The sequence below is a fragment of the Bacillus cereus group sp. BfR-BA-01311 genome (assembly GCF_022664295.1).
GTDB lineage: Bacteria > Bacillota > Bacilli > Bacillales > Bacillaceae_G > Bacillus_A > Bacillus_A cereus.
Map to the genome: position 1 here is coordinate 1 of NZ_JAKUHC010000001.1, position 57,671 is coordinate 57,671.

Here is a 57,671-nt window from a genome sequence, read left to right on the forward strand (position 1 = left end):
ATACAGAAAGGTTCCAAGAAAAACTTCACGGCCTTTCCCCGATAGAATATCGGGAAAAGGCCGTGGCATAATACTCTTTTTATTACTGTCTACTTGACAGGGAGATGACCACCACTCATGTAGAGTGGTTTTCTTTTCATTATGATCGTATTTTTAAAAATACATATATAAGAAGTTCAATTGCAAAAATAACTAAAACAGATAGTCCAAATAAAGGCATGACAGCGCCTAGTATCACCATGATGATAAAGAAAACGAATATACTTTTCTTATCTCTTTGTTTTGGAGGTGCTGCTAATTTTCCTTTCGGCTTTCTTGCTAACCACATTTTTATTCCGTAATAAATGAGAAGTAGTAGAGATAATGTCGTTAGTAAGCATAATATTTTATTTGGCCATCCGAATAAATGTCCTTCATGAAGCGGGATACCGTAAGTGAACCATTGTGCAAGTAATCCATAATCACGATAGTCCGTTTTTGAAATGAGCTCCCCGCTATATTGGTCAAAGTAAGCTGTTATCTCTTCATTTGGTGCAACATGCATACCTGTAATACCAGAACCGCTCGATTTCGAAACAGTGAATACACCTTTCGGATCAGCTGGTAGTGAAATAACATATGGCTTCTTTATTTCAATTCCTTTTTGTAATTCATCGACAGAAATTGCTTTCGGTTCATTTGAATTTGATTCAGGCGGAGCTTCTTTTCTTGTTGCCCACGGCAATTCTTTTACCTTTGATTCAGGCGGAGCCATGTACAATTTTGGATATCCGAGTGATTCATTTGACGATGCGATTTTATAAATTTGGTTCCCCATAAATCCTGACCATGGCAATCCAGATGCGACTAGCAGAAAGAGAGGAATTGTAAATATAATACCGATAATAGAATGACGTCTTTTTGCTTTTTCTCGCTTATTGGATGATGGTGTGTTTTTGAATTGTCGTATACTCATGTACAATCCGGTTACGATTAAAAAGATTGTCCAGCATGCTGCAAGTTCTACAGTATAGTTAACGATAGTGCCACCAACTAAAAGAGAACTATGTAATTCCCTCATTATATTGGCAAACGTTTCACTTGCATTTTGATCCCCAATAATTTGATTATTGCTGTCTAAATACACATATTTTTGTTGCCCAGTATACTCATTTGCAATGGTAAGTCTCGTATTATAATCCCCATTAAACTCACTAATTTTCGCCACGCTATAATGTGGATATTTTTTCTCTGTTAAGGAAATAGAATCAGACATCGAAATAGATTCTGTTTGAGCACTCTTCCCAAAATATAAATCTTTATAGATGAAATCTTCAACTTCCTCCCGAAATAAATACCCAATTCCGCTCAGTGACAACGTAATAAGAAGCGGCGTAATAAAAAGCCCAGCATAAAAATGCCAACGCCAAAAAATGTAATGAAGCGAACGATTTACTTTCATACTTTCAGTTCCCCTAACCTTCCCTATATGAATAACTACTTATTTAATATAGCGAGATTAAGTGTGATTACTTTGAAAGAATTGTGAAGAAAGTTAAAAGTTTGTGGGGTTTTTATTAAACATAAAACACATTTTAGAAGGAGTGTTTTCTATGTTTATGAAGATCTCTTTATATTTGATAAGTACATCCGAACAACCGCTTTCGCAAGACATTGAGAAGAATCAACAAAATTCTCGCTAGCCACAACATTCAAATCAGTACATGCGATAATTGCGGTATCTACTTCATCCTTCAACTGCCCAACGAGCGCGCTCCATAATTTGCGAGCTTTTTCAACTTCCCCGCTTTTAATATACGTAATAATTTGATTAATCATCGTTTGCCATTTTTCATAATGAATGTATTCTATATTCCGTTTTGCAATCCCGTCTTGATAAATACCAGCTTGAACAGTTGCTTCTGTTGCGAGAAGAGCGACTCTTTTTGTATTTTCAGGAATTGCTTGTAATGTTTCATCGACTATATTTAAAATCGGGATAGAAAGCGAACGCTGTAATTCTTCAAAATAAAGATGCGCCGTATTGCACGGCATAGCGATAAAGCTTGCGCCAGTACTTTCAAGTTTTTGTGCTCCTTCAATAATTGCTTTTTTCATCGCTTCGTGATCAATAGGGCGATCCATGTAAAACGGTGTTGGACACGAATAGATCATCATATGAGGAAAGTCCATATCATACTTTGCTCCGTATATTGTTTGGCACCTTGCTACAACTGTATCGACGAATGGCCCAGTTGATTTTGGTCCCATTCCTGCTAGTATTCCGATCATTGTTTCGTCTCCTTTAATATGTAATTAAAAACGTTTTTTGCGAACGATAAAAAGAAATAAGGTAAATAATAAAAATGAATATACGATAGCCCAAGTTGTGAGCCATAGTGTGTGAGTCAGTATATTATATTTGTATTGGCCAAGCATTAGAAAGCTTTCGACAGGTGGTAAAAACCATAATAACTCTTTTTTAAACCGGATAGATGCGATCGTTATAAGCAATATAAAGGTAAGGCTAAGCCAAGCAGTGCCTGCTTTTTGAATCATATTTCTAGTAAATAATGTTGCGATTGAAATTCCTAGTATAGAGAAAGACATGTGAGAGAGAAATCCGACTAGAAATAAAGAAACTGTCATTTTTTCATTAAACATTTGCAAAATAATTGGATAGATTACGGATATAAAAGATAATACAGTACAAATGAGAAGAGCTGTAATATATTTACCAACGTATAATGCGGAAATATTATTTGTATGAGAAATAGTAATTTGTTCTTGTACAGGGTCTTCAGTATGAAAGATTGTGACCGTAATCCAGGCAGATAATAAATAAAGCGCGAGAGCTGTTTCTAAATATGTCGGTACAATAGGAGTCGGTTTATATGTATATACAAAAAGCAAGCTCACAAAGTACATCGCAATAGGAGGGATGTACTTATACGATTTTGTATAGTCGAGAAAATGGTAACGAATAAGCGCGAACATAATAAACCTTCTTTCGATTTAAAAGTTAGGTTGTAGCAGTGTGATAGATGCTTTTTTATGTAATAAAAACTGAAGCATTTCGTTTGTATATTCTTTTTCGATTTGTAATTGAATAAGGTTTTGATTTGATTTGTGTGTAACGTGTATAAAACCGGATTGCTTTTGTAGTTCTAGCGCTGAAAATGTGTCGTGAACGATTGCTTCAATATAGACTTGTTCTGCCCCTTTTTGTATAAAGGTATCTGCTGTGATTGTATGGTTTGCTAACGTCACAATTCTATCGGCGAAGTTTTCTAATAGTTGTTTTTCATGACATGTGAAGAGTATAGATATACCTTGTTGTTTTAATGAGAGTAAAATATGTTCTAATTCTTGCTGAGAGTGAGGATCGAGCCCAGAAAGCGGTTCATCTAAAATTAATAAATGGACGTCCGTAAGTAATGCTTGCATAATACCTGTTTTTTGTTTCATACCTTTTGAAAAGTTTCGTACAACGGAATGTCTTGCATGATGTAAGTGAAAAGTCTCAAGGAGCATCGGAATTTTATTTCTTAAATATGTTGTTGATAAGCCGTGAATGCAGCCGAGATGAAATAAATAATCCGCTAATGTAAAACGAATTCCTTCAGGAAAATGTTCAGGTACATAACCAATTTGTATATGTTCTTTTCTTTTGAGCGTCCCTGCCGTAGGTGAAATAAATCCTGCAATTATTTTTAGCAGAGTACTTTTTCCAGTCCCGTTCCCGCCAATAATAGCGAGCGCTTCTCCTTCTGGAATGGATAAATCAATGTTGTCTAGTATAAGTGATTTGCTATACTTCTTTTGAATTCCCCTTAGTTCTACTAGCAAAGTTCTATCCTTCTTTCTTTAAATAGTGTATATATCCATTATATAGGAGAATAACAAAAAGACGTGCAATGAGTGCACGTCTTTTTTTGTTATGTTTTGTCGAACAATCGATATATCCGAGAAATCGTTGATATATAGTAAGTTATGATAGATATATCGAAAAAATCGTTGATATATCCCGAGTTACGATAGATATAATTGAAAAATCGTTGATATATTACTCCGCATTAACGGGCAGTAAAACTTCCACCTTAAAATTCGGCTGGAGCAAAGAAGTTAGTTGGGAGATAAACTGCCCATAACTGCCCGATTGGTTCAACTAATAATCAGTGGGGATTCCCCCACTGATTAAAGTTTCACTTTATCGCTTCTCAATCGCCACAATAAATGGCGGGTTATTTTGTTGATTAATGAAGCCGTATCGCAGTACGTGTGCTTGTTTTTGGTCTAGTTCTTCGGCAAATGTAAGTACAGCGTCGCGTTCTACTTGTCCTTCTGGGTGTCCGTGGTAAATAACAAGGACGATGATACCTTCAGGTGCCATTACTTCTAATAATTGTTCGATCGCTGAGATTGTTGAGTTCGGTTTTGTAACGATATGCTTGTCTCCGCCTGGAAGGTAACCTAAGTTGAAAATTGCGCCTGTTACTTTTCCTTTTGCATCTTCTGGTAATACGGATAGAAGTGTATCGTGACTATCGTGAACTAAAACAGTACGTTCGAAAAGTTCTTTTTCTTTTAGACGAGTTGTTGAGCTTTCAATTGCCTCTTTTTGAATATCAAATCCAAATACTTTTCCGTTATCTCCAACGATTTCAGCTAGGAAGCAAGTGTCATGCCCATTGCCGAGTGTTGCATCTACAGCGTAATCGCCTTCTTTTACTGCTGTTTGCAAGAGAGTGCGAGCAAACGGTAATACACGTTCTAATTTCATTTTTGTTTCTCCTCATTTGCATATTTTCCTTGCCAGCTTCCGCGGCGTACAAATTCTGCATCGATGGAATTTAATACTTCCCATTTATTTAAGCTCCACATTGGGCCAATCATTAAATCAGGTGGACCGTCACCTGTGATACGGTGCACAATTACGTCTTCTGGAATCATTTCAAGTTGGTCAACAACGAGACTTACGTAATCCTCAAGAGAAAGGAACTCGAGTTGTCCTTTTTCATATTGCTTCACCATTGGCGTTCCTTTTAATAAGTGAAGTAAGTGGATTTTAATTCCTTGTACGTCAAGCTTCGCTACTTCACGAGCTGTTTCCATCATCATGTCGTAATCTTCAAGTGGAAGGCCGTTAATAATATGAGAACAAACTCGAATGCCGTGCTTACGTAATTTATTTACACCTTCCACATAAGACGGATAATCGTGAGCGCGATTAATAAGATTTGCAGTACGTTCATGAACAGTCTGTAGTCCGAGTTCAACCCAAAGGTAAGTGCGTTTATTTAAGTCCGCTAAATATTCAACAACATCGTCCGGTAAACAATCTGGACGAGTCGCAATAGAAAGACCGACAACGTCTTTTTCTACTAGAAGCGGTTCGAATTTTTCTTTTAACACTTCAAGTGGTGCATGTGTATTTGTGTACGCCTGGAAATAAGCGATACATTTTCCGTCTTTCCACTTTGAGCGCATTTTTTCTTTCATTTCATGATATTGCGTTATAACATCATCGCGGCGATCGCCAGCGAAGTCACCAGATCCAGCAGCACTGCAAAATGTACAACCGCCATAAGCAACTGTACCGTCACGGTTCGGGCAATCGAAGCCAGCATCTAATGAAACTTTAAAGATTTTTTCACCAAATTCATTTCGTAAATGATAATTCCATGTATGATAACGTTTATTGTCGTTTGTATATGGAAAAGGGTTTTGAACCTTCATTACTTTCCCTCCTAAGCCGAGTCAAAATAACACAAAATCCATTATAACATACTCATAAGGTTCATAAGGAAGGGACACACTAAAGGGGAATTGAAGCAAGGAGGGACAATTATGGCAGAGCGTCAATCACTTGAATCGTATATTACACAAGCGGAACAAGCGGTGGAATATGCGAAAGAACAATTAGACCAAGGTATGAGACAAGAGCATTATAATACGATGGAGTATTCGGATGCGCAGTTGCAATTAGAACAAGCATATAACGATTTACAAACGATGCAACAACATGCGAATGATGAGCAACGTGAGCAATTAAATAGAGCACGTATGGCAATTCGCCAATTGCAACATCAAATGATTATTACACCGCACTAATAAGGAGTGAATGTAATGGCGAAACGTTCAGATCAAAATAACCCAGAACAAAAAACACAAAATGGACATAACGCTGAGTTTTCGAATGAACTTGATCCGATTGTTCAAGTAAAACAGCGTAATAGTAAAAAAGGACAACCTCAAAAATCGAAACAATCAGAGTAGACCAGGTCGCAATATGACCTGGTTTTATTTTGCTATATGACAATAATGTAAGATTTATGTAAGGTTTGTCGATAGTTGCGAGCAGCTTTCTCCAGTAGAGTAAGGAAGGATTAAGTTTTATACAAGGAGTTGCTTTATGGGGAACAATATTACAAACAAGCGAATTGATGAGTTAGATTACATTCGTGGCTTTGCATTACTGGGGATTATTTTAGTAAATATTCTTGCACTACTTCATATTAAAATCCCAGATCCTAATACAGTGGATGCTAGCTATCAAAGATTTTTATACTTATTTGTAGAAGGTCGTTTCTTCTCAATCTTCTCATTCTTATTTGGAGTAGGATTTTATATCTTTATTTCAAGAGCGATTGCGAAAGGGAAAAATGGCTATGTTTTATTTTTACGTCGCTTAGTAGCATTATTTATTTTTGGTTTAATTCATCAAATGTTTCAGCCTGGAGAAGCACTAGCGTTATACGCAATTTGCGGGTTAATCGTTTTACCGTTTTATAAAGCGAAAAAAGAAGTGAACCTAGTACTAGGACTTATTTTGACAATTTCCTTCAGTGTAATGGGAGTTAAAGAACTATTACCACTTGGCTTAATTTTATTAGGGCTTGCTGCAGGACAATATCGTGTATTTGAAAACCTTGCGCAAAATATAAAGAAAGTCGCTATTTTTACAGGTATTATGTTTGTTTTAAGTGTCATAGCTGTATGGTATCAATATGGGTACGTTCCTGCTAATCCATTTGTGAACATGATACTTATGAATGAGGATGGGACAATGGATGCCGCAAGTCAATTTTTAAAAATTGGCGTTACAGTTGGACCAATTATTTCAGCTTTCTATGTTGGAGCATTAATTTTACTACTTCAATTAAAACCAGTTCAAACATTGTTAGCACCACTGAAATATTATGGCCGCATGGCTTTAACGAATTATATTGGACAAACTGCAATGATTTTAATCGCAGGAAGTGTATTTAACTTTGCAGAAAACTTAACGTACATGCAGACTTTATATGTGTGTATTGCAATTTATGCAATTCAAATTGTATTTAGCGTAATTTGGATGAAAATCTTTAAAATGGGTCCATTAGAATGGATTTGGCGAGTTGTTACGTATTGGACGGTAACACCTTTAAAGAAATAAAGAGAGAAGTGGGCTGTTCCTTTTATGGAACAGCTCATTTTTATTGTCAGCTTTTGTCGATAAGTCGATATATTTTGAAAATCGCCGATAAAAGTGGGAGAATCTTCGATATATTTGAAAAATCGCCGATATAATTTCATTTACCGATTCAGTATGTCACTAGTATGAAAAGCAAAGCTTACAATCACGCCTTTTTATCTTACAAAAGTGTAAGGTAAATGTAATGTTAACAAATAGCAGTTCACTTCCAAAAGGCGCAAAATAGGTAATGGAAAAACAAGCGTAGGAGGATATATATGACGAAACCAGTTGTAGACGTGAAAAACGTTCAAAAAGTGTACGGTAAAAAAGGTGAGAACCAATCACATGCGTTAAAAGGTGTTTCATTCTCAATTCAAGAGGGTGAGTTTGTAGGGATTATGGGACCATCTGGTTCTGGTAAAACGACATTATTAAATGTAATTTCAACGCTTGATAAAGCAACGGGCGGCGTTGTTGAAATTGCGGGTACGGATATTACAAAAATGAAGCAAGGTGAGCTTTCTGATTTCCGTTCACAAAAGTTAGGATTTATCTTCCAAGATTTTAATTTGTTAGAAAACTTATCTATTTATGAAAACATTGCACTTCCACTTTCCTTGCAAGGTGTTCCATCACGTAACATTGGACCAAAAGTCGAGAAAGTAGCGGATATGTTAGGAATTACAGAAATACTTCAAAAGTACCCATCTGAAGTATCTGGTGGGCAAAAGCAACGTTCGGCAGCAGCGCGTGCTTTAGTGCATGAGCCTGCAATTATTTTAGGGGACGAGCCAACAGGAGCGCTTGATTCTAAAAATGCAACGAGTTTACTTGATGCGATGACAAACTTAAATAAAGATCAAGGCGTATCTATTATGATGGTTACACATGATCCATACAGTGCAAGTTACTGTCAGCGTATTTTATTCATTCAAGATGGTGAGCTATATAAAGAAATTCACCGCGGCGGTACACGTGAAGAGTTTTATAAAGAGATTTTAGATGTGCTTGCGGACTTAGGCACACAAAAAGCGTAAGAAAGGAGGTTCTAGAGCATGTTATTCAAACTTTCCATGTCAGGGCTAAAAAGTAAGCTGAAAGATTATATCGTCTTACTTGTTGGTCTTGTCATGTCCATTTCAATTTTTTATATGTTCCAAACATTAGCGTTAAACGAGGCCTTCCTTAAGGAAAATTCTACTATTGGTCAAATTGGATTTGTATTCCAAGCAGGTTCATTTTTACTAGCTATTATAACGTTCTTCTATATTTTGTATGCGAACTCTTTCTTACTATCTCTTCGTCAAAAAGAGTTTGGTATGTATATGATGTTAGGAGCAAAAAAGCATAAAGTTACATTACTTATGTTTATTGAGACAATTGTATTAGGCGCCGCGTCTCTTGCAATTGGAATTGCAGTTGGTGTAGGACTTGCAGAAGGTATCGGTCAATTATTAATGAAACAATTAGAATTTGCTGGTGAAGGCTATAAAGCATTTTACCTGCCATCTATGACTGTTACGTGCATCTTCTTCTTTGCACTATTTGTATTATCGGCAATTATGAACAGTATTAAATTATCACGTATTTCTGTCCTGCAACTTGTACATGCAGACGCACAAACAGAACGTGTTGCAGTAAAAGGAAAAATGACAGGTGTAGTTGCATTCCTTGCGGTTATTTTATTAGGAATGGGCTATGCATCAATGATTTACATGGAAAAACTAAGAGAAATGGGAATCATTATTGCATTAATTACAACGACAGCTGGTACTTACATGCTGTTTGGATCACTTCTCCCGGTCTTTATTAAAAAGTTAAAGAGTAATAAAAAGCGTAGTGAAAAAGGACTTAACGCTTTTACATTTGCACAATTAAACTTCCGTATTAATAGTTTAACAAAGGTTCTTGCTACAGTAGCGATGTTAGTTGCTCTTGGAGCTGGTGCGATTTCAGGTGGTATGGCGTTTAAAAATAACGTTATAAAAATGGTTGATGGTTTAGTAATCTATGATTCAGTAGTTCATAATCCGACAGCTGAAGAAAAGAAAATTTTAGACGGTATTACATTTAAAGAGAAAAGCGAATATCGTTACAAAGTAGATGATAAATACGTTTACTATGTAAAAGAAGATTTAGAGAAAAATCGTCCTTTAGTAAAAGATATGGAAAATATGAAGTCGATGAAGGATTTAGTAAATACGAAGAAGGCTTCACAGGAATTACCAGTAGGCGCAGTTTCTAGAGAAATGAATGAAAAAGATGCGAACGCTAAAGAACTTCCAGAAGAATGGGTCGATGCTTTTAGCACAATTCATCCATATTATATATATGAAGATCATGCAATTAAAATTGTAGATCAAAAAATGTACGATGGGATAAGTGGTAAAGAAGGTATAGCATTTATCGGAAAAGCAGATGATTTCTTAACATATACAAAAGAATGGAAAAAACTTGACGAGTTGCAATTAGATAAATATAAAAATGTAACAGCTGAAAGAATGAACAGTAAATATCAATCTTACGACATGTTCTATGGTGTTGCGAGCGGAACAGTATTTATGGGCTTCTTCCTTGGAATTGCTTTCTTAGCAATGATGGCAAGTTGTTTAATGTTCAAAATTCTTTCTGGTGCCTCAAAAGATATTACGCGTTATCAAATGCTTCGTAAAATCGGGGTACGCCGTGAATTATTAACAAAATCAATTTATAAAGAGTTATTCTTAGTATTCTTATTCCCAGCAATTGTAGGTATTGCTCACGTATTAGTTGGTATGAATATTTTCGGATTTATTTTACTTGATCCGTACTTCCGTATTTGGGTACCAATCGTAATTTTCGTAGTTATTTACACGATTTATTACCTTATTACAGTTCAATTGTATAAAGGAATTGTTCTTCCGAAAGAAGATTAATAATAAAAACCGAGCAAAAACGCTCGGTTTTTATTATTTTCAGAAAAAACACTTTAATGTTACTGAAATGTATAATATAATGCAAGTAAGTAACGTAATATAAAAGTAGAAGTAGCTGTATAAGGAAAGGAGGAATCCAATCTGTAGAAAGAAGCTAAGCTTTTATCCCCACATTTTTTACCGCAACGTATTTATACAATCGTAAGTTTCCACATTGAAAGTTTTCAGAACCACCTGAGTATATTGTGAAAATAATGGATAACACATGGAAATCTCATAGCATGATAAGGTAAAATGGACAACATAATGAGAAAATTACCGTTCATAAGATGAGGAGAATACATGTATGGAAGTTGTAGAGGCATTAAAAGATATAAGCCAAATTGAGGCTATGAAAAAATATTTAAAAGAGCACTCCCAGCGAGATTATCTTTTATTTGTTATTGGAATTAACACAGGATTAAAAATTACAGAACTACTTAGTATGAAATTTGAAGATGTATTAAATGAAGACGGGACTGTTAAAGAGTTTTATACTCTTCCTGTGAAAGATGAAAAATTTAAACAAGATATTTATTTAAATACAAAAGTAAAAGAAGCGCTTTTAGATTACGTACAATCTATTGGCGTTAAAAGAGAAAATTACGTATTTCAATCTAATAAAACGCCAAATTCAATTACGCGCCAACAAGCGTATCGTGTAATTCATAATGCTGCAGAAGCAGTTGGAGTTGTTGGTAAGATCGGAACAAATTCAATGCGGAAAACGTTTGGATTTCATGCGTACAAAAGAGGAATAGCGATTGCGTTATTGCAAAAACATTTCCATCACGCGACTCCATCAGAGACGCTAAAGTATTTAGGCATCTCAAAGGATGAGACCTTTAAAACGGAGATTGATGTCGATTTATAAAAGCCGTAACTAAAAAATTAGGAGGCGGAAAATATGAATATTAGAGAGAGCGAACTGCCGGGTATTGGATGTAAGTTTGAAGTGATTACAAAAGGTAATGAAAAGATGGTTATCGTTATTCATGATGATGGCCGAAGAGAAATGTACCATTTTGATACTGATCATGAGGAGAGTATTTCAAGCGTCTCTCTTCGTGATTCCGAAGCGAGACAAATTGCAGCTATATTGGGCGGAATGGTATATAGACCACAAGCTTTAGATACGATTGAAATGGCCTTTGAAGGATTATCAATTGAGTGGTTTAAGGTGGAAAATAATGCACCAGTCGTACAAAAAACAATTGGTAGTTTACATGTCCGAAACACATATAACGTAACGATTATTGCCATTTTGAAAAAGAATATGAAGAAGTTCTTTAATCCAGGCCCAGATTCTATCATTGAAGCTGGCGATATGCTCGTACTATCAGGTGAAAGACATGAAGTAAAAAGAATTATTAATGAGTTGCTTTCAGTAGGAGGGGATTCATAATCGATGGATACTTTAATCTTTGAAGTTGGGACTGCGTTAGTATTAGTCGCTTTTGCAGCTATTCTCGCTGCAAAGTTAAAGTTCTCGATTATTCCGTTTCTCATTATACTCGGTATGCTAGTGGGGCCCCATGCCCCAGATTTAGGGCTTATCGATTTAAGATTTATTGAAAGCGGAGAAGTTATTTCCTTCCTCGGCCGTGTTGGCGTTATATTCCTCTTATTCTATTTAGGCTTAGAATTCTCAATTAAAAAATTAATAAAATCAGGAAAGTCAATTGCTTTTGGGGGAACTGTTCATATATCGCTTAATTTTATATTAGGTTTACTTTACGGATATATAATGGGTTTCCCCTTATTAGAAACATTAATTATTGCTGGGATCATAACAATTTCATCGAGTGCAATTGTTGCGAAAGTAATTGTTGATTTAAGAAGATCTGGTAATAAAGAGACGGAGCTAATTTTAGGAATCATTATGTTTGATGATATCTTTTTAGCCGTATATTTATCGGTCGTTTCAGGATTAGTACTCGGAGGGGCAACGTCATTTGTAGGTGCTCTTACATCTATTTTAATCGCAGTAGGGTATATGCTACTATTCTTTGTAGTTGCTAGAAAAGCTACACGATTTTTAAATAAAATGTTAGATATTTCGTCCAATGAAATTTTTATTATCGTAATATTCGCTATTTTATTCTTTGTAGCAGGATTTTCAGAAACGATTCATGTCGCGGAGGCAATTGGAGCATTATTATTAGGGCTCGTCTTTTCTGAAACAGAGCATAGTGATCGAATTGAACAGCTCGTTGTTCCGTTTCGTGATTTCTTTGGAGCTATATTCTTTTTCAGCTTCGGTTTAAGTATAGACCCATTTTCACTTGGAGGAGCAGTGTGGTTGGCATTAGGAGCAGTTTTCATTACTCTTATCGGTAATTTTACTGCTGGAATGGTTGCGGGGCGTAAAGCTGGGTTATCGCATAAGGCTTCTACGAATATCGGTTTAACACTTGTATCACGCGGAGAATTTTCCATTATCGTCGCGAATATTGGAATCGCGGGCGGCTTAATGGCAGCGATTAAACCGTTCTCTGCTTTATATGTTTTAATATTGGCATCGTTAGGACCATTATTAACGAAAGAGTCTGGGAGAATATACTCGCTACTAGATAAGGTGTTTAAATGGAGTGCTAAAGAACGTGCGAAGCGAGAAAAGGAAGTTGGATAGTATAAAGAGGCTGCATGAAGTTCATGCAGCCTCTTTATACATTGTTACTGTTGTCATTTTTTGTCGGTAAGTCGATATATTTTAATAATCGCTGATATAATCCAAGAAGCAATCAGTATAATTTCATTTACCGTCGAACCATTATCTGAATTTCATCAACTATTAATCAGTTGCCTTCCTATTTAAAAACGACTACAATTTTACTGTTATATATATGAACGAAAAAAATAGAATAGGAGGGGAAACTATGCCAAGGAAAGTATGGCTATTAGTAGCTGGGATGATTATTAATGTCACGGGTGCTTCTTTTTTATGGCCTTTTAATACAATTTATTTGCATGATCACCTAGGAAAATCTTTATCTGTGGCCGGAATGGTATTAATGATCAATTCGCTTACTGGTGTAATCGGAAACTTGCTCGGCGGTGTTTTATTTGATAAATGGGGCGGTTATAAATCAACTTTAGTAGGGATTGTGATTACACTTGTATCGATTTTAGGTCTTGTGTTCTTCCACGGTTGGCCGTTATATGTTGTATGGCTAGCGTTAATCGGCTTCGGTTCTGGAATGGTCTTCCCATCGATGTATGCGATGGTTGGTACGGTTTGGCCAGAAGGCGGAAGACGGGCATTTAATGCGATGTACGTTGGACAAAATGTTGGTATTGCGATCGGAACAGCATGTGGTGGATTAGTTGCATCGTATCGTTTTGATTATATTTTCTTAGCGAATTTTATTTTATACTTTGTTTTCTTTTTAATTGCTTTTATTGGATTCCGCGGTATGGAAGACAAGAAAGAGCCAGGAGTGCAAAAAGAAGTCGAAACGAAAAAAGGGTGGTCACTTACACCTGGATTTAAAGCACTTCTTATCGTGTGTGTAGCATATGCTTTATGCTGGGTTACATACGTACAGTGGCAAGGAGCGATTGCAACACATATGCAAGAATTGAATATTAGCCTTCGTCACTATAGTTTACTATGGACGATAAACGGAGCGATGATTGTTTGTGCGCAACCACTTGTTAGTATGCTAATTCGTTGGATGAAGCGTTCTTTAAAACAACAAATTATGATTGGAATCTTCATTTTTGCGGCGTCATTCATTGTGTTAAGTCAAGCGCAGCAATTTACGATGTTCCTCGTTGCGATGGTAACATTAACAATTGGTGAGTTATTTGTATGGCCTGCGGTTCCAACGATTGCAAATATACTTGCACCAAAAGATAAATTAGGATTTTATCAAGGTGTCGTAAATAGTGCGGCGACTGTAGGGAAAATGTTCGGACCGGTCGTTGGCGGAGCAATTGTGGATTTATACAATATGGAAGTATTGTTTATAGCAATCATGGTAATGCTTGTAGTAGCGCTTATAGCAACGAGCATTTATGATAAACGAGTAAAAGTAGAAGAAACAGTTGAAGAAAAAATTGCAGTTTAGTTTGACGGAACATGTAACATGTTTTAGAATATATTTAAATAAAACAACCTTTAGAACAAGGGAGATAGCTCGGCTGTCTTAAGATGAATTCGTTAGTTATTAAGAGTAACGATTAACCGAGAAGTCCTCGCTTTAAGTAAGCTCTTAAGAGATACTAGGTGAAGGATAGTTCACTTAACTTATATGTGTAATAACAGTGAGAAGGAGTAGTAGTAATAGAAGCTGGTTTAGAGAGTTGACGGTCGGTGCAAGTCAATCCACGTTTCGTTATGAACTCGCCTTTGAGTTGCAGTTGTGAAACTAATAGTAGCAATTGCCGTTAATCCACGTTACGGATCTAAGCGAATGTATATTTGTACATTAATTTAGGGTGGTACCGCGGGAATCTATAACCTCTCGTCCCTTTCTAGGGATGAGAGGTTTTTTGTATTTTGGGCGGTGAAAATAAATAGAATTTCAAGGAGGGTATCTCATGAGCTTTAATCATCAAGAAATTGAGAAGAAGTGGCAAGGGTACTGGGAAGAGAATAAAACATTCCGTACGCCAGATGAGACAGAAAAACCAAAATTTTATGCACTAGATATGTTCCCATATCCATCAGGTGCAGGCTTACACGTAGGACATCCAGAAGGTTATACAGCGACAGATATTTTATCTCGTATGAAGCGTATGCAAGGATATAACGTTCTGCATCCAATGGGATGGGATGCATTTGGTCTTCCAGCAGAGCAATATGCACTTGATACTGGAAACAGCCCAGCTGAATTTACAGAGCATAATATTAATACGTTCCGTAACCAAATTAAATCATTAGGTTTCTCTTACGATTGGGACCGTGAAGTAAATACAACAGATCCAAACTACTATAAGTGGACGCAATGGATCTTCCTAAAACTATTTGAAAAAGGCTTAGCTTACGTTGATGAAGTACCTGTAAACTGGTGCCCAGCACTTGGTACAGTACTTGCAAACGAAGAAATCATTGACGGTAAGAGTGAGCGTGGTGGACATCCAGTTGAGCGTCGTCCGATGAGACAGTGGATGTTAAAAATTACAGCTTACGGAGATCGTCTATTAGAAGATCTAGATGAGCTTGATTGGCCTGAAAGCTTAAAAGATATGCAACGTAACTGGATCGGTCGTTCTGAAGGTGCAGAAGTACACTTCAACATCGATGGTACAGACGAGAAATTCACAGTTTTCACAACGCGCCCTGATACATTATTTGGTGCAACATACTGTGTACTAGCTCCAGAACATGCACTTGTTGCAGAAATTACAACAGCAGAACAAAAAGAAGCGGTAGAAGCTTACATTAACGCTGTAAAAATGAAGAGTGACCTAGAGCGTACAGAACTTGCGAAAGAGAAAACTGGTGTATTCACTGGTGCTTACGCAGTTAACCCAGTAAACGGTGAGAAATTACCAATCTGGATCGCTGACTATGTTCTTGCAACTTACGGAACAGGTGCTGTAATGGCAGTTCCAGCTCACGATGAGCGTGACTATGAATTCGCATCAGTATTTAATCTTCCAATGAAGGAAGTTGTAAAAGGTGGAGATATTACGAAAGAAGTGTACACAGGTGATGGTGCACACGTAAACTCAGCATTCCTTGATGGATTAAATAAAGAAGAAGCAATCGCAAAAATGATTGAATGGCTTGAAGCAACGAGCGCAGGAAATCAAAAAGTAACGTACCGTCTACGTGACTGGTTATTCAGCCGTCAACGTTACTGGGGTGAACCAATTCCAGTAATTCACTGGGAAGATGGTACAATGACAGCTGTGAAAGAAGAGGAATTACCATTAGTTCTTCCGAAAACAGAAAACATCCGTCCTTCAGGTACAGGTGAATCACCACTTGCTAACATTGACGAGTGGGTAAATGTTGTTGATCCTGAGACTGGTAAAAAAGGTCGTCGTGAAACGAACACAATGCCGCAATGGGCTGGTAGCTGCTGGTACTACCTACGTTACATCGATCCAAACAATAGCGAAGCACTTGTAGATCCTGAAAAAGTAAAACAATGGCTTCCAGTTGATATTTATATCGGTGGTGCAGAACATGCTGTACTTCACTTACTATATGCTCGTTTCTGGCATAAAGTATTATACGATATCGGTGTAGTTCCAACGAAAGAGCCATTCCAACAATTATTCAACCAAGGTATGATTCTAGGTGAAAACAACGAGAAAATGAGTAAATCAAAAGGTAACGTTGTAAATCCTGATGATATCGTAGCAAGCCACGGTGCAGATACACTTCGTCTATACGAAATGTTCATGGGACCATTAGATGCTTCAATTGCTTGGTCTGAAAATGGTCTTGACGGAGCTCGTCGTTTCCTAGACCGCGTATGGCGTCTATTCGTTCAAGATAACGGTGAATTAAGTGAGAAAATTACTGACGCACCAAATAAAGAGCTTGAAAAAGCTTACCATCAAACAGTGAAGAAAGTAACAGAAGACTATGCAGAGCTTCGCTTCAACACAGCGATTTCTCAAATGATGGTATTCATCAACGATGCATACAAAGCTGAAACACTTCCAAGAGAATATGTAGAAGGTTTCGTAAAAATGATTGCACCAGTTGCACCTCATATCGGGGAAGAGCTATGGAGCAAACTTGGATACAATGAAACAATCACATATGCAAGCTGGCCAACATTTGATGAGTCTAAACTTGTAGAAGATGAAGTTGAAATTGTTGTTCAAGTTATGGGTAAAGTTCGCGCAAAACTAACAATGAGTAAAGACGCATCAAAAGAAGAAATGGAACAACTTGCACTTGAAGCAATTCAAGACCAAATTGAAGGGAAAACAGTTCGTAAAGTAATTGTTGTTCCTGGAAAACTTGTTAATGTTGTTGCAAATTAATTTATTCTAAATAAAAGCTCAGAGTATGTATACTCTGAGCTTTTTTGTGTAGAAAATAATCTCTGGATCACCCTAGCCTAAGTTTTCAATTATTCCAATACGTACAAATAAAAGAGCGGAATTCCAATACAGACAAACACCTATTTTTCTATAGGAAATATGATAAAAAAGGTAGGCTAAATTGAGTAGAAGAGGTGAAAGGAATGAAAGGGATGGACAATAATGCACCACATGGCTTTTTCGGAGGTGGATCGGATAGTTATGAACAAATGATGTTAATGGGAGGCGGACAACAAGGATATGGCGGAATTCCGAGCTGGATGGGTGGAACACCTGGAGGATTTTCCACATCAGTAGCTGGAGCACAAACTGGAATTCCAACATTAACAGGAGGATTTCCATCATCAGTAGCTGGAGTGCAAACAGGAATCCCAACATTTGTAGGCGGAGCAGCGGGAGGAGTACCAGTAGGCGTACCAACTACATTCCCATCTTTCGTTGGAGGAGTAGGTGGTTATCCACAAGGTTTTTACGGTCACCATGGCCACCACGACGGTCATCATGGACACCATCATCAAGGTCACCATGGCCATCATGGACATCATCACCACCAAGGTCACCAAGGTCACCATGGCCATCATGGACACCATCACCACCAAGGACACCATGGCCATCATGGACACCATCACCACCAAGGTCACCACGGTCATCATGGACATCATCAACAACAAGTACATCACCACGGCCACCATCATATACATCCGCAGGCTGTTCTTTATCAAATTCATCAAGATCACCATGGTCACCATGGCCACCACGGCCACCAAGGTCAACATGGTCATCATGGCCACCATCACCACCAAGGTCACCACGGTCATCATGGACATCATCAACAACAAGTACATCACCACGGCCACCACGGCCACCACGGTCACCAAGGTCAACAACACCAACAACACCAACAACACCAACAACACCAACAATACCAACAATACCAACAGTATCAACAACAACAATCTTCTCCTTGGACAGGTGGAATTGGAGCAGGAGGAGCGGGGGCAGCAGCAGGAGCGGCTAGCATTAGTGGAGCTGCAGGACATGCGGGACACGTGGGTCATTAATGATTGCCAGAAAAAAAGACATAATAAAAAACTGCTAGGAAATCCTAGCAGTTTTTTTCAGCTTCTTGGCGTTGACGTTCGATTTCAGCACGAAGTTGTGGTTCTGGTGCTTGCCAGCCTTCAGGTTTTAGAATTTTACCGTCACCTTCGCGGAATCGAGGTTTCCCGTCAGGGAATAGTTTTGCCATGTTTGCGTTATTTACAATTTCGAATCCTTTATCAGGACGTACGCCCATTTCGGCAAACGTGCCGAATGCAAAGTAAATAAGGTCAATCAGTGCATCATATTGATCTTCAACAGTCGTTGCTTCTAGAAATTCTTCTAGCTCTTCTTGCATAAAACTCGCACGGATTTTTGCACGTTCTTCTGTTAATTTTGTTGGAGTATTTGTCACAGGATGTCCGAATACTTCATGCATTTTCGCAACAAGTTCGTACCCTTTATCTAAACCTTTTTCGTTTGTCATGTTGTTTCATCCTTTCTTACGTTATGCCGAAGTTTATTGTAACATAAGGTGATTATGAAATGAAAAGAACATCTTATCGAAATAAGATGTTCGCTCGTTATTCTTCTTTTTTTATTAAAAGGGATGAAATAAGATCGATGCCAAAAATACCGACCAGTAACATTGGTATAACGACAAGCAAGTAACGTGTGAAGGAAACATTTTTTAAGTATGTATGAGCAAATAAAAAGACACCGAGAAATAAAATACCATTTAAAATAGGCTTTACTAATTTTTTAGACATAAGCTCCCCCATAAATATCTTCTCTCTCTATTTGATAATAAAAAAACTCCTCTCTCCGTTGTATCATGCTAGAGAGAGGAGTTCAATCATTTCTCATTCAATGACACCAGAATTTGTAATATTTACGGTGTATTTTATATGAACCGGAACATCCTTATACATTTGTCTCCATTCTTCTAATTTGAATGGGCGATAATGTTGTTTATACTTTGCACCTAGCCCGAGAGGGTCGACGCCTAAAGATTTAAGTTGCTTAATTAACTTAGCAGCTTGTTTATCTAATTGTTTTTGGACATCTTTTTCAATGTTTTTTGTGTTCTTGTTATTTTCTAAGTTAATTTGTTTTGATAGTTCTTGAATACGTGCATCAAGACGAACGTGAATGAAAAAAGAAGGCTTTCCGTTTTTAATTTTTATATCGTAAGTTGGAACAGAACGAATATTATTAATCATTACGTACGCAGAATCTGTTTTAAATTCATGTGAATCTAATTTATGTTTCTCTAATAGTCCTTTAAATATGAACATATCTTTTTCCGCAATTTTACCGATATATTTATCTTTTTTAAAAAGGCCAATTCCGGTAATTTTTATTTTATCACCATGCTTCTTTAGAATGGGAATATAGTAGTCTTTTCCTTCTTGATAATAGCGAAATGCTCCTATATGTAGATTATCCGCTGGTAAAGGTCCGGTCTCCATGTTATGTTCTAGCAATTTTTTTATATAAATTGCAACGTTGTATGAAGTCGAATATTTGCCTTTTAAAAGTTCAGTACCATTCCCATCTAATAAAGCAGCATATAAAGCGTTCCCTATATTCACATCTCGAAGTAATGTATCGAATGAAGTAGACATTCCTGTTTTGGCAAGTCTTATTGTATATAGAGCGACACGCATTTGTCCGCTAGCAAATGGTTGAGAAGACTCTAAAGATGTGTCTGCTTTTACTTGTTTTACCGCATTTGCACTGCCTTCAAAAACTTGAACTTTATTTCCTTTTTTCTGAATGGGACAAACGAATGTCACTTTTACTTTATTATCTTTTGCGACATCAAAAACGCTTCCTTGAATAAGTTGTACATCATCGATAATATTTTTTTGTAAACATCCAGTTAGACTGAATAATGTTATACAAGAAATAAGTATTAATTTGCTTGTGCTTTTGATTTTTTCCATTTTCTTTTCACCCACACAATAATAAATAGAATTGGGATGTATACATAAATGAGCCAAAAACTAACTTTTGATACATTACTAATAAAGTTATTAATATCGTGTCTGTTTGTTAAAAGTTGCGAAACAATGAGAGTGATAAAGATAAAAGCAATTAAAACACCCCTTTGTTTTACACGGAATATTTCATGAGTTCCTCTCATTGACGCCCATAAAGGGAGGATAAAACTTGAAATAATAACGAGTGCATAAGCGGAAATTGCAAGATATTCGAGTCTTTCTATGAATGGCAATTGAATGACTTGGGTCATAGAAAGTTGGGGCCATATCGTTTTTAACAATTGTTTTTCACTAAAAAATGCAAAGGCTAAAAGGGTGCTAAATAAATATAGAAGATTTGAAAATAGTGCCCCGTATTGAGCAAATTTATGAGATTGCATAGGTTTTTTCACAAATGGATACACCATGAGGTAAATCTCAAAACCGGTCATACTGTAGATTGACAGTTGAGCGGATTTTAAAATGTCTGAAAAAGAATGTGTGAATATAGGTAGTAAATTATCCCAATGTGAATATTTCAAAACGAATAAGCTTAGAAATAAATATCCTAATGTACCACCAACAGAGATGACGCAAATACCGGTAATTACACGAAATCCAGAAGAAATAATGTAATAACTAACTAAGCATAAAAAGAGTGTTAACATAAAGGTGGAAGCGGTAGGAAACATCCATACTTGAATAATTTCAACGTATGTTCGAATGACCGAAATACTGACGATTAAAAAATAAGCCATAAAGATGATGCTAATGCCATTTCCTAGCCATTTTCCAAATGTTTGCCGATGTAAATCAACTAAATTCCCATTTGTTTCTTTTAATAAGACATACATCATCCATATAAGAATATGGATGAAAATTCCTGTGATTATAACCCCCATCCAGCCGTCGTATCCAGCAGCTTTTGCGATAATTCGAGCGAATCCAAGAACTCCAGCACCAAACTGTGCACCGTGAATTAAGAAGAAAACAAAGATAGGAGATATTTGATATTTTTCTTGAACTTTACTCATCAATGCACCTCGTTTCTTAATCATCAAAATCCGATCTATGTTTTGTTGAAATTCCTTTCGCAGCTTTTTTTACATGTTGTGGTCTTGCTTGCACATCTCTTGTATCAATCATTGTTAATGGAAAACGGATCCAAGAATCTTTAACTGATTGTTGCCTTGTCGGGTAAAACAAAGCGTACGGCTTACGTAAGGAAGTAAGTCTAAATAGATGAGTAAATAAAAAGATAAATCCAAGAGAAATACCGAACAATCCACCTATTTCTGCAAATATGAGAAACGGGAAGCGTAGTAATCGAACGGCATTACCCATTTTATAAATAGGTGTAATAAAGGAAGCGAGTGCTGATAGTGCAACGATAATTAATAAAATGTTACTCGTTAACCCAGCTTGTACAGATGCTTGCCCGATTACGATACCGCCTACAATACCGAGTGTTTGCCCGACTTTCATCGGTAACCTTGCGCCGGCTTCTCTTAATAAATCAATTGCAAGTTCTAAAAAGAGCGCTTCAATTAAAGGTGGGAATGGTACTTGTGCCCTTGATAAAATTAAAGTTTCAAGTAAATCACTTGGAATAAGTTCATAATGATAATTTAAAACTGCAACGTATAACGGTGTAGCGCAAATTGAAAATAGAACGGCAATTAATCTTAAAATCCTTGAAAATGTAGCGTACATCCAGGAGACGTTATAGTCTTCTGGTGAAATGAAAAAATCGAAATAGGATACAGGTGTTAGTAAAACACTTGGAGAACCATCAACGAAAATAGCGATTTTTCCATCAATTAGTGCTTTTGTAACTCTATCAGTGCGTTCTGTATTGATATAGAGAGGGAAAATCGATTTTTCACCCATCAATTCTTGTATATAAGCACTATCATTAATTTGATCATATTCAAGAGCGCGTAATGATTCCTCGAGAAAATCTACATTATCTTTTTCAGCGAGGTTGTCTAAATACATCATGACAACTTTTGTTTTGGAAAACTCGCCGATAATCATTTCTTTTGTTTGTAAATCTAAAACAGGAAGACGTTTTCGAACTAAATTAATGTTTGTATCAATATCTTCTACGAAACCTTCTTGCGGACCAATAACAGTTGATTCGTTTAAAGGAGGGGTTGGTGCACGATAATTATCAATTGCAATGTTTGCAAGCATACATTTTTGATCTTGCTGATTCAATTGAATAATCGCATGCCCCTTTAAAACCATATCCTCAATTTTTTGTAAGTCGTTCGTAATTGTAATGCCGCTCATTGGAATATGTTCTTTCAGCTCTTCTAGTGAAGCATTAGGTCGTTCCAAAAGAGTAGGCATTAAATATTTTTGTAATTTCTCTCCATCAAGCGAAGGACGATAGTAAGAAATCCAATAAGGCATCGTTTCATCGTCGGATGTATGATAATTCACAAAATCACTAGATTTTTTCAGCTTCTCTATTAAATTTTGTAAAGAATGGATACGGTCTTTTTCTGGTTTTGTAAAATCATAAATACTATTACCTTTAGAGTGTTGTTGCTTACTTTGAGAAGGTTCATCTTGCTTAGCGTTTTGTTGTTTATCTTGAGAGGAATCCTCTTGTTTAGTACTTTGTTGCTTATCTTGAGAGGAATCCTCCTGTTTAGAGTGTTGTTGCTTATCCTGAGAAGAGTCATCTTGTTTAGAGTGTTGTTGCTTATCCTGAGAGGAATCCTCTTGTTTAGCACTTTGTTGCTTATCTTGAGAGGAATCCTCCTGTTTAGCGTTTTGTTGCTTATCCTGAGAAGAGTCATCTTGTTTAGCACTTTGCTGCTTATCCTGAGAAGAGTCATCTTGTTTAGCACTTTGCTGCTTATCTTGAGAGGAATCCTCCTGTTTAGAGTGTTGTTGCTTATCCTGAGAAGGTTCATCTTGTTTAGCGCTTTGTTGCTTATCCTGAGAGGAATCCTCTTGTTTAGTACTTTGTTGCTTATCCTGAGAAGAATCTTTTTGTTCGTGATTTTTACCTTTATTATGTTTCATACTTCTAGTCTGTTCTTTGTTATCATCCTCTTCATTGTTAGAATGCTGCTCCTGATTATCTGTTTCGTTTGCTTCTGGTTTATTTGATTTTTTTTTCTTACGTAACCAATTCCAAATCATGTGTATACCCTCTTTAATCTTGTAATATAGTGCTATTTTGTGGCTAATTTTGTATATTATTCATTTATTTATGAAAAGAAGAAGGAGATTAGTTTGCATGGAAAAAAATCTTTAGTAAGCAGTTCATACTATAACGGGAAGAGGGAGAATCTGTGCAAATTGTAAAAAAGGAGAAGTTTGTTTTAAAAGGGTTTACGTTTGAAAATGGCAGGGAAATTCCTGTTCAAATGGGATACGAGACATATGGTACGTTAAATAGAGAAAGGTCAAATGTGATTTTGGTTTGTCATTATTTTAGTGCAACAAGTCATGCGGCAGGAAAATATACAGTGCATGATGAGGAGTCTGGTTGGTGGGATGGGCTCATTGGACCTGGAAAAGCAATTGATACAAATAAGTATTTTGTTATATGTACAGATAATCTTTGTAATGTGCAGGTGAGAAATCCATATGTGATTACAACAGGACCGAAATCGATTAATCCAGAAACTGGAGAAGAATATGCTATGGATTTTCCGGTTTTTACATTTCTTGATGTAGCTCGTATGCAATATGAGTTAATAAAAGGTATGGGAATTTCAAGGTTACACGCTGTAATTGGACCGTCGGCAGGGGGAATGATTGCACAACAATGGGCGGTTCACTATCCACATATGGTAGAGCGGATGATTGGCGTTATTACGAACCCACAAAATCCAATTATTACGTCAGTAAACGTAGCGCAAAATGCGATTGAAGCAATTCAACTGGATCCAAGTTGGAAAGGTGGAAAATATGGAGAAGAGCAGCCGATAAAGGGGCTTCATTTAGCAAATAGAATGATGTTTATGAACGCGTTTGATGAGCATTTTTATGAAATGGCATTTCCTCGTAATAGTATAGAGATAGAACCTTATGAAAAGTTTTCTACACTAACATCATTTGAAAAAGAGATAAATAAAGCGACATATAGAAGTATAGAGTTAGTAGATGCAAATTCATGGATGTATACTGCAAAGGCAGTTTTATTGCATGATATTGCACATGGTTTTTCTTCATTAGAAGAATCTCTTTCTAACATAGAAGCGAATGTACTTATGATTCCATGTAAACAAGATTTGCTTCAGCCGTCTCGTTACAACTATAAAATGGTAGATATTTTGCAAAAACAAGGGAAGTATGCGGAAGTGTATGAGATAGAAAGTATAAATGGGCATATGGCGGGAGCATTTGATATTCATTTATTTGAAAAGAAAGTTTATGAATTTTTAAATCGGAAAGTATCTAGTTTTGTTTAGAAGACAAATGATGGGGAAAAGGTGCAATGTTTGTAGTAGGCACCTTTTTTTACATGATTTGTAGACGGAAAATATATGTGGCAATTGCTATACCGAAGAATGCGATACTAAGCAATAGAAATAAGAATGACATTTCTTGGGGTGATTTTATTTTTTTAGTATTTTTCATACTAAGAGTAATAATTGCAGCGATTAAGAAAATGATGCCCATTATGAAAAGGGAAAGTGTCATTTTCATTGGCTCCTTTCATAAGACAAGTATATTGAGGATACAATGCAAGAGTTATGTTTGTAAAGAATAAGTTTTGCGAGAAAATTGAGAAATAGTTTTTCGATTCTTTGCGTTCTTTCTTTTGCGTGCTAAAATTGGTAGAGAATGTTTGTGAAAAAGAAACTAAAGGTTTTATTGTATATAAGGAGGAACTACATATGACAGAAGTTAAAACAATTACTACAGAAGAGGTACAAGAGCGTTTAGAAAATGGAGAAACGTTATTTTTAGTAGACGTAAGAGAAGATGAAGAAGTAGCGGCAGGAAAGATTCCAGAAGCTGTACATATTAAAATGGGCGATATCCCACATAAAGTAGATTTCTTTAATAAAGAGAATGAATATATCTTTATTTGTCGTTCAGGAATGCGCAGTGAAAATGTATGTCATTATTTAAATGAGCAAGGATTTAAAACAGTGAATATGGTTGGCGGTATGCTTCAATATGAAGGTGAAACAAAATAGTTAATAGTTAAAAACTTGAAACGAGTCTGTTTCAAGTTTTTTTCTTTTGCATACAGTATAAAAAGGAGGAGGGGTAAATGGGGATTAATTTGCGTAAAGTAAAAATTATGAATAATACAGGAGCTGTTAATGTCGGCGACTGTTATGATATCTCGCCTTTAGCTGTAGCAAAAGTATATGCAGGTGCTGGAGGGTCGAGTGCGGCTATTTTTTTAAATGGGAAAAGACAGCCAGAAGCAGTCATTAGAACATCAGTGTTTCTTCCGCCGTTAGCAACAAGTACACGTACATTAGGTTCATAGAGGAAAGGTAGAGTGTAATTATGCCTGCTCATATAAAAGAATTTGTTATTGTGAATAACACTGGGAATATATTTACCGGTGATAATTTGAGTGATACTTCATTTACTGCTTCGAAATCATATAGTGGTTCAATGGGGTGCACTTGGATTGATGTTGTTACAGTAATAGGGACGGAGACGAAGCTTTGTTTACAGCCAGGTGATTCGGTGACGACAACATATACAAGAGGCACTCCTGCTGGTACTGTAACAGGAACAAATATGGGGCAAAGTGTAAATACATCGGGTATAGCACAAGCTGTCCCTAATACAGATAATATGGATTCAATTGCAGGACTCCCTTAAGGAATTAAGGGAGTTTTTATTATTTAAAATAAAAATAGTCTTGGAAATTATTTTTGTAAATAGATTAAGAAGAGGCTTATTTATTATGAAAAAGACGGTTTGTAGGTGGTGAAAGTGTGAAGAATCGTGATAATAATCGGAAGCAAAATTCGTTAAGCTCTAATTTTAGAATTCCACCAGAACTTATTGGGCCTACTTTCCCACCTGTTCCAACTGGATTTACAGGTATAGGGATTACTGGTCCAACCGGTCCACAAGGCCCAACAGGACCTCAAGGACCAAGAGGATTACAAGGTCCGATGGGGGAGATGGGCCCGACAGGACTTCAAGGTGTGCAAGGGATACAAGGATCAGTTGGTCCAATAGGTGCAACTGGACCAGAAGGACAGCAGGGGCCACAAGGATTGAGAGGACCACAAGGAGAAACTGGAGCGACAGGACCGGGGGGTGTGCAAGGGCTACAAGGTCCGATTGGTCCAACGGGAGCGACTGGGGCACAAGGTATACAAGGGATACAGGGATTACAGGGGCCAATTGGAGCGACGGGACCTGAGGGATCTCAAGGAATTCAAGGCGTCCAAGGGTTACCGGGTGCAACTGGTCCACAAGGAATACAAGGAGCACAAGGGATACAAGGAACACCAGGACCGAGTGGAAATACAGGTGCAACCGGAGCGACTGGAGCAACTGGTCAGGGGATAACAGGCCCGACTGGAATAACAGGTCCAACTGGAATAACTGGACCATCTGGAGGACCTCCTGGTCCGACGGGGCCGACTGGTGCGACAGGTCCAGGTGGTGGACCGAGTGGAAGTACAGGTGCGACTGGAGCAACGGGGAATACTGGGGCTACAGGAAGTACAGGGGGAACAGGACCGAGTGGAAGTACAGGTCCGACTGGAAGTACGGGAGCACAGGGCTTGCAAGGAATCCAAGGGATTCAAGGACCAATTGGGCCAACAGGTCCAGAAGGTTCGCAGGGTATTCAAGGTATTCCTGGTCCGACGGGAGTAACTGGTGAACAAGGAATACAAGGAGTTCAAGGTATTCAAGGGGCAACGGGAGCAACAGGAGATCAAGGTCCACAAGGTATACAGGGGGTTATAGGGCCACAAGGGGTAACAGGGGCCACAGGAGATCAAGGTCCACAAGGTATACAAGGAGTACCAGGGCCATCAGGAGAAACAGGGCCACAGGGAGTTCAAGGGATACAAGGTCCGATGGGTGATATAGGACCAACAGGTCCAGAAGGCCCAGAGGGACTGCAGGGCCCGCAAGGAATACAAGGTGTGCCAGGGCCAGTTGGAGCGACGGGTCCAGAGGGTCCACAGGGGATACAAGGCATTCAAGGACCGGTAGGAGCAACAGGCCCACAAGGCCCACAAGGAATTCAGGGAATACAAGGTGTGCAAGGGATAACGGGAGCAACAGGAGTACAAGGAGCAACTGGAATTCAAGGGATACAAGGGGAAATAGGAGCAACGGGTCCAGAGGGGCCACAAGGAGTGCAAGGTGCTCAAGGGGCGATTGGTCCAACCGGTCCGATGGGGCCACAAGGAGTGCAAGGAGTACAAGGAATTCAAGGAGCGACGGGTGCACAAGGAGTGCAAGGTCCACAAGGAATTCAAGGAATCCAAGGTCCGACGGGGGCAACAGGAGATATGGGAGCAACTGGGGCGACAGGGGAAGGCACTACAGGCCCAACAGGAGTAACTGGTCCAACAGGGGTAACAGGCCCGTCTGGAGGACCAGCAGGACCGACCGGCCCAACGGGGCCATCAGGTCCGGCGGGAGTAACTGGTCCATCTGGTGGACCACCTGGCCCGACAGGAGCAACCGGGGCGACAGGAGTAACAGGAGATACTGGGGCGACAGGCTCAACTGGAGTGACAGGAGCGACAGGAGAAACGGGAGCAACCGGAGTGACGGGTTTACAGGGTCCGCAAGGAATCCAAGGTGTGCAGGGAGAGATAGGTCCAACAGGGCCACAAGGTGTTCAAGGTCCCCAAGGAATTCAAGGAGTAACGGGGGCCACAGGAGATCAAGGTCCGCAAGGGATTCAAGGCCCACAAGGCGACATAGGTCCAACTGGCCCACAAGGAATTCAAGGCCCACAAGGTTCTCAAGGAATCCAAGGAGCGACAGGGGGAACAGGAGCACAAGGCCCACAGGGAATCCAAGGTCCGCAAGGTGACATAGGTCCGACTGGGTCACAAGGTCCAACTGGAATCCAAGGGATACAAGGAGAGATAGGTCCAACCGGCCCAGAAGGCCCAGAGGGACTGCAGGGCCCGCAAGGAATACAAGGTGTTCAAGGGCCAGTTGGAGCAACGGGTCCAGAGGGTCCTCAGGGAATACAAGGTATTCAAGGGGTGCAAGGAGCAACCGGCCCACAAGGTCCACAAGGAATACAGGGAATACAAGGTGTGCAAGGGATAACGGGAGCAACTGGAGCACAAGGAGCAACTGGAATTCAAGGGATACAAGGGGAAATAGGAGCAACCGGTCCAGAGGGGCCCCAAGGAGTGCAAGGAATACAAGGGGCGATTGGTCCAACAGGTCCGATGGGCGCACAAGGAGTGCAGGGAATACAAGGGATTCAAGGAGCAACAGGTGCACAAGGAGTGCAAGGACCACAAGGAATTCAAGGAGTGCAAGGTCCGACGGGAGCAACAGGAGATACGGGGGCAACCGGAGCGACGGGAGAAGGAACTACCGGTCCAACAGGAGTAACCGGTCCAACAGGGGTGACTGGCCCGTCAGGAGGACCAGCAGGACCGACCGGCCCAACGGGGCCATCAGGTCCGGCAGGAGTGACAGGTCCATCAGGTGGACCACCTGGCCCGACAGGAGCAACAGGTGCGACAGGAGTAACAGGAGATACCGGGGCGACAGGCTCAACTGGAGTGACAGGAGCAACAGGAGCAACCGGAGTGACGGGTTTACAGGGCCCGCAAGGAATCCAAGGTGTTCAAGGAGAGATAGGTCCAACCGGTCCACAGGGTATTCAAGGTCCCCAAGGAATCCAAGGAGTAACGGGGGCAACCGGAGCGCAAGGTCCCCAAGGAATTCAAGGTCCACAAGGCGACATAGGTCCAACCGGCTCCCAAGGAATTCAAGGTCCACAAGGTCCTCAAGGAATCCAAGGAGCGACAGGGGCAACCGGGGCACAAGGCCCACAGGGAATCCAAGGTCCGCAAGGAGAGATAGGTCCGACCGGCCCACAAGGCCCACAAGGAATTCAAGGCCCGCAAGGAATTCAAGGTCCAACGGGAGCTACAGGAGCAACTGGAGCGACAGGTCCACAAGGGATTCAAGGTCCCCAAGGAATTCAAGGCCCGCAAGGAATCCAAGGTCCAACGGGGGCTACAGGAGCAACCGGTTCACAAGGAATCCAAGGTCCAACTGGTCCAACCGGAGCTGGAGCAACCGGAGCCACAGGAGCGACCGGGGTGACCGGAGTCAGTACAACTGCAACGTATGCGTTTGCGAATAATACATCAGGAAGTGTTATTTCTGTTTTGTTAGGTGGCACGAATATTCCGTTACCAAACAATCAAAATATTGGACCAGGAATAACCGTTAGTGGTGGAAATACTGTATTTACAGTTGCGAATGCAGGAAACTATTATATAGCCTATACAATTAATTTAACGGCAGGATTACTTGTAAGTTCTCGTATAACTGTAAATGGCAGTCCGCTTGCGGGAACGATAAATGCCCCGACAGTGGCTACTGGTTCATTTAGTGCAACAATAATCGCTAACTTGCCTGCTGGAGCCGCTGTTAGCTTACAGTTATTTGGAGTAGTTGCAGTAGCTACATTATCTACAGCAACGCCAGGGGCTACCCTAACTATTATTAGATTAAGTTAATAAGCAGAAAACCTTGAAACTTTTATGTTTCAAGGTTTTTTTATCTTTGTATTTGTAAGTAAACCTCGTTAACCAGGGGAGTGGATCCCCTCTAATTATTTAAAGTTTCACATTATTCTCTTGAGCAAAAACATCGCAGTTCGAAAATATATTATAATAGAATGAAAAGAAAGAAATTTGGCAGAAAGGGAGGGTGGCGATGCAGGAGATGGTTAAAGATTTTTTTGGACGCCCACTTCAAGATTTACGTATATCTGTCATTGATCGTTGCAATTTTAGATGTACATATTGTATGCCAGCGGAAATATTTGGGTCAGATTATGCTTTTTTGAAAGATGAGTTTTTACTAACTTTTGATGAAATTGAGCGTTTGGCAAAATTATTTGTTAACATTGGTGTACGAAAAATTAGAATTACTGGCGGTGAGCCACTACTTCGTAAAGATTTAACAAAACTTATTGCACGTCTTGTGAAAATTGATGGGCTAATAGATATAGGGTTAACGACAAATGCCGTACATTTAACGAAACAAGCGAAGGCATTAAAAGAAGCTGGATTACATAGAGTGAATGTTAGTTTAGATGCAATAGATGACGACATATTTAAGAATATTAATGGTCGAAATATTAATACGAAACCGGTAATTAAGGGAATTATAGCAGCTAAAGAGGCGGGGCTGGAAGTAAAGGTAAATATGGTTGTGAAAAAAGGGATGAACGATCATCAAGTACTTCCGATGGCTGCGTATTTTAAAGAGCAAGGAATCACGCTTCGGTTTATTGAGTTTATGGATGTTGGTATTACAAATGGGTGGAATTTTGATCAAGTCGTTACAAAACGAGAATTGATTGAGATGATTCATAAGATGGATCCAATTGAGCCAGCTGAAGCGCATTACTTTGGTGAAGTTGCGAAGCGATATCGGTACGTTGGAACAAATGTTGAAGTTGGTTTTATTACATCTGTTTCTGAGTCATTTTGTGTCTCTTGTACGAGGGCGAGAATTTCGGCAGATGGAAAGTTTTATACGTGCTTATTTGCGACAGAGGGTTTGGATGTAAGAGAACTTCTTAGAGGAAATCTTTCTGATGAGGAGTTATTAAGTGTTATACAAGATGTATGGATGAATAGAAAAGATAGGTATTCGGATGAACGAACAGAAGAAAGTGCAAAAAATCGTCCGAAAATCGAAATGTCTTATATAGGAGGATAAGAAAGGGGGCTATCGCATGCAGGAGCGATATTCAAGACAAATATTATTTTCTGGTGTTGGAGAAGAAGGACAGAGAAAAATAAGAGAGAAGCATGTGCTTATTATTGGTGCTGGTGCTCTCGGTGCGGCAAATGCAGAAGCGATTGTTAGAGCAGGTGTTGGAAAAGTAACGATTGCTGACCGTGATTATGTAGAATGGAGTAATTTACAAAGACAACAACTATATACAGAAGAAGATGCAAAGCAGTATAAACCGAAGGCGATAGCGGCTGCAGAACATTTAAAAGCGATTAATTCTGAGGTGGAAATAAATCCGGTTGTGACGGATGTAACGGTGCAAGAAATGGAAGAATTAGTGAATGATGTAGATTTAATATTAGATGCGACAGATAATTTTGAAACGCGTCTTCTGATTAATGATATTTCACAAAAGTATAATATTCCGTGGATATATGGTGGGTGTGTCGGAAGCTACGGAGTAACGTATACAATTTTACCAGGGAAAACACCGTGTTTTCGCTGTTTAATGGAGCATCCAGCGAGCGGTGCAACATGTGACACAGCTGGTATTATACAACCGGCAGTACAATTAGTAGTTGCGCATCAAATTACGGAAGCGCTGAAAATATTAGTAGAAGACTTTGGTGCGCTTCGTGAAACGATGTTATCGTTTGATCTTTGGAATAATCAACAGATGGCATTTAAAGTGAATAGGCAGAAAAAAGATACTTGTTTATCTTGCGGAAGGTTACGTACATATCCGAGTTTAACATTTGAAGGACAAACGAAAACAGAAGTGTTATGTGGGCGGAATACAGTACAAATTCGCCCGGGTGTGCGGAAGAATTTTAATTTAGAAGAAATTAAAAAACGCTTACAAAGAAGCGTAGAGATAAAGGCGACACCTTATTTATTATCATTTCCGGTAGAAGAATATCGTTTTGTTTTATTTACAGATGGCAGGGCGTTCATTCATGGGACGAATGATATGAATGTAGCGAAAAGTTTATATGCAAGATATATAGGTTGAACCTAAAGGAAACCCTTTAGGCTCAACGGAGAGAGGATTATGAGTTTCTCGTATAATCTCCACTTTTTCCACCTGTTTTTTCAAGTAAGTACGTTTCACCGATAATCATACCTTTATCGACAGCTTTACACATATCATACACAGTAAGAGCGGTAGCGGAAGCAGCTGTTAAAGCTTCCATTTCAACACCGGTGCTACCTTCTGTTTTAACTTTTACTTCAATGAGTAAACGATATTGTTCTTCTGATTGTTTCCAATCGAAAGAAACGTCAACACCTTTTAATAATAAAGGGTGGCACATTGGGATAATATCAGAAGTACGTTTCGCGGCCATAATGCCTGCGATTTGCGCAACTGCTAATACGTCACCTTTCCCAATTTCATTGTGAGAGATTTTATCGTAAATTTCTTTCGTAACGACAATGCTAGAGCACGCAATTGCTGTTCGAACGGTTGCTTTTTTGTCGCTTATATCAACCATTTTTGCGCGTCCTTGGTCATTGAAATGTGTAAATGAAGACATGGAATTCCTCCTTGAAGTAATTTCTATTGAATATATAAAGTTTAATCGAGATAAAAAAAATTGCAAATATGAGGTGAGAAACGATGGTAGAAAAACGAATTCCAATTCAAGTTGCTGAGGCAGTAGAACGGGTAATGAAATATGCGAAGCATGGTGAAGTAGAAGAAATTTCTATTACGGAAAGTTACGGGAGAATTCTCGGGGAAGATGTTGTCTCAGATCATGACGTTCCTCATTTTGATCGTTCCCCTTACGATGGTTTCGCCATTCGAGCAGAAGATACGAAAGAAGCAACTCAAGAGAATCCAGTTGAATTTGAAGTAATAGGAGAAATCGGGGCGGGTTCCGTTTTTTTAGAGGAAGTAGGAGCTTTTGAAGCAATTCGCATTATGACAGGAGCAGCTATTCCAGAAGATTGCAATGCAGTCGTAATGCTAGAGCTGACAGAAGGGTTTGAGAAGAACGGGAAAACATATATGAAGTTAAAACGCCCTTTTAATAACGGTGACAATGTGTCGTTTAAAGGAGAAGATATAAAACAAAATCAAGTTCTCGTTAAGAAAGGTGTTGCAATTAATCCAGGTGTCGCGGCCTTACTAGCAACGTTTGGATATAGCACGGTGAAAGTTGTAAAACAGCCTGTTGTCGGTATTGTAACGACAGGAAGTGAATTATTAGAAGTACATGAGCCGTTAGAACCGGGGAAAATTAGAAATAGTAACTCGTATATGATCGCAGCTCAAATTATGAAAGCTGGCGGGAAAGTTCGTTATTATGGTCAACTCGCGGATGAGTTAGATGCATGTTTTACAGCTGTTCAATCAGCGATGGATGAGGTCGATATTTTAATTACAACAGGCGGTGTATCAGTAGGAGATTATGACTACTTACCAGCTATTTATGAAAGATTACAGGCAAATGTACTCTTTAATAAGATAGCCATGAGGCCCGGAAGTGTAACGACAGTAGCTGAAGTTGATGGAAAGTTACTCTTTGGTTTATCAGGAAATCCATCTGCTTGTTATGTAGGCTTTGAATTATTTGTGCATCCAATTATAAAAACGTATTTGTATGCGAAGGAACCTCACGTATATAGAGCGGATGCTATTTTACAAAAAGATTTTCCGAAGCCAAATCCATTTACTCGTTTCGTAAGAGCGAACGTAACAATTGTGGATGGGGCGTTACAAGCGATGCCGGTTGGTTTAGATAAATCGAGTGCGGTATCTTCACTTGCAGATGCGAATGCTTTTATCGTGTTACCCGGAGGAACGAGAGGATTTGAGACCGGAATGAAAGTATCCGTATTATTGTTAGAGCACTCTGAGGGATGTGAGTGGCCATGGGCGAAGCCCCTTCAATCTTACAAATAGTAGGGTATCAAAATAGCGGAAAAACGACACTTGTAGAGAAAATTGTGCATGCATTAGCCGAAAGCGAAATGAAAGTTGCTACAATTAAACATCACGGGCACGGAGGTTTTCCAGAAGTAGCGCAAAAAGATAGCGAAAGACATCGTAAAGCTGGTGCTGTCGTAAGTAGTGTAGAAGGTGCTGGATTACTTTCACTTTCTTCACTAAGAAAGAAATGGTCCTTGCAAGAAATTATTCGCTTATATGAGTTTTTTAAAGTGGATACAATTTTAATAGAGGGCTATAAAAAAGAGAACTACCCGAAAGTAGTGTTACTTCGTTCTGCGGAAGATGCTGAGCTTTTACATAAAGTAGAAAATATAGTGGCGGTTATTACGTGGTATGATGTCCCAGTAAATATACGAGAAGAATATAAAGTATTTCATATAACAGAAGAAGAGTTGTACATAGACTGGTTTTTACAAACGGTTAGGAGTGCGAAATGACAAATACATATTATGAAGTAATTGATACAGAAATCTCGATTGAAGAGGTAACGAAGAAAGTAATTCGACGTGAATGCGGTGCTGTTACAACATTTATTGGAACGGTTAGAGAGTTTACGAAAGGGCGTCGTACATTATACTTAGAATATGTCGCTTATAAAACGATGGCAGAAAAGATGCTAGAGAAAATTGGATTAGAAGTGAAAGAGAAATGGCCAGGTACACACGTTGCGATTACACATCGCATCGGTACGTTGCAAATTTCTGATATAGCGGTTGTTGTTGCTGTTTCAACACCACACCGTAAAGCGGCTTATGAAGCGAACGAATATATTATGGAACGCATAAAACAAATTGTTCCGATTTGGAAAAAGGAGTTTTGGGAAGATGGTGACTCATGGATTGGTGATCAATTAGAAAAAACACCATATCCGGCGGGAGAGCCTGGGAAGGAGCTATAAGTATGATTCGAGTATTGTTATTTGCGCACTTGCAAGAAGAAGCAGGGACAAGTGAATTACAAATAGAGAAAGAAAATATTACGGTTGCACAGTTAAAAGATGTTGTTGCGAACGAATATAATGTACCAGTTTCAGAGCCAATTATGGTTGCGATTAATGAAGAATATGCAAATGAAGATGACAGGGTCCAATCTGGTGATGTTGTTGCACTAATCCCACCAGTGAGCGGTGGTTAATATTGGATTCATTAAAACGACTTTCCTATATAGGGAAAGTCGTTTTTTTATGGCAGTTTTGAGAACACTAATCTATAGAACAAGGAGGGAATTATGAAAAAAATATGTGTAGTTATGACAATGCTATGTGCGTCTTTTTTCTCTTCTCCAAGTGATTCTTTCGCGAAAGAATCAAGAGAACAGCTTTTAGAGAGTGCATTATCAAATAGGTACTATTCAGTTATTAGACAAGTGACAGAAGATCAATATGAATGTGCTTCAGTCATAAATATAAAGCGTCTCGGCAAGAAAGATGAATTTGTTCCTAGGTATGAAGTGAAGCTACAATTTCTTACATTTCAAGGAGCGCATAATCCCCCGAACGATAAAGTTACGCTTACTTTGGAAGACCATTTAGATCACGTAAAGATAAAGAAAGTGGAGCGAGAAAAGAATGTTTCTGACGCTATTGCAGAAAAAGTTTGTGAACGGGAAAAAGAAAAAATAAAAGCTCACTCTAATGACTTAGAGTGATAACCTATGCATTTAGTAAAGAAAGGTAATGAGTGATGGATATATTTTTAGCGATTTTACCAGCTATATTTTGGGGAAGTATTGTGCTATTTAACGTAAAACTGGGCGGGGGACCGTATAGTCAAACGCTCGGAACAACGTTTGGAGCACTTATTTTCTCAATTGTTGTTTATATTTTTATGAAGCCAGTATTAACACCTACCGTTATCGGAGTTGGAGTTGTGTCAGGTTTATTTTGGGCGCTTGGTCAGGCAAATCAATTGAAAAGTATTGATTTAATGGGTGTTTCGAGGACGATGCCAATTTCAACAGGACTTCAATTAGTCGCGACGACTTTATTTGGCGTTATCGTATTTCATGAATGGTCCACGACAATATCGGTCGTCCTTGGGATTTTAGCGCTCGTTTGTATTATTATCGGTGTTATTTTAACATCGCTTCAAAGTGAAGAAGAAAAGAATGCAGAGCAAGCAGCAAACTTTAAAAGAGGTATCGTAATTTTATTAATTTCAACAGTCGGCTATTTAGTTTACGTAGTAGTGATTAGACTATTTAACGTAGATGGTTGGTCAGCTTTGTTGCCACAAGCAGTTGGTATGGTGTTAGGTGGGATTTTGCTTACCTTTAAACATCATCCATTTAATAAATATGCAATCCGAAATATTATTCCAGGATTAATTTGGGCAGCTGGAAATATGTTTTTATTCATTTCGCAGCCGCGTGTTGGAGTCGCAACAAGTTTCTCGCTATCGCAAATGGGAATTATTATTTCCACGCTTGGTGGGATCCTTATATTAGGTGAAAAGAAAACGAAACGTCAATTAACGGGTATCGTTGTCGGTATTGTTTTTATTATCGCAGCCGGAATTATGTTAGGTATAGCCAAAAGTTAAAGGAGGTATGGAAATGTATAGTGATTTAGCAGGGAAAGTTGTCGTTATTACAGGATCAGCAACTGGTCTTGGAAGAGCGATGGGAGTGAGGTTTGCTAAGGAAAAAGCGAAAGTGGTTATTAATTATCGCTCACGAGAATCAGAAGCGAATGATGTGTTAGAAGAAATTAAAAAGGTAGGCGGCGAAGCGATTGCTGTAAAAGGTGATGTAACCGTCGAATCAGATGTTGTGAATCTCATTCAATCTGCTGTGAAAGAGTTTGGTACGCTTGACGTTATGATTAATAATGCAGGGATAGAAAACGCGGTACCGTCGCATGAAATGCCGCTTGAAGATTGGAATAGGGTAATTAATACAAATTTAACAGGTGCTTTTTTAGGAAGTCGTGAAGCGATTAAATATTTTGTAGAACATGATATTAAAGGTTCTGTCATTAATATGTCTAGTGTTCATGAGAAAATTCCGTGGCCACTATTTGTGCACTATGCAGCGAGTAAGGGTGGTATTAAACTGATGACAGAAACGTTAGCGCTAGAATATGCGCCAAAAGGTATTCGAGTAAATAATATTGGACCAGGTGCAATTAATACGCCGATTAATGCAGAAAAGTTTGCTGATCCTAAAAAACGTGCTGACGTAGAAAGTATGATACCGATGGGCTATATTGGAAATCCTGAAGAAATTGCAGCAGTAGCAACTTGGCTCGCTTCTTCAGAGGCGAGTTATGTAACGGGCATTACGCTATTTGCAGATGGTGGAATGACGTTATATCCATCGTTTCAAGCTGGGCGTGGGTAATATAAAAGGACGAAGAGATAAAACTCTTCGTCCTTTTTTTACAAAAAAAAATAGCGGCCAGCTATTTTAAATTTAGTGATTAATTGTATCTTGAAGAAATTCTGTTGCTTGATGTTCAGAAACATTTTGTACGAGTGCAACTTCACTGATCATCATTTTTCGGGCGTTATCTAGCATTTGTTTTTCACTCGCATTTAAAGTTCTCTCTTTATTGCGGCGAAGTAAATCCCGAACAACTTCTGCGCTATCTTGTAAATTGCCGTTTTTCATTTTTTCCATATTCATTGTATATCTTTGTTTCCATGAGAGTGATGTGTCTGACTCCCCGTTTTGAAATTCAAGAAGTATATCATCTAACGTACCTCGATCAACGATATAACGAATACCTGATTTTTTTAATTGATCCATCGGAAGCATTACTTGCATATCTTTACTAATGATGCGTATCACACAATATTGACGTGAAGTACCTAATATTTCTTTCTCTTCAATTGCTTCGATGATTCCTGCACCGTGCATTGGATAAACGATTTTATCACCAATTTGAAACAAATCATCCACCTCCATATGTGGTAACCACTTTTAATGATAGCATACGTATGTAAAAGTGTCAAATTTTATATAATAACATAATATTTATATTCGAGTCAATAAGATAAAGTGCTTTTTTATGTTTTTTTTGGGGGACCTTATTTATCGTGATTTTTTTAGAAAAATAGTACAGGTGAAGAAAGAAGGCATATCCACTTATTTTTAAGCATAAAATGTAAAAGCGCTAATACAATATACCTAAATCCGTTCTTTGCAAAGGAGGGAGAGAAGGTGGGGCGCACAATAAAAATTGATATTACAAATAAAGTTGTAGCTAAATTTAGACAAAATTATTTGGAATTATATACGAGTAAATTTATGATAGGTAAGTTTTATGTCTATACTGAAGATAAAGAATATGTGTTAGAAGACGGATATATATATGAGAATGGAAAGTTTTATCGCATCATAGATACGCACCGTGGCAATAATCAAGCGGCCGAGGGCTGCGATCTAGGACGGTGTTAACATGATTCGTGTGAAAGTATTTGATGAAAGTCACGAAAAAGACTTAGAAGACGCTGTGAATGTGTTTTTGAAAAAGATTGATGATAGCAACTTTGTAGATATTAAGTATCAAGTTGGTGTTTCTATTAACGACGATGAAAACCAAATTTATTGTTTTTCAGCAATGATCGTTTATAAAGCATAAAAAAGAGCTGGCTCACCCAGCTCTTTTTTATGTTTTATGTTGGGACAACATGTGTCGGTAATACGTTCATAATAGATTGGGTTGTGCCTAATTTCTTTGTCGTTAAAAGAGGCTCCCCTGTTTCATGGTTTTGGGCATCTTTACACATACCAAGGTGATAACGATCACCTAAAAATGGATCAATATAAAAACCGTTTTTGAATACTTTATCATTTGGATGTTTTTCATGGTGAATATCAGAGCAGTTAATGCAATAGAACATAGCGTTCAACCCCTTTTTATTTTGTTTGAAAAAAGTGAGTCGGTAGTCATTTCGCTCCTAAGGAAATGTTGAGGAGAAGAGAAATAACTACCTACTCAAATGGTGGGCATATTCCTTCTGATTTGTCATATCTCGCGTATTGTCCCTGAGGGAAGGAGGAGAGACGAAGTACGCATGATATAAGTAAGGCGCTTCTTTCAATATGAATGATGGAGTTTCATGTTGAGAGAAGTTTTTATTTTGTATTGCCTTTGTGAGTATATTATGAGGAAATGCTAAGAGGGTGTTTGTCCTGTTGAAAAAATGTTGAGAATTTCTCAACAGTAAAAGAATTAGCGTTGACATGAAACTAAAAGGTGTTATATTATCAAAGTATAACCAAAAGGTGTTATGTTGTAACGCCGAGTAAAGGAGAATGAAAATGGAACAACAAAATACATTAAATGATATTAAACAAACAATCGTTTTTAACGCGTCTATTCAAAAGGTATGGAGTGTAGTATCAACTGCAGAAGGGATTGCGTCATGGTTTATGCCAAATGATTTTGTATTAGAGGTAGGACATGAATTTCATGTGCAATCACCATTTGGGCCATCACCATGTAAAGTATTAGAAATTGATGAACCAAACCATTTATCTTTCTCATGGGATACAGATGGCTGGGTTGTTTCATTTGATTTGAAAGACTTAGGAGATAACAAAACAGAATTTACGTTAATTCACGGCGGCTGGAAACATCCTGATGAAATTCTTCCGAAAGCAAATGCGAAGAGCTCTATTATTCGCGATAGAATGAGCGGTGGCTGGGTAGCGATTGTAAATGAAAAACTGAAAAAGGTTGTCGAAGGCTAAGTGTCCTCGTCAGCAGCGAAATATGATGTATTTCAAGCAATTGCTGATCCAACCCGCCGAGAAGTAATACGGTTATTAAGTGACAAAGAGTTACCGATTTCCAAAATAACGGATCATTTTCCGATGAGTCGTACTGCGGTTGTAAAGCACCTTCATATTCTTTCAGAAGCGAATTTAGTAAGTGGAAGAAAAAGCGGAAGAGAGAAGATATATCGTTTGCATCCAGAACCATTAGAAGAATTACAACAATGGCTCTCGTATTATGAACGTTTTTGGGATAATAAATTATCCATGCTGAAACATATTGTGGAGAATGAAGAATAAAAAGGATGACCAAAATGGTCATCCTTTTATTGTTGCTCACTTGTTTGTGTAGCTGGCTTTAATAAGAGCCAAGCGATAATTAATGTAAATACTGCTAATACGAAAGTGCTCATATAAATGACGTGTACGCTTGATGCTAATGCAGATTGCGATTCGGTTACTACGTTTGCTGTAGTATCGCCGTGTCCGCCAGATACAAGATCAAGGTTTTTAATACCACGTGCGTGAATCATCGTATTGAAGATTGTACCGAATATTGCAGCACCTAACGTTTGACTAAATGTATTAATAAATGTGTTTAAACCAACAGCTGTTCCGCGTGTATGAGCTGGTACAGCTGCTTGAATTGTTACCATGTAAATCGGTGTCACAAGCCCCATTCCTAAGCCGAATAATCCGACTGCTACATAAATAAGGAACGATGGTGAATTTGTTGATAGTGTAAATAATAAGAACGTAGCGACTGATAAAATGCTAGCTCCAAGTAAAATGATTTGTTTCGTTTTTAATTTGCCTACTAAGTTACCAGAGAAAATAGCGCCAAATGTCCACATAACAGGAATTGGCATTAAAATAAGTCCAGCTTCTGTAGCGTTTTTCCCTAATACACCTTGGCTCCAAATTGGAAGGTACATTGTAATACTAATAATCATTGCGCCAGCAATAAGAGTTAATATATTTATCGTAGATAATGTACGGTTAGAGAAAAGTGCTAGCGGAATTAATGGTTCCGGAGATTTCTTCTCGATGAATAAGAAAATAATAAATGAAATAGCGGCAAAGATTAATAGGCCGATAATTGTCATGTCTCCCCAGTTTTGCTTACTGCTACCTGTTAATAATGCATATAGTAGAGCGATTGTACTTAATGAGAAGACTGTTGCACCAAGATAATCGATATGATGCTTAGCAGGTTTAATAGATTCTTTGTAGTAAATTGCAATCATTAAGCAAGCGATAATTCCGAATGGAACGTTTAGGAAGAAAATATAACGCCAAGAAAGGGAATCAACTAAAAATCCACCTACTAACGGTCCGATAACACCGGATACACCCCAAACGGCACTCATCCAACCTTGTGCTTTCGCGCGGTCTTTCGCTTCGCTATATAAGTCTCCAATAATCGTCATTGTGATTGGCATAACAGCACCAGCACCGATACCTTGAAGCGCGCGGAAGAAGATTAATTGTTCCATCGATGTAACGACTCCGCAAAGTGCAGAACCGACTAAAAAGATTGTAGCTCCGATCAGTAAAACTTTTTTACGGCCAAATAAATCAGCGAGCTTTCCGTATATTGGAGTCGAAACAGCTGTTGCAAGCATATAAATTGCATATACCCAACTAACAAGTTCGACGCCTGACAAATCACTCGTTATACGAGGGATTGCTGTACTAACAATCGTTCCTTCTACCGCAGAAAGAAACGTCATTAACATTAAAGACATCATGACTTTTTTTCTCATTTGTTTTCCCCTTACCCTTTTTTAAATATTCAACAATATAAAATATAAAGGTACTAAGGTATATAAAGCAACAAAAAAGCAATGGGAAGTTAAGTGGAGCCTATATTTGTCGTTTCTTGTCGGTAAGTCGATATATTTGGGAAATCGCCGATATAAGTTGCAGAATCGCTGATAAATTTGGAAAATAGCCGATATAAGTTGCGGAATCGCTCATATAATTTCATGTACCTATAAAAAAAGAAACAGGAATCCCTGTTTCTTTTTTTAATACTGCATTTTCGCGTTTTCTCCAGCTGTCGTTCCGGCAATTCTACCAGTAACAAGGGCTGATGTAATATTATAGCCACCAGTATAACCATGAATATCAAGAACTTCTCCGCAGAAATATAAGCCGTTCGTAAATTTAGAAGACATTTCTTTCGGATTAATTTCTTTCACGGATACACCTCCGCCAGTAACGAATGCTTTTTCAATTGACTGCGTACCATTTACATTCACAGTAAACTCTTTAAAGTCTTTCACAAGTGCACGAATCTTTTCGTGAGAAACTTGTCCAGCTTGTTCGCTGCCGTCAATTTCATTTTTTTCTAATAAGAATAGGAAGTAACGTTCAGGAACATAACCTTTTAAAACGTTTTTAATTCCTTTTTTCGGATCTTCTTTCATTTGTTTCAGCATGCGCTGAAATAGTTGTTCACTATTTTCCTCTGGCAATGCATCAATACTCATTTGTATTGTATTCGTTTTAAACTTTTTCAGTGCTTTCACGACGAATTGGCTACAGCGAAGAGCAGCAGGTCCAGATAGGCCGAAATGAGTGAAGAGCATGTCCATTTTGTGAGAAATGATAGCTTTTCCTTTCGGGTTTAATACACTTAAGTTTATATCACGTAAAGCAAGACCTTGTAATGAGCGGTCACGTATAAACGGCTCGTTTGAAAGGATAGGTACTTCTGTTGGGAATAATTCTGTGATTGTATGACCCGCTTTTTCAGCCCAAGCATATCCGTCTCCAGTAGATCCAGTTTGAGGAACTGATTTTCCGCCCACAGCGATAACGACGTGATTTGTTTCTAACACTTCGCCTGTTTGCAGTATAACTGCTTTTGTTTGACCATTTTCATATTCAATTGTTTCAACAGGCGTATTTGTACGAATTTTTACACCTAAGTCTTTTAATCGTGTTAAAAGTGCGTCTACAACAGATTGTGCTTTGTTTGACACAGGGAACATGCGACCGTGGTCTTCTTCTTTCAATTTAACACCGAGATTTTCGAAGAATGTAATAATATCTTCATTATTAAAAATAGAAAAAGCGCTGTATAAGAAGCGACCGTTTCCTGGTATATGTTTAACAATTTCATCAAGTGGTAGACGGTTCGTTACGTTACAGCGTCCGCCACCAGAAATTGCAAGTTTACGCCCAAGTTTATTTCCTTTATCAAGAAGTAAGACATTTGCGCCTTCTTCTGCAGCACCAATTGCAGCCATTAGCCCAGAAGGACCGCCGCCGATGACAATAACATCATAATGCATAATATATCGACCTCATTTTCTACATTTCCTGCCTAAAAGAATAGCATGTTTTCCCTTAAAAGAAAAATAGAGTGAAGTACTGCTTAATGAGAGAATTGTGGTACAATACAAAAGTTAGAGTTCAGCACTATCCTGCCATTTGTAGGCGATAAGACTAAAACCTCAAGATTTAGGAGAAGTAAATAGGGAGTCAGTTAGCCTGTAAATGCTCGAATGGTTCAACTAATAAGGAGTAGGAGAGAAGTCTCCAACTAATTATAGTTTCACTTTATGTAGATGTAGGAGGATTTTTGTATGTCCGATTCGAAATTTCTGCGCGGAACGCTTATTGTTACGCTAGGGACATTTTTAGTAAAGTTCTTAGGCATGATTTACGTCTTTCCGTTTCATGCATTAGTAGGAACAGAAGGCGGAACGCTCTATACATATGGATACATTCCATATACGATCTTTTTAAGTATCGCAACGGCAGGTGTGCCACTTGCTGTTTCAAAATTTGTTTCCAAATATAATGCGCTTGGCGATTATAAAACGAGCCGGAGAATGTTCCGCTCGGGAATGGTTATGATGATAGTAACAGGAGTTCTTTCGTTCCTAGTACTGTACATGACGGCGCCATTGTTTGCAGAAGCGATGCTTGGTAAACAAAGTATACACAATAATGTAGGAGAAGTTACGACGATCATTCGTCTTGTAAGCTTCGCGCTTATTGTTGTACCAGCAGCGAGTTTAATTCGTGGTTATTTCCAAGGTCACCAGTCTATGGGACCAACTACCGTTTCACAAATTATTGAACAAATTATTCGTATCGTCTTTTTATTAGCAGGTAGTTTTATCGTTATTAAAGTACTTGGCGGTACAGTTGCAACAGCAGTTGGAGTAGCGACATTTGCTGCGTTCGTTTCAGCGGTTGGAGCACTCGGTGTGTTAATTTGGTACTGGCTAAAACGTAAAAAATATTTGGATCAATATTTAATTGAACAAACTGTACCAGAATCAACAGTAAGCACCGTTCAATTGTTTAAAGAGTTATTTGCATATGCGATTCCTTACGTTGTAATTGGGTTAACAATTCCTTTATATCAACAAATTGATACATTGACATTTAACTCAATTATGCAGGCGATTGGTCAAGGTGATATCGCAGAGCGAGCTCTCGGTATTTTCACAATGTGGACGCATAAGTTAATTATGATTCCTGTATCACTTGCAACAGCGTTTAGTTTAACGCTTGTACCAGCAATCACAAAATCATTTACTGAAAAACAATACCGCTATTTGAAATTACAAATTACACAAACATTCCAGGCAAATATGTTTTTAACATTGCCAGCAGTTGTCGGTATTTCTTCACTTGCATATCCAATTTATACTGCGTTTTACGATTCAGATCCACTAGGTGGACAAGTATTAATGTGGTATGCACCAGTTGCGTTGTTATTCGCTTTATTTACAGTAACAGCAGCAATCCTGCAAGGTATTAACCAGCAGAAGCATGCGATTATTGCGCTTATAATGGGCGTTATTTTGAAATTTGTATGTAACGTAATCTTTATTCGTTATTTCGGTACAGTAGGAGCAATTCTAGCGACAGCAGTTGGTTTCTTAGCTTCTGTTTGGTACACAAATCAACAAATTAAAAAATACGCACACTATTCATTCGGTGTTGTATATAAAAGAACATTCCAAATTGCAGTACTGACACTTATAATGGTCGTTGCTGTAAAACTATCACAATGGATTCTATCCTTCATGATTTCGCCTGATGGCCGTATTGGTGCTCTTATAACAGTTGCGATTTGTGCAGGTATTGGCGGTCTTGTTTACGGATTGTTAGCAATTCGCACAGGAGTACTTGAAAGAGTATTTGGTGGAGAAGCATTAGATAAAATTCAACGTAAACTTGGTAGTAGATTTAAAATAAAGTTGAAATCAAGAGGGGCGTAATTACGTCCCCTTTTCTATGATAAATAAAGAAGGTGAAAAACGTGAGATTAGATAAATTATTAGCAAATATGGGATATGGAAGTAGAAAAGAAGTAAAGAAATTATTGAAAGATGGCGTTGTGAAAATTGATGGAACGCCAGTAAAAGATGCGAAAGTTCATGTAAATGTAGAAGAGCAAGAAGTTATGATTCACGGTGAAGTTGTGGAATACAAAGAATTTGTTTACTTAATGATGCATAAACCACAAGGTGTTATTTCAGCGACGGAAGATGATAATCATGAAACAGTAATAGATTTATTAGAATTAGAAGATGCAATCTTTGATCCGTTCCCAGTTGGACGACTTGATATCGATACGGAAGGCTTCTTATTGATAACAAATGATGGGAAGTTATCACATCAATTATTATCTCCGAAAAAGCATGTGCCGAAAAAATATTATGCACACGTTGCAGGAGTAGTAACAGAAGAGGATGTAAAAGAATTTGCTAAAGGTGTTATTTTAGACGATGGCTATGAAACAAAGCCAGGTGCACTTACAATATTGAAAAGCGATGATATTTCTGAAATTGAGCTTGTGATTACGGAAGGGAAATTCCATCAAGTGAAGCGTATGTTTGAAGCGGTAGGAAAAAAAGTAGTCTACCTAAAGAGAACAGAGATGGGTCCGTTAGTATTAGATGAAGAACTAGAACTTGGACAATACCGAGAGCTAACAGATGAAGAAGTAGAAATGTTAAAAACATATCAAGTAGATACTGAAAAGTAGTACCTTTATAGGCGCAGAAAAGACCCCTTTCTAATTATTAGAAAGGGGTATGTATTTATTTACCATACAATTATTTTTCGTTATGAGGTCATTCTCACTTTCTTTCCTGTTGTTGTCCACTTACCGCGGCAAGGGCTATACACGAGTTCATTAAACTGCAACACATTTAGATCACGTTGTATCGTTCGCGGTGTGATCCCGAACTCATCTACAAGGTCTTTCGTCGTTACCGTTCCGTTTTCATTGATGTACATATAAATTGATTTAATGCGTGTTAGCATACGAGTAGTTGTAGGTTTCAAGAGAAAACCACTCCTCTACTAGTTTTTTTGACCCCATTCAGGAAAGAAGGTCGTTACTACCATTGTACTCTACATGATAAAATTCATGCTTTAATCTACTTAAATTTTACAGAAATTTAACAAATATTCATATAGAAAAATATTGGTAGTTGACATTGTATATATGGTCAGTCAACTAACACATAAAATTCTACGTAAAACGCCAAATTCCTGCAAATTTTTTTGAAAAAACAAAAGAAAAACTAATAAGAAATATCTGAAATATTACAATTGTTCGGTATTTAGTTTTCGTGTATGGCATAAGAGATTTCTGTTTGTTATGATGAAAGAAACAATATAGTGAAGGATGGATGCGTGATGTCAGCGATTAATTGGACAGAAGAAGTTGCAAAACGAAAAGATGATTTAATTCGTGATACACAACAATTTTTACAAATTAAAAGTGTATGGGAAGAAGAATCTGCGAAAGAGGGCGCACCATTCGGTGAAGGTGTAGAAAAAGCTCTATCTTTCATGTTACATAAAGGAGAAGCTGAAGGTTTTGCTTCTAAAAATTTAGAAGGATATGCAGGTCATCTTGAAATGGGACAAGGAGAAGAATTAGTAGGTATTCTTTGTCACGTTGACGTTGTACCAGAAGGAGATGGCTGGACGACTCCCGCATATAGTGCGGATATTCGCGATGGAAAGATTTTTGCACGTGGTGCAATTGACGATAAAGGCCCAACGATGGCAGCATATTATGCAATGAAAATTTTGAAAGAATTAGGCTTACCTCTTTCAAAACGTGTTCGTATGATTATAGGAACAGATGAGGAAAGCAATTGGAAATGTGTAGATCACTACTTTAAAAATGAAGAAATGCCAACAATTGGTTTTGCACCGGATGCAGACTTTCCAATTATTAATGCAGAAAAAGGAATTTCTGATATACAAGTTGTGCAAAATGGTAGTGAAGAGAAAAAAGGTACATATGAACTTGTTTCATTTGATTCAGGGCGCCGTTTAAATATGGTTCCTGATTTTGCAGAAGCAGTTATCACAGGAGAAGATGTAAATGCACTTACAGTAGCATATGAAGAGTATTTACAAACTGCTAAAAAAATAGGGAAATCGACTATAGAAGGAAATACAGTGACGTTGCAAATAGAAGGAATTTCAGCGCACGGATCTACTCCTGAAAAAGGAGAAAATGCAGGTTTATTATTAGCAAACTTCTTAACTACAGTTTCACTTGATGGAAAAGCAACTGCATTTGCGACATTTGCAACAGAAACATTTACTGGTGATATTTTTGGTGAAAAAGCTACTATTGCTTACAAAGATGAAATTAGCGGTCCGTTAACAGTGAATGTCGGTCGCATTTCTTATACGAAAGAAAACGGTGGTAACTTAGGGCTAAACGTACGTTACCCAGTTACAACTAACTTTGAAGAAACAATTGTGAAGTTGAAAGAATATGTTGGTACGCATGGTTTTGAAGTGGCTGACTATTCTAATTCTCGCCCACATCACGTCGATAAAGATCACGTATTAATCCGTACGTTACAACGTGTGTATGAAGAACAAACAGGTGAAAAAGCAGAACTATTAGCAATCGGCGGCGGTACTTATGCTCGTTCATTAAAAGCTGGTGTGGCATTTGGCCCGCTATTCCCTGGAAAAGAAGAACTTGCGCATCAAAAAGATGAGTATATCGAAATTGAAGACTTATTGAAAGCAACAGCAATTTACGCGCAAGCAATTCATGAATTAGCGAAGTAATGGATATATAAATAATGTCCGCTCTCTATTTTGGAGAGCGGCTTCTTTTTACCTGAATGAGATAAGAAAGAAAAGCAACAATAGAAAAGAAGGAGAAGATGTACATGGAACTGCATTATTTTGTCGCAATTACGTTACCGAATCATATAAAAGAAATGCTGTCTAACTATAAAGAGGATATGCAAGAGGAATTACAATTTCGTTCATGGGTACATAAAGAAGACTATCATATTACCCTTTCATTTTTAGGGAGTGCAACGGGGGAACAATTAGAGGGAATAAAGAATGGATTAAAAACAATTGCAGAAACAAAAGAACTATCGTTCACATTACAAGGTTTTTCAACGTTTGGTAGGGAAGATCAGCCTCGTATTTTTTGGGCGAAGGTAAGTGAGAATCACGATTTGTTTCAGTTGCAAAAGCAAATACATGCCATTTGTGAAGAAAATGGATTTTCTCTAGAAACACGCCCATATCACCCGCATATTACCGTTGCTCGTAAATGGATAGGAGAAGAAAAGTTTCGTTTAGAAAGTATAAAAGAAGTGCCTGAAATATCATTTCAAGCAGATACAATTACTTTATACGAATCCCACGTGAAAGAAACCCCGAAGTATAAATCGATTGCTGAAATAAAATTACAAAAATAGAATGTTGAAAACGTTTTTTATGCAGGTGAATATACTATAGAGAAGAATGGAGTTACTGTATAGAGTCTTGTTGATAAGAAAAGCCTTATCATTTGCAGCTCATTTTATCTCGCCTAATTGGTGAAGGCTAATAATAAGTGAGGATGGAGAAATTTTCTCGCTCATTAAAGTTTCACTTTATTTTAACTTTGAGAATGATGGTGATTTTTTTATGTTGAAAGTAAAACGTCCATTTGATGCCTATTTAGATGAAATGAATAAAATTACAATTTTGCTCCCACATGCGTATGGAACAAGTCGGACATTTCGTTTGCAAGAAGGAAGTAATGTGAAAGATTTACCGATTGCTCATACTATTGCGCTTCCAGATGCAACGAAGTATGAGTGCTTTATAGAAGAGCCGCTAGATGTGGGGAAGTATTATACAGTACGAGATGAACGGAATGAAGAAACTGATTTACAAATAGGTGCTGTTATTCGAACAAAAAGTTTCGATGAAAAGTATTATTACGAAGGTACAGATTTAGGTGCTGTTTATCAAAAAGAAGAAACGACATTTAAAGTATGGGCCCCAACTGCAAGGCTTGCGAAAGTAAGAATTTATAAGAGCGATAAAGAATATACCGATCATGAAATGTACAGGGGAGAAAACGGAGTTTGGATTCAAACATTACAAGGTGATTTAGACGGAGCACGCTATACATTTCTTGTTTGTATTAATTTAATATGGAACGAAGCTGTGGATCCTTATGCAAAGTCGGTGACGGTAAATGGAAAACATGGTGTTGTTATCAATTTAGAAAAAACGAATGTAACAAGACGAGAGGGATTACCAATATTACAATCAATGACAGATGCCATATTGTATGAACTGCATATTCGTGATGCGACTATACATCCAAATAGTGGAGTAATTCAAAAGGGAACATATAAAGGATTGATGGAAGAGGGAACAACAGGACGGAATGGGACATTAACAGGGTTGTCTCATATAAAAGATTTAGGTGTTACACATGTTGAACTATTACCTTTATATTGTTTCGGTGGTGTAGATGAGGCGAATCCTTCGTCCGCCTATAATTGGGGATATAATCCATTATATTACAATGCACCAACAGGATATTATGCTACAAACCCCTCTGATCCGTATAACAGGATAGTTGAGTGCAAACAACTAATTGAAACATTTCATGAACAAGGTATTAGGGTGATTATAGATGTTGTCTATAATCATGTTTATGAAAGAGAGCTATCATCATTTGAAAAGCTTGTTCCAGGATACTATTTTCGTCATGGTGAAGATGGTATGCCTTCTAATGGGACGGGAGTCGGAAATGATATAGCGTCTGAACGGAAAATGATGAGGAAATTCATTGTAGAGTCTATTTTATATTGGCTTACTGAATACAATGTCGATGGATTCCGATTCGACTTAATGGGAATTTTAGATGTTGATACAATGAATATGATAGAAAAAGAAGTGCGAAACATAAAACGAGATGCTTTGTTATTAGGAGAAGGATGGGATTTACAAACACCGCTTCCTGCCAAAGAAAAAGCAACGTTAAATAATGCGAAGGAAATGCCACATATCGCGCAGTTTAATGATCAATTTCGTGATGGGATAAAAGGGAGTACATTTCATATAAATAAGCGAGGTTTTGCATTTGGTGGGCATGTAGACTGTAATCATTTGCAGTATATTGCAGCAGGAAGTCTTTTAAGTATGAAAGAAACAGGGCTGTTTCTAGAGCCAGCGCAAAGCATTAACTATGTAGAATGTCATGATAATATGACGATGTGGGATAAACTAGTGCGCAGTAATGAAGAATCAGAAACGATTTTGAAAAAACGTCACCTGTTAGCGAGCGCAATGGTTATTCTTTCACAAGGCATCCCTTTCTTACACGCAGGGCAAGAGTTTTATCGTACGAAGAAAGGAAATGAAAATAGTTATAATGCAAATGATGAGATCAATCAATTAGATTGGGATCAAAAAGAGAAAGAGATAGAGACCGTTAACTATATAAAAGGTTTAATTGCGATTCGTAAAGAGCATGGGGCATTCCGTTTACAAAGCGCAGACCTTATAAAAAAACATATGACTTTTTTACAAACATCTACAGAAGTACTTGCATATCACCTAGAGCATGCAGAAACGTTTGGGCCATGGAAAGAGATTATCGTCTTATTTAATAGCGGTTTAGAAGCTAAAACTGTGCAACTTCCGAAAGAAGCAACGTGGCATGTGTTAGTAAACGAAAACGAAGCGAAAATAGAGCCAATTTCTTCATTTAGAGGAAAGGAACTTAAGCTCGCTCCAATTAGCACGTATATATTGACGATAATGTGACAAATCGCTACTTGACGATGAGAATGTAATAAATGTAGAATTGACAAAGGTGACGATTTTGATAAGTTGTCATTCTATGACAGGTTTTGTAAAATAAAATAGAGGATTTTTGGCTTAGGCTAATTTTTCTTTTCATTTACAGTAAAATATATGAATCCACAACATGTGTAGAAATGTTGCGGTTTTTCTTTTCATAACTATAAAAGATAAGGATTTGTTAACGGGTAATGAATATGGAATGGTTGGAACAATTATTAGGAAAAGAGTGGAGTCTTGTACCGGCTGGTGGAGTAACGGGCGATGCATATATTGCGCAAAACGGACAACAGAAGTTATTTTTAAAGCGGAATACATCGCCCTTTTTAGCGGTATTGTCAGCAGAAGGAATTGTTCCAAAATTACTTTGGACAAGAAGGGTAACGAATGGTGATGTAATTTCTGCTCAAAAATGGCTTCCGGGACAGAAGCTAGAGCCAGAGGATATGAAACTAGAACGTGTTGCGAAACTTTTGAAGAAAATACACTCCTCTAAAGCGCTTGTACAGATGATTCAAAGACTTGGGAAGCAGCCGCTTCACGCACAAGAGTTATTACAACAACTGCAACTCGTTTTAAGAGGAGATATAAGGGATGATGAAACAATTCAGCAAGGCCTTCAATATTTAATGGATTCATTAAAAGCTATTGAATACAATGAATTCGTTGTATGCCATTGTGATGTAAATCATAACAACTGGCTATTGTCGGATGAAGATGAATTGTTTTTAATTGATTGGGATGGAGCTGTAATTGCTGACCCAGCTCTAGACCTCGGTATGTTATTATATTGGTACATTCCGCGCCAGGAATGGAGTGAGTGGCTCGGTTACTATGATATTGAAATGGATGAATCGCTGCTTAGGCGTATGAGATGGTATGTGATAGCACAAACGATTTTGTCTATTCAATGGCATACAACAAAAAAACAGCAAGCAGAAGCTGAATATTGGCATCAATATTTACAGCAACTACTTGCTTCAGAATAATACTTAAGAAAAATTGTCCATTCCAGCAATCCACTGAGTAAGTTGTTCTTGATTATTGGAAATATGGTTGTCCAAATTAGAGGAAGATTTACCCGATTGACTATAAGAATATACATCGTTTAGCATTGTTTTAGCGTCACTACTTATATTATCGTTTGCGAGTAACGATTGAATGAGGCGCTCTAATTGCTCGCATTCTGAAACTGTCCCGCAGCAATCACTTTGGTGGTTGACTAAAATATCTTTCAGCACTTCTAATTGATGTTGTTGATTAATTGGCATGAACGGATCATCCTTTCGATTGTTTTTCTCTTCAAATGTAAGAGAAAAAGCTGTTTCGTCATGGAATGTTTAATGCTGTATGTAGTTTTTATCAAAATGGTACATCTTATACTTGAAAGAAACGGACCGAGTGCTCGTACGTACTTGGTTTTTTGTTTGGTAGATTGATTAAAAAAGAAAGAAGGAATTATTCCTTTAAAATAGCTATGTAAAGAGAGGGAAACATCTATGCGTTTAAGACATAAACCGTATGCAATGGATCGAATTAATGAATATTCACATATCGTAATCGGAAACCCAGAGGAGCGCGCTGGTAGCTGGAAAGAAGTATTTGGAAACGAACAACCAATTCACATTGAAGTAGGTACAGGTCGTGGCCGCTTCATGTATGATATGGCGAAAGCGAATCCACATATTAATTATATTGGAATTGAAAAATTCACAAGTGTTGTTGTAGATGCACTTGATAAATTAATTGAAGAAGAATTACCAAACTTAAAGTTAATTAATAAAGATGCTGAAGATTTAACAGTTTTCTTTGCGAAAGGTGAAATTGATCGCGTTTATTTAAACTTCTCAGATCCATGGCCAAAGAAACGTCATACGAAGCGTCGTTTAACGTATAAAACATTTTTACGTAATTACGAAGAAGTGTTAGTAGAAGGCGGAGAAATTCATTTCAAAACAGATAACCAAGGTTTATTTGAATATTCTCTTATGAGTATGGCTGAGTATGGTATGTTACTAACGTACTTAAGCTTAGATCTTCATAACAGCGACTTTGAAGGTAACATCATGACTGAATACGAAGAGAAATTCTCTAGTAAAGGTCATCGTATTTACCGAGTTGAAGCAAAATATCGTACAGAGCCTATGCAGTAATGCGTAGGTTTTTTTACACCTAAAATAATCAGAATTTTATGTTAAGATTAATTAAAAAGGGGGATGTGTAATGGAACAGTTACAAATTGGAGATATAAAAGTAACGTGGTTAAAAGGAGGGAATACACATTTAGATGGAGGAGCAATGTTTGGAGTCGTGCCGAAAGTACTTTGGTCACGTAAATATAAACATAATGATACAAATCATATTTATTTACGAACAGATCCGTTACTTTTGCAAACGAAAGACGGCAACATGCTCATTGATTCAGGTATAGGAAATGGTAAATTGAATGAAAAGATGAAGCGGAATCAAGGTGTAACGGAAGAGTCGTCAGTTGAGAATTCTTTAGAAAAGCTGGGACTAAAGCCTGAAGATATTCATTACGTTTTAATGACGCATCTTCATTTTGATCATGCATCTGGTTTAACGAAATGGGAAGGTGATCAACTTGTACCAACTTTTCCAAATGCGAAAGTTTACGTAAGTGAAACAGAGTGGAATGAAATGAGAAGTCCAAATATTAGATCCCGTAATACATATTGGAAGGAAAATTGGGAGCCGATTGTAGATCAAGTTGTTACGTTTCAGCAAGAAATAGAAATTACAGCTGAAATAAAAATGGCGCATACAGGCGGTCATAGTGATGGACATGCAGTTATTGCTTTAGAAAGCCAAGGAGAAACGATGCTTCATTTAGCAGACCTATTGCCGACGCACGCCCATCAAAATGTATTATGGGTAATGGCATACGATGATTATCCGATGACATCGATTGAAAATAAGCAAAAGTGGATGAAGTATGGAGCTGAAAAAGGAGCATGGTTTACTTTTTATCATGACGCATATTACCGGGCGGTAAAGTGGAATGAGGAAGGTCACATTGTAGAAAAGATAGAGAGAAAAACGAGTATAGAAGCATAAAAAGAGGCGGTTGTTCCAGAATATTTGTTGGAGCGACCTCTTTTTTATTGTTGGTCTTTTTCGGTAAGTCGATACAGTGGGGAAATTGCCGATAAAATTGAGGAATCACTGATATAAATCGAATTGCGCCGATATATTCGAAAAATCGCCGATATAAATTTAATCACTATCCACAATTAAAAAATAAGAGGTTCACCTAATGGGAACCCTCCGTTTTATGCTGCTATAACCTCTAAAACAGTACCTGTTTTAGCATCAACTAAAAATTCAAATCGTTCTTGTATATCATTTAACATCGTTGTAAGACCGCCGCGATAAACTTCATATGCGACATCATATTTTTCAAATGTCTCTGGAACCATATGTACCCAAGAGCCAGTAATTTCACCTTTATGACTTAATGCTTGTTTCACCATTTTCAATGCTTTTTCTGAAGAAATATGGGATTGTTCTTGTACTTTGTTTGCAACGAGATAACCAGCTGCGAACCCAACGCCAAGACCTGCTACTAAACCTTTCCAGCTCATATATTCACCTCAATTCTATAAAATAAAAATAGTGTACCGATAATAATTATAAAGCAAATACAGCTAAAAAAGAAGAAACTAGAAACATTTCGAAAATTTCGTTACAATAAAAGAGGTATTCTACTAAGGTTTGAAAGAAGGGGACTTCGTGAATAAAGAGACATTACAATTATTTCGTACGTTAACAGAATTACAAGGTGCATCAGGTTTTGAACATGATGTACGCCGTTTTATGAAACAAGAATTAAGCAAATATGCAGATGAAATTGTACAAGACGGTTTAGGTAGCGTATTTGGTCTGAAAAAAGGGGACGAAACTGGCCCACGTGTTCTTGTAGCAGGTCATATGGATGAAGTAGGTTTCATGGTTACGCAAATTACGAAAAACGGAATGCTTCGTTTTCAAACGTTAGGCGGCTGGTGGAGCCAAGTTTTATTAGCACAGCGTGTACAAGTTATGACGAAGAATGGTCCTGTTATTGGGGTTGTTGGTTCTATTCCTCCTCATTTATTAAGTGACGCGCAACGTGCAAAACCGATGGATATAAAAAATATGTTAATTGATATAGGTGCAGATAGTTATGAAGATGCGATTGAAATTGGTGTAAAACCAGGACAACAAATCGTGCCGATCTGCCCGTTTACACCGATGGCAAATGAGAAGAAAATTATGGCGAAAGCTTGGGACAACCGTTACGGATGTGGTCTTGCAATCGAATTGTTAAAAGAATTAAAAGACGAAACATTACCAAATACATTATATTCTGGTGCTACTGTACAAGAAGAAGTAGGTCTTCGCGGAGCGCAAACCGCTGCAAATATGATTCAACCAGACATTTTCTATGCGCTTGATGCAAGTCCAGCAAACGATGCATCTGGTGACAAAACACAGTTCGGTCAATTAGGAAAAGGTGCTCTTCTTCGTATTTACGATCGCACGATGGTAACACATAGAGGAATACGCGAATTCATTTTAGATACAGCAGAAACAAACAACATTCCGTACCAATACTTTATTTCACAAGGTGGTACAGATGCGGGCCGTGTACATACAAGTAACTCTGGTATCCCATCAGCAGTAATTGGTGTTTGTGCGCGCTACGTTCATACACATGCTTCAATTTTACATGTTGATGATTATGCAGCGGCGAAAGAATTAATTACGAAGCTTGTAAGAACAACAGATAAAACGACGTTAGAGACAATTAAGAATAACGCGTAGAGAAGAAGGGCTGAAGAGCCTTTCTTTTTTTAGCTTGAATAGATGATCCATCCATGAGTGGGAGCGGTCAGTGCCTAATTGGTGCTCGAATGGTGTATTAAGACCCTAGATAGGAAAAGAGAGGAAGGCTGTTTTTGTTTTTGAAGACGGTAATATTGTTAGAAAACCCTTCTTTTTTAGCTTGAATAGATGACCCATCCATGAGTGGGAATGGTCAGTGCTTAATTGGTGTTCGAATGATGTATGAAGACCCCAAGTAGGAAGTGAGAGGAAGGCTGTTTTTGTTTTTGAGGACGGTAATGTTGCTAGAAAAACCCTTCTTTTTTAGGCTGAATAGATGACTTGGTGATATGTGGTAGTGGTTGATGCTTAATTCGTATCTGATAGGGATATTAGAATAGAATGATGAATTTTTATAGAGGTGAACGAAATGAAAGTAGTAGTAGGATCAAAGAATAAAACGAAGGTTGGCGCTGTGGAGAAGGTTTGGAAAGATGCTGAAATTACATCTCTTTCTGTTCCGTCAGGAGTATCAGCTCAGCCTTTCTCAGATGAAGAGACGATGCAAGGAGCGATTAATAGAGCGAAGCGAGCGCTAGAGGAAGGAGAAGCTCCAATTGGTATTGGGCTAGAAGGCGGCGTAATGAAAACGGAGCACGGTTTATTTATGTGTAACTGGGGCGCGCTAGCAACAATGGATGGGAAAGTATTTGTGGCCGGAGGAGCGCGTATTACGTTACCAGACGATTTTTTAGCACCTCTTGAAGATGGTAAGGAATTAAGCGAAGTGATGGAAGAGTTTGTGCAGCGAAAAGATATTCGTAGTCACGAAGGTGCTATCGGTATTTTTACAGATGATTATGTCGACCGCACGGAATTATTTGTACACGTTGTTAAGTTGTTAGTTGGGCAATATAAGTATGACAAAAAGCAAGCATAAACCTTGCACCGTGCGCGATGTATGGTAGTATAAAAGAAAGATTATAACATGAAAAATGCACCCGTTAGAGGAGGAAATATAGATGAAGTCATTAGAAAGCATGGAGCAATTCCAACAGTTAAAAAATGAAGAGAATGTAGTCTTTATGTTCTCAGCAGAATGGTGCCCAGACTGCCGCTTTGTAGATCCATTTATGCCAGAAGTAGAAGAGAAATATAGTGATTTCTCATTTTACTATGTAGATCGTGATGAGTTTATTGATCTATGTGTAAAATTAGACGTATTTGGCATTCCGAGCTTTGTAGCGTACAATAAAGGTGAAGAAACTGGTCGCTATGTAAACAAAGATCGTAAAACACAAGAACAAATCGAAGAGTTCATTGAAGGTTTAAAATAAGGCAATTTGCCAATTGAATTGTAAAACAACCTCTACCTTCGCGGGGGAGGTTATTTTTTTGGAAGGGAGGAAAAAAGAGATGAAGATGACAAGTAAAAAGATGAAAGATGAGTTAATAAAGAAATTATCTCGCCCAGAATGGGACTTTCAGTATGATAGTGAGAAAGAAGTTTTACGTATTGAACAAAAAGACTCCAAAAAAGGTATTAACGTATCGCTTCCAGGAGTTGTGGCAAAATGGGAAGTGAACAAGGAAAAGGCAATTGAAGAAGTTGCTTATTACGTACAAGAAGCGCTAATTGCGATGCATAAAGAAGAAAATAGCGGAGCGAAAATTTTACCTGTTATTCG

62 protein-coding genes and 1 other annotated feature (1 of these 63 running past the window's edge) are annotated in these 57,671 nt (G+C 38.0%); of the genes, 42 read left to right on the forward strand and 20 right to left on the reverse strand.

The window, feature by feature from the left end:
- On the forward strand, window positions 1-71 hold a 71-nt coding region (locus MR136_RS28510), incomplete at its 5' end, for an IS3 family transposase (RefSeq protein ID WP_325782447.1).
- Between the two features lie 68 nt (window positions 72-139).
- Here MR136_RS28510 and MR136_RS00005 read toward each other — a convergent pair.
- From MR136_RS00005 to mnmL, 6 genes are all read right to left on the reverse strand, one after another.
- A complete protein-coding gene (locus tag MR136_RS00005; protein ID WP_242259207.1) occupies window positions 140-1,441 on the reverse strand; it encodes a PepSY-associated TM helix domain-containing protein in 1,302 nt (433 codons plus the stop codon).
- 155 nt (window positions 1,442-1,596) lie between these two features.
- Entirely contained in the window at window positions 1,597-2,271 is a 675-nt protein-coding gene (locus MR136_RS00010) for an aspartate/glutamate racemase family protein (RefSeq protein ID WP_061457790.1), read from the reverse strand.
- A 24-nt stretch (window positions 2,272-2,295) separates the two neighbouring features.
- Entirely contained in the window at window positions 2,296-2,976 is a 681-nt protein-coding gene (locus tag MR136_RS00015; RefSeq protein WP_000457745.1) for a hypothetical protein, read from the reverse strand.
- A gap of 18 nt (window positions 2,977-2,994) precedes the next feature.
- A complete protein-coding gene (locus MR136_RS00020; RefSeq protein WP_061457789.1) occupies window positions 2,995-3,828 on the reverse strand; it encodes an ABC transporter ATP-binding protein in 834 nt (277 codons plus the stop codon).
- 361 nt (window positions 3,829-4,189) lie between these two features.
- Entirely contained in the window at window positions 4,190-4,762 is a 573-nt protein-coding gene (gene mnmM / locus MR136_RS00025) for a tRNA 5-(aminomethyl)-2-thiouridylate-methyltransferase MnmM (RefSeq protein ID WP_000764492.1), read from the reverse strand.
- On the reverse strand, window positions 4,759-5,718 hold the full coding sequence (mnmL, locus tag MR136_RS00030) for a tRNA modification radical SAM protein MnmL/YtqA (protein ID WP_017674385.1): 960 nt from the start codon (window positions 5,716-5,718) through the stop codon (window positions 4,759-4,761). The genes mnmM and mnmL overlap by 4 nt, the downstream gene beginning before the upstream one ends.
- 111 nt (window positions 5,719-5,829) lie before the next feature.
- Between mnmL and MR136_RS00035 the strand changes: the two genes are divergently transcribed.
- The 11 genes from MR136_RS00035 to MR136_RS00085 all read left to right on the forward strand — a co-directional run bounded on the left by MR136_RS00035 (window position 5,830) and on the right by MR136_RS00085 (window position 18,467).
- Entirely contained in the window at window positions 5,830-6,093 is a 264-nt protein-coding gene (locus MR136_RS00035; protein WP_000840869.1) for a YtzC family protein, read from the forward strand.
- A 15-nt stretch (window positions 6,094-6,108) separates the two neighbouring features.
- Entirely contained in the window at window positions 6,109-6,258 is a 150-nt protein-coding gene (locus MR136_RS00040) for a hypothetical protein (protein ID WP_001129340.1), read from the forward strand.
- 136 nt (window positions 6,259-6,394) lie between these two features.
- Window positions 6,395-7,417 (forward strand): DUF418 domain-containing protein, encoded by a 1,023-nt coding sequence (locus tag MR136_RS00045; protein ID WP_017674384.1) that lies wholly within the window; start codon window positions 6,395-6,397, stop codon window positions 7,415-7,417.
- Between the two features lie 296 nt (window positions 7,418-7,713).
- Window positions 7,714-8,475 (forward strand): ABC transporter ATP-binding protein, encoded by a 762-nt coding sequence (locus MR136_RS00050; protein ID WP_000165844.1) that lies wholly within the window; start codon window positions 7,714-7,716, stop codon window positions 8,473-8,475.
- A gap of 18 nt (window positions 8,476-8,493) precedes the next feature.
- Entirely contained in the window at window positions 8,494-10,353 is a 1,860-nt protein-coding gene (locus MR136_RS00055) for an FtsX-like permease family protein (protein ID WP_242259208.1), read from the forward strand.
- Between the two features lie 346 nt (window positions 10,354-10,699).
- Entirely contained in the window at window positions 10,700-11,266 is a 567-nt protein-coding gene (locus MR136_RS00060) for a tyrosine-type recombinase/integrase (protein ID WP_000454210.1), read from the forward strand.
- Between the two features lie 33 nt (window positions 11,267-11,299).
- Entirely contained in the window at window positions 11,300-11,797 is a 498-nt protein-coding gene (locus MR136_RS00065; protein WP_001026056.1) for a cation:proton antiporter regulatory subunit, read from the forward strand.
- A 3-nt stretch (window positions 11,798-11,800) separates the two neighbouring features.
- Complete coding sequence (locus MR136_RS00070) at window positions 11,801-13,024, forward strand: cation:proton antiporter (protein WP_048558784.1); 1,224 nt, start codon at window positions 11,801-11,803, stop codon at window positions 13,022-13,024.
- 247 nt (window positions 13,025-13,271) lie between these two features.
- Window positions 13,272-14,465, forward strand: a complete 1,194-nt coding sequence (locus MR136_RS00075) for an MDR family MFS transporter (RefSeq protein ID WP_001137561.1) — start codon at window positions 13,272-13,274, stop codon at window positions 14,463-14,465.
- A 187-nt stretch (window positions 14,466-14,652) separates the two neighbouring features.
- Window positions 14,653-14,872 (forward strand) — a binding site (T-box leader).
- A gap of 65 nt (window positions 14,873-14,937) precedes the next feature.
- A complete protein-coding gene (leuS, locus tag MR136_RS00080; protein ID WP_000009461.1) occupies window positions 14,938-17,346 on the forward strand; it encodes a leucine--tRNA ligase in 2,409 nt (802 codons plus the stop codon).
- Window positions 17,347-17,549: 203 nt separating this feature from the next.
- Window positions 17,550-18,467 carry a hypothetical protein gene (locus tag MR136_RS00085; RefSeq protein ID WP_017674331.1) on the forward strand — a complete coding sequence of 306 codons (918 nt, stop codon included), beginning with the start codon at window positions 17,550-17,552 and terminating at the stop codon, window positions 18,465-18,467.
- Window positions 18,468-18,511: 44 nt separating this feature from the next.
- On the opposite strand, the gene MR136_RS00090 is transcribed toward MR136_RS00085, so the two are convergent.
- From MR136_RS00090 to MR136_RS00110, 5 genes are all read right to left on the reverse strand, one after another.
- Window positions 18,512-18,934, reverse strand: coding sequence for a pyrophosphohydrolase domain-containing protein (locus MR136_RS00090; RefSeq protein WP_000180554.1), 423 nt, complete (start codon window positions 18,932-18,934; stop codon window positions 18,512-18,514).
- 97 nt (window positions 18,935-19,031) lie between these two features.
- Window positions 19,032-19,217 carry a hypothetical protein gene (locus MR136_RS00095; RefSeq protein ID WP_000038781.1) on the reverse strand — a complete coding sequence of 62 codons (186 nt, stop codon included), beginning with the start codon at window positions 19,215-19,217 and terminating at the stop codon, window positions 19,032-19,034.
- Window positions 19,218-19,310: 93 nt separating this feature from the next.
- A complete protein-coding gene (gene gerHC / locus MR136_RS00100) occupies window positions 19,311-20,396 on the reverse strand; it encodes a spore germination protein GerHC (protein WP_000411408.1) in 1,086 nt (361 codons plus the stop codon).
- The gene (locus tag MR136_RS00105; protein ID WP_000049052.1) at window positions 20,366-21,466 is read right to left on the reverse strand and encodes a spore germination protein; all 1,101 of its coding nucleotides are present in this window, start codon (window positions 21,464-21,466) and stop codon (window positions 20,366-20,368) included. The genes gerHC and MR136_RS00105 overlap by 31 nt, the downstream gene beginning before the upstream one ends.
- A 16-nt stretch (window positions 21,467-21,482) precedes the next feature.
- A complete protein-coding gene (locus MR136_RS00110; RefSeq protein WP_242259209.1) occupies window positions 21,483-23,591 on the reverse strand; it encodes a spore germination protein in 2,109 nt (702 codons plus the stop codon).
- A gap of 152 nt (window positions 23,592-23,743) precedes the next feature.
- On the opposite strand from MR136_RS00110, the gene MR136_RS00115 reads away from it, so the two are divergent.
- Window positions 23,744-24,868 (forward strand): homoserine O-acetyltransferase family protein, encoded by a 1,125-nt coding sequence (locus MR136_RS00115; protein ID WP_001167639.1) that lies wholly within the window; start codon window positions 23,744-23,746, stop codon window positions 24,866-24,868.
- Window positions 24,869-24,917: 49 nt separating this feature from the next.
- Here MR136_RS00115 and MR136_RS00120 read toward each other — a convergent pair whose 3' ends face one another.
- Complete coding sequence (locus tag MR136_RS00120; protein ID WP_000175905.1) at window positions 24,918-25,100, reverse strand: hypothetical protein; 183 nt, start codon at window positions 25,098-25,100, stop codon at window positions 24,918-24,920.
- 197 nt (window positions 25,101-25,297) lie between these two features.
- On the opposite strand from MR136_RS00120, the gene MR136_RS00125 reads away from it, so the two are divergent.
- From MR136_RS00125 to MR136_RS00150, 6 genes are all read left to right on the forward strand, one after another.
- On the forward strand, window positions 25,298-25,603 hold the full coding sequence (locus tag MR136_RS00125) for a rhodanese-like domain-containing protein (protein ID WP_000141207.1): 306 nt from the start codon (window positions 25,298-25,300) through the stop codon (window positions 25,601-25,603).
- A gap of 77 nt (window positions 25,604-25,680) precedes the next feature.
- Window positions 25,681-25,905, forward strand: a complete 225-nt coding sequence (locus tag MR136_RS00130) for a spore germination protein (RefSeq protein WP_000512468.1) — start codon at window positions 25,681-25,683, stop codon at window positions 25,903-25,905.
- Between the two features lie 20 nt (window positions 25,906-25,925).
- Complete coding sequence (locus MR136_RS00135; protein WP_001110855.1) at window positions 25,926-26,249, forward strand: hypothetical protein; 324 nt, start codon at window positions 25,926-25,928, stop codon at window positions 26,247-26,249.
- A gap of 116 nt (window positions 26,250-26,365) precedes the next feature.
- Window positions 26,366-30,124 carry a BclA-related collagen-like exosporium protein gene (locus MR136_RS00140; RefSeq protein WP_242259210.1) on the forward strand — a complete coding sequence of 1,253 codons (3,759 nt, stop codon included), beginning with the start codon at window positions 26,366-26,368 and terminating at the stop codon, window positions 30,122-30,124.
- 199 nt (window positions 30,125-30,323) lie between these two features.
- Window positions 30,324-31,337: a GTP 3',8-cyclase MoaA gene (gene moaA / locus MR136_RS00145; protein ID WP_017674325.1), complete on the forward strand. Its 1,014-nt coding sequence runs from the start codon at window positions 30,324-30,326 to the stop codon at window positions 31,335-31,337.
- Between the two features lie 16 nt (window positions 31,338-31,353).
- Window positions 31,354-32,367: a molybdopterin-synthase adenylyltransferase MoeB gene (locus MR136_RS00150; RefSeq protein WP_001158098.1), complete on the forward strand. Its 1,014-nt coding sequence runs from the start codon at window positions 31,354-31,356 to the stop codon at window positions 32,365-32,367.
- A gap of 37 nt (window positions 32,368-32,404) precedes the next feature.
- On the opposite strand, the gene moaC is transcribed toward MR136_RS00150, so the two are convergent.
- Window positions 32,405-32,890 carry a cyclic pyranopterin monophosphate synthase MoaC gene (moaC, locus tag MR136_RS00155; protein ID WP_000094146.1) on the reverse strand — a complete coding sequence of 162 codons (486 nt, stop codon included), beginning with the start codon at window positions 32,888-32,890 and terminating at the stop codon, window positions 32,405-32,407.
- Between the two features lie 83 nt (window positions 32,891-32,973).
- Here moaC and moeA point away from each other — a divergent pair, with 83 nt between their 5' ends.
- From moeA to MR136_RS00190, 7 genes are all read left to right on the forward strand, one after another.
- Window positions 32,974-34,263 carry a molybdopterin molybdotransferase MoeA gene (gene moeA / locus MR136_RS00160; protein WP_000229690.1) on the forward strand — a complete coding sequence of 430 codons (1,290 nt, stop codon included), beginning with the start codon at window positions 32,974-32,976 and terminating at the stop codon, window positions 34,261-34,263.
- The gene (gene mobB / locus MR136_RS00165) at window positions 34,233-34,748 is read left to right on the forward strand and encodes a molybdopterin-guanine dinucleotide biosynthesis protein B (protein ID WP_000503325.1); all 516 of its coding nucleotides are present in this window, start codon (window positions 34,233-34,235) and stop codon (window positions 34,746-34,748) included. Before moeA ends, mobB begins: the two co-directional genes overlap by 31 nt.
- Window positions 34,745-35,209 (forward strand): molybdopterin synthase catalytic subunit MoaE, encoded by a 465-nt coding sequence (gene moaE, locus MR136_RS00170; RefSeq protein WP_000185942.1) that lies wholly within the window; start codon window positions 34,745-34,747, stop codon window positions 35,207-35,209. Before mobB ends, moaE begins: the two co-directional genes overlap by 4 nt.
- A gap of 2 nt (window positions 35,210-35,211) precedes the next feature.
- Window positions 35,212-35,445, forward strand: a complete 234-nt coding sequence (moaD, locus tag MR136_RS00175) for a molybdopterin converting factor subunit 1 (protein WP_000621778.1) — start codon at window positions 35,212-35,214, stop codon at window positions 35,443-35,445.
- A 93-nt stretch (window positions 35,446-35,538) separates the two neighbouring features.
- A complete protein-coding gene (locus tag MR136_RS00180) occupies window positions 35,539-35,958 on the forward strand; it encodes a DUF3888 domain-containing protein (RefSeq protein ID WP_000717684.1) in 420 nt (139 codons plus the stop codon).
- Between the two features lie 35 nt (window positions 35,959-35,993).
- Window positions 35,994-36,851, forward strand: a complete 858-nt coding sequence (gene glcU / locus MR136_RS00185; RefSeq protein WP_000350861.1) for a glucose uptake protein GlcU — start codon at window positions 35,994-35,996, stop codon at window positions 36,849-36,851.
- Window positions 36,852-36,864: 13 nt separating this feature from the next.
- Window positions 36,865-37,650 carry a glucose 1-dehydrogenase gene (locus MR136_RS00190; RefSeq protein WP_000286674.1) on the forward strand — a complete coding sequence of 262 codons (786 nt, stop codon included), beginning with the start codon at window positions 36,865-36,867 and terminating at the stop codon, window positions 37,648-37,650.
- Between the two features lie 72 nt (window positions 37,651-37,722).
- On the opposite strand, the gene MR136_RS00195 is transcribed toward MR136_RS00190, so the two are convergent.
- Window positions 37,723-38,217: a CarD family transcriptional regulator gene (locus MR136_RS00195; protein WP_000451445.1), complete on the reverse strand. Its 495-nt coding sequence runs from the start codon at window positions 38,215-38,217 to the stop codon at window positions 37,723-37,725.
- Window positions 38,218-38,472: 255 nt separating this feature from the next.
- Here MR136_RS00195 and MR136_RS00200 point away from each other — a divergent pair, with 255 nt between their 5' ends.
- Window positions 38,473-38,709 (forward strand): DUF2553 family protein, encoded by a 237-nt coding sequence (locus MR136_RS00200; protein WP_000533806.1) that lies wholly within the window; start codon window positions 38,473-38,475, stop codon window positions 38,707-38,709.
- A gap of 1 nt (window position 38,710) precedes the next feature.
- Window positions 38,711-38,893 carry a sporulation protein Cse60 gene (locus MR136_RS00205; protein ID WP_000621751.1) on the forward strand — a complete coding sequence of 61 codons (183 nt, stop codon included), beginning with the start codon at window positions 38,711-38,713 and terminating at the stop codon, window positions 38,891-38,893.
- 34 nt (window positions 38,894-38,927) lie between these two features.
- On the opposite strand, the gene MR136_RS00210 is transcribed toward MR136_RS00205, so the two are convergent.
- Window positions 38,928-39,155, reverse strand: coding sequence for a DUF3973 domain-containing protein (locus MR136_RS00210; RefSeq protein ID WP_000498989.1), 228 nt, complete (start codon window positions 39,153-39,155; stop codon window positions 38,928-38,930).
- A gap of 421 nt (window positions 39,156-39,576) precedes the next feature.
- On the opposite strand from MR136_RS00210, the gene MR136_RS00215 reads away from it, so the two are divergent.
- Window positions 39,577-40,008 carry an SRPBCC family protein gene (locus tag MR136_RS00215; RefSeq protein ID WP_000437765.1) on the forward strand — a complete coding sequence of 144 codons (432 nt, stop codon included), beginning with the start codon at window positions 39,577-39,579 and terminating at the stop codon, window positions 40,006-40,008.
- On the forward strand, window positions 40,009-40,332 hold the full coding sequence (locus MR136_RS00220) for an ArsR/SmtB family transcription factor (RefSeq protein ID WP_000098837.1): 324 nt from the start codon (window positions 40,009-40,011) through the stop codon (window positions 40,330-40,332).
- A 26-nt stretch (window positions 40,333-40,358) separates the two neighbouring features.
- Here MR136_RS00220 and MR136_RS00225 read toward each other — a convergent pair whose 3' ends face one another.
- Together MR136_RS00225 and MR136_RS00230 are read right to left on the reverse strand one after the other, a co-directional pair.
- Entirely contained in the window at window positions 40,359-41,798 is a 1,440-nt protein-coding gene (locus MR136_RS00225; protein WP_242259211.1) for an MDR family MFS transporter, read from the reverse strand.
- 264 nt (window positions 41,799-42,062) lie between these two features.
- Window positions 42,063-43,334, reverse strand: a complete 1,272-nt coding sequence (locus tag MR136_RS00230) for a BaiN/RdsA family NAD(P)/FAD-dependent oxidoreductase (protein WP_000558859.1) — start codon at window positions 43,332-43,334, stop codon at window positions 42,063-42,065.
- A gap of 294 nt (window positions 43,335-43,628) precedes the next feature.
- Between MR136_RS00230 and MR136_RS00235 the strand changes: the two genes are divergently transcribed.
- Window positions 43,629-45,281, forward strand: coding sequence for a putative polysaccharide biosynthesis protein (locus MR136_RS00235; RefSeq protein WP_001284028.1), 1,653 nt, complete (start codon window positions 43,629-43,631; stop codon window positions 45,279-45,281).
- Window positions 45,282-45,322: 41 nt separating this feature from the next.
- Complete coding sequence (locus MR136_RS00240; protein ID WP_001234947.1) at window positions 45,323-46,051, forward strand: pseudouridine synthase; 729 nt, start codon at window positions 45,323-45,325, stop codon at window positions 46,049-46,051.
- Between the two features lie 80 nt (window positions 46,052-46,131).
- Here MR136_RS00240 and MR136_RS00245 read toward each other — a convergent pair whose 3' ends face one another.
- On the reverse strand, window positions 46,132-46,353 hold the full coding sequence (locus MR136_RS00245) for a DeoR family transcriptional regulator (RefSeq protein WP_000805512.1): 222 nt from the start codon (window positions 46,351-46,353) through the stop codon (window positions 46,132-46,134).
- Between the two features lie 357 nt (window positions 46,354-46,710).
- Here MR136_RS00245 and pepV point away from each other — a divergent pair, with 357 nt between their 5' ends.
- From pepV to MR136_RS00265, 4 genes are all read left to right on the forward strand, one after another.
- Entirely contained in the window at window positions 46,711-48,117 is a 1,407-nt protein-coding gene (pepV, locus tag MR136_RS00250; RefSeq protein ID WP_224201035.1) for a dipeptidase PepV, read from the forward strand.
- Between the two features lie 104 nt (window positions 48,118-48,221).
- Window positions 48,222-48,767, forward strand: coding sequence for an RNA 2',3'-cyclic phosphodiesterase (gene thpR / locus MR136_RS00255; RefSeq protein ID WP_000418986.1), 546 nt, complete (start codon window positions 48,222-48,224; stop codon window positions 48,765-48,767).
- Window positions 48,768-48,978: 211 nt separating this feature from the next.
- Window positions 48,979-51,120, forward strand: coding sequence for a type I pullulanase (gene pulA / locus MR136_RS00260; RefSeq protein ID WP_242259212.1), 2,142 nt, complete (start codon window positions 48,979-48,981; stop codon window positions 51,118-51,120).
- Window positions 51,121-51,347: 227 nt separating this feature from the next.
- The gene (locus MR136_RS00265; protein ID WP_001986674.1) at window positions 51,348-52,145 is read left to right on the forward strand and encodes a phosphotransferase family protein; all 798 of its coding nucleotides are present in this window, start codon (window positions 51,348-51,350) and stop codon (window positions 52,143-52,145) included.
- A gap of 3 nt (window positions 52,146-52,148) precedes the next feature.
- On the opposite strand, the gene MR136_RS00270 is transcribed toward MR136_RS00265, so the two are convergent.
- Complete coding sequence (locus MR136_RS00270; RefSeq protein WP_001122235.1) at window positions 52,149-52,427, reverse strand: YtzH-like family protein; 279 nt, start codon at window positions 52,425-52,427, stop codon at window positions 52,149-52,151.
- A gap of 228 nt (window positions 52,428-52,655) precedes the next feature.
- On the opposite strand from MR136_RS00270, the gene trmB reads away from it, so the two are divergent.
- Both trmB and MR136_RS00280 read left to right on the forward strand, forming a co-directional pair.
- Entirely contained in the window at window positions 52,656-53,309 is a 654-nt protein-coding gene (gene trmB / locus MR136_RS00275) for a tRNA (guanosine(46)-N7)-methyltransferase TrmB (RefSeq protein WP_001239385.1), read from the forward strand.
- Between the two features lie 70 nt (window positions 53,310-53,379).
- Window positions 53,380-54,234, forward strand: a complete 855-nt coding sequence (locus MR136_RS00280) for a YtnP family quorum-quenching lactonase (RefSeq protein ID WP_000436845.1) — start codon at window positions 53,380-53,382, stop codon at window positions 54,232-54,234.
- 215 nt (window positions 54,235-54,449) lie between these two features.
- Here the strand turns inward: MR136_RS00280 and MR136_RS00285 are convergent, their stop codons facing one another.
- Window positions 54,450-54,761 carry a PepSY domain-containing protein gene (locus MR136_RS00285; RefSeq protein WP_000118543.1) on the reverse strand — a complete coding sequence of 104 codons (312 nt, stop codon included), beginning with the start codon at window positions 54,759-54,761 and terminating at the stop codon, window positions 54,450-54,452.
- A 148-nt stretch (window positions 54,762-54,909) separates the two neighbouring features.
- On the opposite strand from MR136_RS00285, the gene MR136_RS00290 reads away from it, so the two are divergent.
- The 4 genes from MR136_RS00290 to MR136_RS00305 form a co-directional block, all read left to right on the forward strand.
- Window positions 54,910-55,983 (forward strand): M42 family metallopeptidase, encoded by a 1,074-nt coding sequence (locus MR136_RS00290; protein WP_001031514.1) that lies wholly within the window; start codon window positions 54,910-54,912, stop codon window positions 55,981-55,983.
- Between the two features lie 430 nt (window positions 55,984-56,413).
- Window positions 56,414-56,923, forward strand: a complete 510-nt coding sequence (locus MR136_RS00295; protein WP_000869940.1) for a DUF84 family protein — start codon at window positions 56,414-56,416, stop codon at window positions 56,921-56,923.
- A gap of 82 nt (window positions 56,924-57,005) precedes the next feature.
- Window positions 57,006-57,320, forward strand: a complete 315-nt coding sequence (locus tag MR136_RS00300; protein WP_000838193.1) for a thioredoxin family protein — start codon at window positions 57,006-57,008, stop codon at window positions 57,318-57,320.
- 79 nt (window positions 57,321-57,399) lie between these two features.
- Window positions 57,400-57,671 carry the 5' portion of a DUF1444 domain-containing protein gene (locus tag MR136_RS00305; protein ID WP_000784588.1) on the forward strand. Its footprint extends 541 nt past the window's final position, so 272 of the gene's 813 nt are visible here — the first part of the coding sequence; it begins with the start codon at window positions 57,400-57,402; its stop codon lies beyond the right edge, outside the window.

What these genes read in the sequence shown, in the direction of transcription:
- MR136_RS00295 (WP_000869940.1), top strand. Translation starts at nt 56,414, where the DNA reads ATGAAAGTAGTAGTAGGATCAAAGAATAAAACGAAGGTTGGCGCTGTG.
- gerHC (WP_000411408.1), bottom strand. Translation starts at nt 20,396, where the DNA reads ATGGAAAAAATCAAAAGCACAAGCAAATTAATACTTATTTCTTGTATA.
- trmB (WP_001239385.1), top strand. Translation starts at nt 52,656, where the DNA reads ATGCGTTTAAGACATAAACCGTATGCAATGGATCGAATTAATGAATAT.
- MR136_RS00090 (WP_000180554.1), bottom strand. Translation starts at nt 18,934, where the DNA reads ATGACAAACGAAAAAGGTTTAGATAAAGGGTACGAACTTGTTGCGAAA.
- MR136_RS00225 (WP_242259211.1), bottom strand. Translation starts at nt 41,798, where the DNA reads ATGAGAAAAAAAGTCATGATGTCTTTAATGTTAATGACGTTTCTTTCT.
- MR136_RS00205 (WP_000621751.1), top strand. Translation starts at nt 38,711, where the DNA reads ATGATTCGTGTGAAAGTATTTGATGAAAGTCACGAAAAAGACTTAGAA.
- MR136_RS00190 (WP_000286674.1), top strand. Translation starts at nt 36,865, where the DNA reads ATGTATAGTGATTTAGCAGGGAAAGTTGTCGTTATTACAGGATCAGCA.
- leuS (WP_000009461.1), top strand. Translation starts at nt 14,938, where the DNA reads ATGAGCTTTAATCATCAAGAAATTGAGAAGAAGTGGCAAGGGTACTGG.
- MR136_RS00135 (WP_001110855.1), top strand. Translation starts at nt 25,926, where the DNA reads ATGCCTGCTCATATAAAAGAATTTGTTATTGTGAATAACACTGGGAAT.
- MR136_RS00005 (WP_242259207.1), bottom strand. Translation starts at nt 1,441, where the DNA reads ATGAAAGTAAATCGTTCGCTTCATTACATTTTTTGGCGTTGGCATTTT.
- pulA (WP_242259212.1), top strand. Translation starts at nt 48,979, where the DNA reads ATGTTGAAAGTAAAACGTCCATTTGATGCCTATTTAGATGAAATGAAT.
- MR136_RS00300 (WP_000838193.1), top strand. Translation starts at nt 57,006, where the DNA reads ATGAAGTCATTAGAAAGCATGGAGCAATTCCAACAGTTAAAAAATGAA.
- MR136_RS00230 (WP_000558859.1), bottom strand. Translation starts at nt 43,334, where the DNA reads ATGCATTATGATGTTATTGTCATCGGCGGCGGTCCTTCTGGGCTAATG.
- moeA (WP_000229690.1), top strand. Translation starts at nt 32,974, where the DNA reads ATGGTAGAAAAACGAATTCCAATTCAAGTTGCTGAGGCAGTAGAACGG.
- moaE (WP_000185942.1), top strand. Translation starts at nt 34,745, where the DNA reads ATGACAAATACATATTATGAAGTAATTGATACAGAAATCTCGATTGAA.
- MR136_RS00215 (WP_000437765.1), top strand. Translation starts at nt 39,577, where the DNA reads ATGGAACAACAAAATACATTAAATGATATTAAACAAACAATCGTTTTT.
- MR136_RS00055 (WP_242259208.1), top strand. Translation starts at nt 8,494, where the DNA reads ATGTTATTCAAACTTTCCATGTCAGGGCTAAAAAGTAAGCTGAAAGAT.
- moaA (WP_017674325.1), top strand. Translation starts at nt 30,324, where the DNA reads ATGCAGGAGATGGTTAAAGATTTTTTTGGACGCCCACTTCAAGATTTA.
- MR136_RS00060 (WP_000454210.1), top strand. Translation starts at nt 10,700, where the DNA reads ATGGAAGTTGTAGAGGCATTAAAAGATATAAGCCAAATTGAGGCTATG.
- MR136_RS00070 (WP_048558784.1), top strand. Translation starts at nt 11,801, where the DNA reads ATGGATACTTTAATCTTTGAAGTTGGGACTGCGTTAGTATTAGTCGCT.
- mnmL (WP_017674385.1), bottom strand. Translation starts at nt 5,718, where the DNA reads ATGAAGGTTCAAAACCCTTTTCCATATACAAACGACAATAAACGTTAT.
- MR136_RS00150 (WP_001158098.1), top strand. Translation starts at nt 31,354, where the DNA reads ATGCAGGAGCGATATTCAAGACAAATATTATTTTCTGGTGTTGGAGAA.
- thpR (WP_000418986.1), top strand. Translation starts at nt 48,222, where the DNA reads ATGGAACTGCATTATTTTGTCGCAATTACGTTACCGAATCATATAAAA.
- MR136_RS00105 (WP_000049052.1), bottom strand. Translation starts at nt 21,466, where the DNA reads ATGAGTAAAGTTCAAGAAAAATATCAAATATCTCCTATCTTTGTTTTC.
- MR136_RS00010 (WP_061457790.1), bottom strand. Translation starts at nt 2,271, where the DNA reads ATGATCGGAATACTAGCAGGAATGGGACCAAAATCAACTGGGCCATTC.
- MR136_RS00045 (WP_017674384.1), top strand. Translation starts at nt 6,395, where the DNA reads ATGGGGAACAATATTACAAACAAGCGAATTGATGAGTTAGATTACATT.
- MR136_RS00075 (WP_001137561.1), top strand. Translation starts at nt 13,272, where the DNA reads ATGCCAAGGAAAGTATGGCTATTAGTAGCTGGGATGATTATTAATGTC.
- MR136_RS00040 (WP_001129340.1), top strand. Translation starts at nt 6,109, where the DNA reads ATGGCGAAACGTTCAGATCAAAATAACCCAGAACAAAAAACACAAAAT.
- MR136_RS00130 (WP_000512468.1), top strand. Translation starts at nt 25,681, where the DNA reads ATGGGGATTAATTTGCGTAAAGTAAAAATTATGAATAATACAGGAGCT.
- MR136_RS00210 (WP_000498989.1), bottom strand. Translation starts at nt 39,155, where the DNA reads ATGTTCTATTGCATTAACTGCTCTGATATTCACCATGAAAAACATCCA.
- MR136_RS00280 (WP_000436845.1), top strand. Translation starts at nt 53,380, where the DNA reads ATGGAACAGTTACAAATTGGAGATATAAAAGTAACGTGGTTAAAAGGA.
- glcU (WP_000350861.1), top strand. Translation starts at nt 35,994, where the DNA reads ATGGATATATTTTTAGCGATTTTACCAGCTATATTTTGGGGAAGTATT.
- MR136_RS00065 (WP_001026056.1), top strand. Translation starts at nt 11,300, where the DNA reads ATGAATATTAGAGAGAGCGAACTGCCGGGTATTGGATGTAAGTTTGAA.
- moaC (WP_000094146.1), bottom strand. Translation starts at nt 32,890, where the DNA reads ATGTCTTCATTTACACATTTCAATGACCAAGGACGCGCAAAAATGGTT.
- MR136_RS00035 (WP_000840869.1), top strand. Translation starts at nt 5,830, where the DNA reads ATGGCAGAGCGTCAATCACTTGAATCGTATATTACACAAGCGGAACAA.
- MR136_RS00085 (WP_017674331.1), top strand. Translation starts at nt 17,550, where the DNA reads ATGAAAGGGATGGACAATAATGCACCACATGGCTTTTTCGGAGGTGGA.
- MR136_RS00120 (WP_000175905.1), bottom strand. Translation starts at nt 25,100, where the DNA reads ATGACACTTTCCCTTTTCATAATGGGCATCATTTTCTTAATCGCTGCA.
- MR136_RS00265 (WP_001986674.1), top strand. Translation starts at nt 51,348, where the DNA reads ATGAATATGGAATGGTTGGAACAATTATTAGGAAAAGAGTGGAGTCTT.
- MR136_RS00285 (WP_000118543.1), bottom strand. Translation starts at nt 54,761, where the DNA reads ATGAGCTGGAAAGGTTTAGTAGCAGGTCTTGGCGTTGGGTTCGCAGCT.
- moaD (WP_000621778.1), top strand. Translation starts at nt 35,212, where the DNA reads ATGATTCGAGTATTGTTATTTGCGCACTTGCAAGAAGAAGCAGGGACA.
- MR136_RS00235 (WP_001284028.1), top strand. Translation starts at nt 43,629, where the DNA reads ATGTCCGATTCGAAATTTCTGCGCGGAACGCTTATTGTTACGCTAGGG.
- MR136_RS00110 (WP_242259209.1), bottom strand. Translation starts at nt 23,591, where the DNA reads ATGATTTGGAATTGGTTACGTAAGAAAAAAAAATCAAATAAACCAGAA.
- MR136_RS00180 (WP_000717684.1), top strand. Translation starts at nt 35,539, where the DNA reads ATGAAAAAAATATGTGTAGTTATGACAATGCTATGTGCGTCTTTTTTC.
- MR136_RS00095 (WP_000038781.1), bottom strand. Translation starts at nt 19,217, where the DNA reads ATGTCTAAAAAATTAGTAAAGCCTATTTTAAATGGTATTTTATTTCTC.
- MR136_RS00015 (WP_000457745.1), bottom strand. Translation starts at nt 2,976, where the DNA reads ATGTTCGCGCTTATTCGTTACCATTTTCTCGACTATACAAAATCGTAT.
- mnmM (WP_000764492.1), bottom strand. Translation starts at nt 4,762, where the DNA reads ATGAAATTAGAACGTGTATTACCGTTTGCTCGCACTCTCTTGCAAACA.
- MR136_RS00195 (WP_000451445.1), bottom strand. Translation starts at nt 38,217, where the DNA reads ATGGAGGTGGATGATTTGTTTCAAATTGGTGATAAAATCGTTTATCCA.
- pepV (WP_224201035.1), top strand. Translation starts at nt 46,711, where the DNA reads ATGTCAGCGATTAATTGGACAGAAGAAGTTGCAAAACGAAAAGATGAT.
- mobB (WP_000503325.1), top strand. Translation starts at nt 34,233, where the DNA reads ATGGGCGAAGCCCCTTCAATCTTACAAATAGTAGGGTATCAAAATAGC.
- MR136_RS00125 (WP_000141207.1), top strand. Translation starts at nt 25,298, where the DNA reads ATGACAGAAGTTAAAACAATTACTACAGAAGAGGTACAAGAGCGTTTA.
- MR136_RS00270 (WP_001122235.1), bottom strand. Translation starts at nt 52,427, where the DNA reads ATGCCAATTAATCAACAACATCAATTAGAAGTGCTGAAAGATATTTTA.
- MR136_RS00050 (WP_000165844.1), top strand. Translation starts at nt 7,714, where the DNA reads ATGACGAAACCAGTTGTAGACGTGAAAAACGTTCAAAAAGTGTACGGT.